Origin of the sequence: Pseudomonas sp. MPB23, from assembly GCF_046605395.1 — a bacterium.
Lineage (GTDB): Bacteria > Pseudomonadota > Gammaproteobacteria > Pseudomonadales > Pseudomonadaceae > Aquipseudomonas.
The window spans coordinates 1-57671 of sequence record NZ_CP176771.1 but is presented as its reverse complement, the minus strand read 5'-3'; the positions used below and the strand labels follow the sequence as shown (position 1 = coordinate 57671).

The 57671-nt window shown below is 60.5% G+C and carries 45 protein-coding genes, 2 tRNA genes, 4 rRNA genes and 1 pseudogene (1 of these 52 running past the window's edge); 30 read left to right on the top strand and 22 right to left on the bottom strand.

Annotated features, from left to right (window positions below; genetic code table 11):
• Nucleotides 1-810, bottom strand: the 5' portion of a protein-coding gene (locus ACLH0J_RS00260; protein WP_411390370.1) for a heavy metal translocating P-type ATPase. The gene continues 1392 nt to the left of window position 1, outside the view; only the first 810 of its 2202 coding nucleotides appear in the window; it begins with the start codon at nt 808-810; its stop codon lies beyond the left edge, outside the window.
• Between the two features lie 66 nt (nt 811-876).
• The gene (locus tag ACLH0J_RS00255; protein ID WP_411390369.1) at nt 877-1257 is read right to left on the bottom strand and encodes a hypothetical protein; all 381 of its coding nucleotides are present in this window, start codon (nt 1255-1257) and stop codon (nt 877-879) included.
• 148 nt (nt 1258-1405) lie between these two features.
• Between ACLH0J_RS00255 and ACLH0J_RS00250 the strand changes: the two genes are divergently transcribed.
• A complete protein-coding gene (locus tag ACLH0J_RS00250; RefSeq protein WP_411390368.1) occupies nt 1406-1597 on the top strand; it encodes a heavy-metal-associated domain-containing protein in 192 nt (63 codons plus the stop codon).
• Between the two features lie 85 nt (nt 1598-1682).
• The gene (locus ACLH0J_RS00245) at nt 1683-2876 is read left to right on the top strand and encodes a multidrug effflux MFS transporter (RefSeq protein WP_411390367.1); all 1194 of its coding nucleotides are present in this window, start codon (nt 1683-1685) and stop codon (nt 2874-2876) included.
• Nucleotides 2877-2884: 8 nt separating this feature from the next.
• On the opposite strand, the gene ACLH0J_RS00240 is transcribed toward ACLH0J_RS00245, so the two are convergent.
• The 3 genes from ACLH0J_RS00240 to ACLH0J_RS00230 form a co-directional block, all read right to left on the bottom strand.
• Nucleotides 2885-3067: a hypothetical protein gene (locus ACLH0J_RS00240; protein WP_078835590.1), complete on the bottom strand. Its 183-nt coding sequence runs from the start codon at nt 3065-3067 to the stop codon at nt 2885-2887.
• 145 nt (nt 3068-3212) lie between these two features.
• Nucleotides 3213-4226: a zinc-binding alcohol dehydrogenase family protein gene (locus ACLH0J_RS00235; RefSeq protein WP_411390366.1), complete on the bottom strand. Its 1014-nt coding sequence runs from the start codon at nt 4224-4226 to the stop codon at nt 3213-3215.
• A 145-nt stretch (nt 4227-4371) separates the two neighbouring features.
• Complete coding sequence (locus tag ACLH0J_RS00230; RefSeq protein WP_411390365.1) at nt 4372-4665, bottom strand: putative quinol monooxygenase; 294 nt, start codon at nt 4663-4665, stop codon at nt 4372-4374.
• Nucleotides 4666-4783: 118 nt separating this feature from the next.
• Between ACLH0J_RS00230 and ACLH0J_RS00225 the strand changes: the two genes are divergently transcribed.
• The 3 genes from ACLH0J_RS00225 to ACLH0J_RS00215 all read left to right on the top strand — a co-directional run bounded on the left by ACLH0J_RS00225 (nt 4784) and on the right by ACLH0J_RS00215 (nt 8028).
• Nucleotides 4784-5710 (top strand): LysR family transcriptional regulator, encoded by a 927-nt coding sequence (locus ACLH0J_RS00225; RefSeq protein WP_411390364.1) that lies wholly within the window; start codon nt 4784-4786, stop codon nt 5708-5710.
• A gap of 137 nt (nt 5711-5847) precedes the next feature.
• Nucleotides 5848-6543 (top strand): ArsR/SmtB family transcription factor, encoded by a 696-nt coding sequence (locus ACLH0J_RS00220; RefSeq protein ID WP_411390363.1) that lies wholly within the window; start codon nt 5848-5850, stop codon nt 6541-6543.
• Nucleotides 6544-6660: 117 nt separating this feature from the next.
• Nucleotides 6661-8028, top strand: coding sequence for an MFS transporter (locus tag ACLH0J_RS00215; protein WP_411390362.1), 1368 nt, complete (start codon nt 6661-6663; stop codon nt 8026-8028).
• Nucleotides 8029-8128: 100 nt separating this feature from the next.
• On the opposite strand, the gene ACLH0J_RS00210 is transcribed toward ACLH0J_RS00215, so the two are convergent.
• Nucleotides 8129-9082 carry an adenosine deaminase gene (locus ACLH0J_RS00210; protein ID WP_321142506.1) on the bottom strand — a complete coding sequence of 318 codons (954 nt, stop codon included), beginning with the start codon at nt 9080-9082 and terminating at the stop codon, nt 8129-8131.
• Nucleotides 9083-9275: 193 nt separating this feature from the next.
• Here ACLH0J_RS00210 and ACLH0J_RS00205 point away from each other — a divergent pair, with 193 nt between their 5' ends.
• Complete coding sequence (locus tag ACLH0J_RS00205) at nt 9276-10367, top strand: calcium:proton antiporter (RefSeq protein WP_411390361.1); 1092 nt, start codon at nt 9276-9278, stop codon at nt 10365-10367.
• On the opposite strand, the gene ACLH0J_RS00200 is transcribed toward ACLH0J_RS00205, so the two are convergent.
• The 6 genes from ACLH0J_RS00200 to ACLH0J_RS00175 form a co-directional block, all read right to left on the bottom strand.
• Nucleotides 10368-11723, bottom strand: coding sequence for an 8-oxoguanine deaminase (locus ACLH0J_RS00200; RefSeq protein ID WP_411390360.1), 1356 nt, complete (start codon nt 11721-11723; stop codon nt 10368-10370). It lies immediately after the preceding gene.
• Nucleotides 11724-11869: 146 nt separating this feature from the next.
• Nucleotides 11870-12556, bottom strand: a complete 687-nt coding sequence (locus tag ACLH0J_RS00195; RefSeq protein ID WP_411390359.1) for an SDR family oxidoreductase — start codon at nt 12554-12556, stop codon at nt 11870-11872.
• Nucleotides 12557-12612: 56 nt separating this feature from the next.
• Complete coding sequence (locus tag ACLH0J_RS00190; protein ID WP_411390358.1) at nt 12613-13194, bottom strand: IMPACT family protein; 582 nt, start codon at nt 13192-13194, stop codon at nt 12613-12615.
• A gap of 11 nt (nt 13195-13205) precedes the next feature.
• A complete protein-coding gene (locus ACLH0J_RS00185; RefSeq protein WP_010567635.1) occupies nt 13206-13865 on the bottom strand; it encodes a TetR/AcrR family transcriptional regulator in 660 nt (219 codons plus the stop codon).
• Between the two features lie 87 nt (nt 13866-13952).
• On the bottom strand, nt 13953-15347 hold the full coding sequence (locus ACLH0J_RS00180) for a uracil-xanthine permease family protein (RefSeq protein WP_411390357.1): 1395 nt from the start codon (nt 15345-15347) through the stop codon (nt 13953-13955).
• An 88-nt stretch (nt 15348-15435) separates the two neighbouring features.
• Entirely contained in the window at nt 15436-16356 is a 921-nt protein-coding gene (locus ACLH0J_RS00175) for a LysR family transcriptional regulator (protein WP_411390356.1), read from the bottom strand.
• A gap of 125 nt (nt 16357-16481) precedes the next feature.
• Here ACLH0J_RS00175 and ACLH0J_RS00170 point away from each other — a divergent pair, with 125 nt between their 5' ends.
• From ACLH0J_RS00170 to rrf (ACLH0J_RS00135), 8 genes are all read left to right on the top strand, one after another.
• A complete protein-coding gene (locus ACLH0J_RS00170; RefSeq protein WP_411390355.1) occupies nt 16482-17831 on the top strand; it encodes an aspartate aminotransferase family protein in 1350 nt (449 codons plus the stop codon).
• Nucleotides 17832-17870: 39 nt separating this feature from the next.
• Complete coding sequence (locus ACLH0J_RS00165) at nt 17871-19364, top strand: CoA-acylating methylmalonate-semialdehyde dehydrogenase (protein WP_411390354.1); 1494 nt, start codon at nt 17871-17873, stop codon at nt 19362-19364.
• 628 nt (nt 19365-19992) lie between these two features.
• Nucleotides 19993-21529, top strand: a 16S ribosomal RNA gene (locus tag ACLH0J_RS00160).
• An 82-nt stretch (nt 21530-21611) separates the two neighbouring features.
• A tRNA-Ile gene (locus ACLH0J_RS00155) sits at nt 21612-21688 on the top strand.
• 30 nt (nt 21689-21718) lie between these two features.
• Nucleotides 21719-21794: transfer RNA gene (locus ACLH0J_RS00150), tRNA-Ala, on the top strand.
• A 247-nt stretch (nt 21795-22041) separates the two neighbouring features.
• Nucleotides 22042-24933, top strand: a 23S ribosomal RNA gene (locus ACLH0J_RS00145).
• 151 nt (nt 24934-25084) lie between these two features.
• Nucleotides 25085-25200, top strand: a 5S ribosomal RNA gene (gene rrf, locus ACLH0J_RS00140).
• Nucleotides 25201-25310: 110 nt separating this feature from the next.
• Nucleotides 25311-25426 (top strand): 5S ribosomal RNA (gene rrf / locus ACLH0J_RS00135).
• Together the 16S, 23S and 5S rRNA genes with 2 tRNA genes alongside form the textbook arrangement of a ribosomal RNA operon.
• 114 nt (nt 25427-25540) lie before the next feature.
• Here rrf (ACLH0J_RS00135) and ACLH0J_RS00130 read toward each other — a convergent pair.
• Genes ACLH0J_RS00130 through tnpB form a run of 3 tightly spaced genes read right to left on the bottom strand, consistent with a single transcriptional unit; the run spans nt 25541 to nt 28010 of the window.
• Nucleotides 25541-26119, bottom strand: coding sequence for a plasmid pRiA4b ORF-3 family protein (locus ACLH0J_RS00130; RefSeq protein ID WP_411390403.1), 579 nt, complete (start codon nt 26117-26119; stop codon nt 25541-25543).
• A gap of 3 nt (nt 26120-26122) precedes the next feature.
• Nucleotides 26123-27628 (bottom strand): IS66 family transposase, encoded by a 1506-nt coding sequence (gene tnpC, locus ACLH0J_RS00125; protein ID WP_411390402.1) that lies wholly within the window; start codon nt 27626-27628, stop codon nt 26123-26125.
• Nucleotides 27629-27665: 37 nt separating this feature from the next.
• The gene (tnpB, locus tag ACLH0J_RS00120; protein WP_411390401.1) at nt 27666-28010 is read right to left on the bottom strand and encodes an IS66 family insertion sequence element accessory protein TnpB; all 345 of its coding nucleotides are present in this window, start codon (nt 28008-28010) and stop codon (nt 27666-27668) included.
• A gap of 808 nt (nt 28011-28818) precedes the next feature.
• On the opposite strand from tnpB, the gene ACLH0J_RS00115 reads away from it, so the two are divergent.
• Nucleotides 28819-30699: a methyl-accepting chemotaxis protein gene (locus tag ACLH0J_RS00115; RefSeq protein WP_411390400.1), complete on the top strand. Its 1881-nt coding sequence runs from the start codon at nt 28819-28821 to the stop codon at nt 30697-30699.
• A gap of 45 nt (nt 30700-30744) precedes the next feature.
• Here ACLH0J_RS00115 and ACLH0J_RS00110 read toward each other — a convergent pair whose 3' ends face one another.
• The 5 genes from ACLH0J_RS00110 to ACLH0J_RS00090 form a co-directional block, all read right to left on the bottom strand.
• Nucleotides 30745-31203: an SRPBCC family protein gene (locus ACLH0J_RS00110; protein ID WP_411390399.1), complete on the bottom strand. Its 459-nt coding sequence runs from the start codon at nt 31201-31203 to the stop codon at nt 30745-30747.
• Between the two features lie 17 nt (nt 31204-31220).
• Nucleotides 31221-34598 (bottom strand): amino acid adenylation domain-containing protein, encoded by a 3378-nt coding sequence (locus tag ACLH0J_RS00105; protein WP_411390398.1) that lies wholly within the window; start codon nt 34596-34598, stop codon nt 31221-31223.
• The gene (locus ACLH0J_RS00100) at nt 34595-35542 is read right to left on the bottom strand and encodes a diiron oxygenase (RefSeq protein ID WP_411390397.1); all 948 of its coding nucleotides are present in this window, start codon (nt 35540-35542) and stop codon (nt 34595-34597) included. The genes ACLH0J_RS00105 and ACLH0J_RS00100 overlap by 4 nt, the downstream gene beginning before the upstream one ends.
• Nucleotides 35539-36297 (bottom strand): DUF3050 domain-containing protein, encoded by a 759-nt coding sequence (locus ACLH0J_RS00095; RefSeq protein ID WP_411390396.1) that lies wholly within the window; start codon nt 36295-36297, stop codon nt 35539-35541. Before ACLH0J_RS00095 ends, ACLH0J_RS00100 begins: the two co-directional genes overlap by 4 nt.
• Nucleotides 36298-36629: 332 nt before the next feature.
• Nucleotides 36630-37328 (bottom strand): GntR family transcriptional regulator, encoded by a 699-nt coding sequence (locus tag ACLH0J_RS00090; RefSeq protein ID WP_411390395.1) that lies wholly within the window; start codon nt 37326-37328, stop codon nt 36630-36632.
• 276 nt (nt 37329-37604) lie between these two features.
• Here ACLH0J_RS00090 and ACLH0J_RS00085 point away from each other — a divergent pair, with 276 nt between their 5' ends.
• Genes ACLH0J_RS00085 through ACLH0J_RS00070 form a run of 4 tightly spaced genes read left to right on the top strand, consistent with a single transcriptional unit; the run spans nt 37605 to nt 41265 of the window.
• Entirely contained in the window at nt 37605-38498 is an 894-nt protein-coding gene (locus tag ACLH0J_RS00085; protein WP_411390394.1) for a TauD/TfdA dioxygenase family protein, read from the top strand.
• A gap of 14 nt (nt 38499-38512) precedes the next feature.
• Complete coding sequence (locus tag ACLH0J_RS00080) at nt 38513-39538, top strand: ABC transporter substrate-binding protein (protein ID WP_411390393.1); 1026 nt, start codon at nt 38513-38515, stop codon at nt 39536-39538.
• 1 nt (nt 39539) lies between these two features.
• Nucleotides 39540-40391, top strand: a complete 852-nt coding sequence (locus ACLH0J_RS00075; RefSeq protein WP_411390392.1) for an ABC transporter ATP-binding protein — start codon at nt 39540-39542, stop codon at nt 40389-40391.
• Between the two features lie 25 nt (nt 40392-40416).
• Entirely contained in the window at nt 40417-41265 is an 849-nt protein-coding gene (locus ACLH0J_RS00070) for an ABC transporter permease (RefSeq protein WP_411390391.1), read from the top strand.
• A 63-nt stretch (nt 41266-41328) separates the two neighbouring features.
• Here the strand turns inward: ACLH0J_RS00070 and ACLH0J_RS00065 are convergent, their stop codons facing one another.
• Both ACLH0J_RS00065 and ACLH0J_RS00060 read right to left on the bottom strand, forming a co-directional pair.
• Nucleotides 41329-42033 (bottom strand): DUF3142 domain-containing protein, encoded by a 705-nt coding sequence (locus ACLH0J_RS00065; RefSeq protein WP_411390390.1) that lies wholly within the window; start codon nt 42031-42033, stop codon nt 41329-41331.
• The gene (locus ACLH0J_RS00060; RefSeq protein WP_411390389.1) at nt 42030-44183 is read right to left on the bottom strand and encodes an outer membrane assembly lipoprotein YfiO; all 2154 of its coding nucleotides are present in this window, start codon (nt 44181-44183) and stop codon (nt 42030-42032) included. The genes ACLH0J_RS00065 and ACLH0J_RS00060 overlap by 4 nt, the downstream gene beginning before the upstream one ends.
• A gap of 176 nt (nt 44184-44359) precedes the next feature.
• On the opposite strand from ACLH0J_RS00060, the gene ACLH0J_RS00055 reads away from it, so the two are divergent.
• The 11 genes and pseudogenes from ACLH0J_RS00055 to pgaB all read left to right on the top strand — a co-directional run.
• Nucleotides 44360-45964 carry a glycosyltransferase family 39 protein gene (locus tag ACLH0J_RS00055; protein WP_411390388.1) on the top strand — a complete coding sequence of 535 codons (1605 nt, stop codon included), beginning with the start codon at nt 44360-44362 and terminating at the stop codon, nt 45962-45964.
• A 33-nt stretch (nt 45965-45997) separates the two neighbouring features.
• The gene (locus ACLH0J_RS00050) at nt 45998-46243 is read left to right on the top strand and encodes a DUF2789 domain-containing protein (protein ID WP_411390387.1); all 246 of its coding nucleotides are present in this window, start codon (nt 45998-46000) and stop codon (nt 46241-46243) included.
• Nucleotides 46244-46463: 220 nt separating this feature from the next.
• Nucleotides 46464-46895: a MarR family winged helix-turn-helix transcriptional regulator gene (locus ACLH0J_RS00045; RefSeq protein ID WP_411390386.1), complete on the top strand. Its 432-nt coding sequence runs from the start codon at nt 46464-46466 to the stop codon at nt 46893-46895.
• On the top strand, nt 46892-48964 hold the full coding sequence (locus tag ACLH0J_RS00040) for an FUSC family protein (protein WP_411390385.1): 2073 nt from the start codon (nt 46892-46894) through the stop codon (nt 48962-48964). The genes ACLH0J_RS00045 and ACLH0J_RS00040 overlap by 4 nt, the downstream gene beginning before the upstream one ends.
• Nucleotides 48961-49170 (top strand): DUF1656 domain-containing protein, encoded by a 210-nt coding sequence (locus ACLH0J_RS00035; protein WP_010565350.1) that lies wholly within the window; start codon nt 48961-48963, stop codon nt 49168-49170. The genes ACLH0J_RS00040 and ACLH0J_RS00035 overlap by 4 nt, the downstream gene beginning before the upstream one ends.
• Nucleotides 49167-50057 (top strand): efflux RND transporter periplasmic adaptor subunit, encoded by an 891-nt coding sequence (locus ACLH0J_RS00030; RefSeq protein ID WP_411390384.1) that lies wholly within the window; start codon nt 49167-49169, stop codon nt 50055-50057. The genes ACLH0J_RS00035 and ACLH0J_RS00030 overlap by 4 nt, the downstream gene beginning before the upstream one ends.
• A complete protein-coding gene (locus tag ACLH0J_RS00025; protein WP_411390383.1) occupies nt 50054-51496 on the top strand; it encodes an efflux transporter outer membrane subunit in 1443 nt (480 codons plus the stop codon). The genes ACLH0J_RS00030 and ACLH0J_RS00025 overlap by 4 nt, the downstream gene beginning before the upstream one ends.
• 96 nt (nt 51497-51592) lie before the next feature.
• Complete coding sequence (locus tag ACLH0J_RS00020) at nt 51593-52225, top strand: NADH:ubiquinone oxidoreductase subunit N (protein WP_411390382.1); 633 nt, start codon at nt 51593-51595, stop codon at nt 52223-52225.
• A 137-nt stretch (nt 52226-52362) separates the two neighbouring features.
• Complete coding sequence (locus ACLH0J_RS00015) at nt 52363-53859, top strand: YdgA family protein (protein ID WP_411390381.1); 1497 nt, start codon at nt 52363-52365, stop codon at nt 53857-53859.
• A 296-nt stretch (nt 53860-54155) separates the two neighbouring features.
• Nucleotides 54156-56636 carry a poly-beta-1,6 N-acetyl-D-glucosamine export porin PgaA gene (gene pgaA, locus ACLH0J_RS00010; protein ID WP_411390380.1) on the top strand — a complete coding sequence of 827 codons (2481 nt, stop codon included), beginning with the start codon at nt 54156-54158 and terminating at the stop codon, nt 56634-56636.
• 12 nt (nt 56637-56648) lie between these two features.
• A pseudogene (pgaB, locus tag ACLH0J_RS00005) lies at nt 56649-57671 on the top strand (poly-beta-1,6-N-acetyl-D-glucosamine N-deacetylase PgaB); the annotation flags it as partial.

Sequence of the window (57671 nt, the reverse complement as noted above, 5' to 3'; positions counted from 1 at the left end):
CGCTTCGTCGGCATGGCTTTGGCCGTCCACCACTTCCCCGTCCACCGGGAAGCGTTCGCCGGGTTTGACCAGCACCTGGTCGCCGAGCTGCAGCGCGCTGATGGCGACGTCTTCTTCGCGGCCGTCGACCACGCGAACCGCCCGCTCCGGCCGCAAGGCTTCCAGGGCCCGGATGGCGCTGGCGGTCTGGCGTTTGGCGCGGCTTTCCAGGTATTTGCCGAGCAGCACCAGGGCGATCACCACCGCCGAGGCTTCGAAGTACAGATGGGGCATGCTGCCCGCCGGGGCGGTGAGCCATTCGTAAATACTCAGGCCGTAGCCGGCGCTGGTGCCGATGGCCACCAGCAGGTCCATATTGCCGGCGCCGGCGCGCACAGCTTTCCAGGCGGCGATATAGAAGCGTGCACCGAAGATGAATTGCACTGGTGTCGCCAGGGCGAATTGCACCCAGGCGGGCAGCATCCAGTGCACGCCGAAGGGTTGTGCCAGCATCGGCAGCACCAGCGGCAACGCGAGCAGAATGGCCAGCAGCAGCGCCCAGCGTTCGTGGTGCAGGTGCTGGGCCTGACTGGCCTCGGTGGCCGTTTCGCTCTGGGGCAGGGTGGCGGTGTAGCCGGCCTTGTCGACGGCGGCGATCAGCACGGCGGGGTCCATCTGGCCGAGCACTTCGATGTGGGCGCGCTCGTTGGCCAGGTTCACGCTGACGCTTTGCACCCCCGGCACCTTGCCCAGCGCGCGCTCGACCCGTCCGGCGCAGCTGGCGCAGGTCATGCCGCCGATGGGCAGGTCAAAGGTGGTGGTTCCATTCATGGGGCAGTCCTCCTGAAGACGTTGCCCCTAGGATCAACCTTGACCTGTGGGGAAGGTCAAGCGTCTTTAGTATCCCAATGCCGCAGGCTTGAGGTACATGCCTTCCGGGCCTTGGGCGATGCGTAATTTGCGCACGTCACCGACCTTCAACGTAATGTTCTGCGCGGGGGGCGCCAGCAGGCTCGGCAGGCAGCCCGGCGCTTGCCCGGGCAACAGTTTCAGGCGCAGAGACACATTGCCCGCCGGCAAGTTGAACGAGGTGGCTTGTTCCTGGAACAGCCGGCCCGACAACTGGTCATTGATGTACAGGCCGATCTCGCAATTGGTCGGCACTTCCAGGCGTTCCCGGGAAATGATCAGCACTGCATAGTCTTCTGCGGCCTGGGCCGGGGGCGCAGCGGCAGACAAGCACATCAGGCCGACAAGGCCAAAAAACGACCAGCGCATGGCGAATGCTCCGTGGTTCACATCTAAGAAAGGCCCAAGCTTGGCCGACGTTGCCGCCGAATACCAGCCCGGCAGAGATTCTTGGAACTTGACCTTGCCATCGTGGCAAGGTCGACACTGCGTCCAACCTCATCAAAGGAGTCATGTCATGCAAGTATTCAGCGTTGAAGGAATGACCTGCGGCCACTGCGTCAAGGCCGTGACCCAGGCGATAAAGAGCCAGGACCCGGCGGCCGAAGTGACGGTGGACCTCGCGGCCAAGCAAGTCAGCGTGCAAAGCCAGCTCAGCCACGAAGTGATCGCCGGGTTGATCCGCGAAGAGGGCTACAGCGTCGTCTGAATTTTAATAGATAGCGAGCTAACTTAATGTTCAAGGCACTCAAGCGCGGCTAGACTGTTCGGCTGCCGACACACTTGGGTGCCTGATGAACCTCCGCATACTCCTGATTCTGGGTGCCTTGAGCGCCTTCGCGCCGCTGGCGATCGATTTTTACCTGCCGGGCTTTCCGGCCATGGCCACGGCGTTTGCCACCGATGAAAAGCACATCCAACTGACCCTGGCGGTGTATTTCGGTGGCCTGGCCATCGGTCAATTGATCTACGGCCCGCTCGCCGACCGGTTTGGCCGACGCGGGCCGCTGCTCAGCGGCGTCACCCTGTTTACATTGGCGTCCTTTGCCTGTGCCTTTGCACCGTCCCTGGAATGGCTGATCGCTGCGCGCTTCGTGCAGGCCCTGGGCGGCTGCGCGGGCATGGTGATTTCCCGGGCGGTGGTCAGCGACAAATGTGATGCGGTGGGCTCGGCCAAGGTCTATTCGCAATTGATGCTGGTGACCGGCCTGGCACCGATCCTCGCGCCGTTGGCGGGCGGGTTGATGGTCGGGTTGTGGGGCTGGCAGTCGATCTTCCTGACGCTTTCGCTGTTCAGCGTGATGGCCGCCGTCGCTGTGGCGGTCGGTTTGCCGGAAACCTTCCCGGCCCATCAGCCACGTCAGCCGTTGTCCGGGTCGCTGCGCCGCTATGGCGCGTTGTTGTCCGACCGGGTTTACCTCGGCTATGCCTTGACCGGCGGTATTTCGATTGCCGGGATGTTTGCCTACATCGCCGGTTCGCCCTTTGTATTTATCAAACTGTACGGCGTACCCGCCGAGCATTACGGCTGGTTGTTCGGCTCCAACGCTGCGGGATTCATTCTGGTGGCGCAGGTCAATGCGCGCTTGCTGGCCCGGCGCGGTCCGGCGTTTTTGCTGTCGCGCACGGTGTGGGTCTACCTGCTGGCGGCGTTGGCGCTGTTGGGCATTGCCGCTTTGCGCACCGAGGCTTTGTGGCCGTTGTTGGTGCCGCTGTTTATCTGCATCGCCAGCCTGGGCTGTATTTTGCCCAACACCTCGGCCTGTGCCATGAGCGGGCAGGGCGCGCGGGCCGGCAGCGCTTCGGCGTTGCTCGGCTGCATTCAGTTTGGCGTGGCGGCGGGCGCGGCATCGTTGGTGGGCGTGCTGCACGACGGCACCGCCATGCCGATGGCCATGGTCATCTGCTTGTGCGGTGTGTTGGCGGTGACGATTGCGATGGCGACCCAGCGCCTGCAACGGGCGAGGGCCGCGCAGGCGCAGGTCTGAGGTGCGGGTCAGCCAGCGGCGGAGCGTTGCTGGCTGATCGGAAAGCGGTGAGGGGCCTGGATCCGGGCTTGCAGGGTCTCGGCGAACTCGCGGGCCTCGGCCTCGGTGCGGAAGGTGAACGCGTCCTTATTGAGACGGACCTGCCATTTATGGCCGGGGGATTTTGCTAACGCTTTTATCAGGATTTTCATTGCTGACTTCCTCACGTAAAAGAATCGTGGCAAAGGCCGCCAATATAAACCCGAATACGCTCACAAATATGACAGAGGTCAACTCTCGGACTAATGGCGCCGTCCATCAATCGGATGAATAACAGACGGCACCGATGCGGCCCCTTCAGAAGCCTTCCAACACGATTTTGCCCTTGGCCTTGCCGCTTTCCAGCAGCGCATGGGCACGGCGCAGGTTCGCCGCGTTGATCACGCCGAAGTGCTCGCCCACCGTGGTTTCCAGGATGCCGGCGTCTATCAGCTCGGCCACGCGGTTGAGCAGGTTGTGTTGCTCGATCATGTCCGGCGTCTCGAACATCGAGCGGGTGTACATGAACTCCCAATGCAGCGACAGGCTCTTGCGCTTGAGTTTGCTCACGTCCAGCGCCTTGGGATCGTCGATCAGCGCCAGCTTGCCCTGGGGTTGCAGGGCTTCCACCAGTTGATCCAGGTGATGCTCGGTCTGGGTCAGGCTGGCGACGTGGGTCACGTGCGGATGGCCAGCGGTTTTCAGCGCTTCGCTCAGCGGCTGGCTATGGTCGATCACCAAGTCAGCGCCGAGGGCCTTGGCCCACGCCTGGGTCTCCGGGCGCGAGGCGGTGCCGATGACTTTCAATGCGGTGAGCTGGCGAGCCAGTTGGGTCAGGATCGAACCCACGCCACCGGCGGCGCCGACGATCAGCAGGCTCTGGCCTTGATCTTCTTTACCTTCACGCACCTGCAGGCGCTCGAACAACAATTCCCAGGCGGTGATGGCTGTCAGCGGTAAGGCGGCGGCGTCGGCGAAACCCAGGCTCTTGGGCATATGGCCGACGATGCGCTCGTCCACGGTGTGCAACTCACTGTTGCCGCCCGGACGCACCAGCGAGCCGGCGTAGAACACCTTGTCGCCGGCCTTGAACAGCGTCACTTCGCTGCCGACGGCCTTGACCACGCCCGCCACGTCCCAGCCCAGCACCTTGGCGGCGCCGTTTTCCGGGGCGACGTTCTGGCGCACCTTGGTGTCTACCGGGTTGACCGAGATGGCTTTGACTTCCACCAGCAGATCGCGCGGGCCGGCGACGGGGGCTGGCAGTTCGATGTCTTGCAGCGCGTTTGGATCGGTGATCGGCAGTGATGCGTAGTAGGCGATGGCTTTCATGGTGTCTCCGGGAAAATACGCTGATTGACTGTAGGAGCGAGCTTGCTCGCGAAAATCGTTAACGATGACGCAGTGTCTCTATGGCGAATCGCGGTGCTCTTGAGTTGTTCGCGAGCAAGCTCGCTCCTACAGAAAAATGGGGCGGTCAGGCGAGAAACTTCAGGCGCTTGAGTTCAAAGTGTTCGATCACATCGGCAGCCTTGGTGCGGAAACTCTGGATATGCGCGCTCTGGTCATGGGCGGCCAGTGCGGCGTCGTCGGCCCAGCGTTCGAGCATGTAGAAGGTCTCGGGGTGTTGCAGGTCCTGGTGCAGGTCGTATTGCTCGCAACCGGCTTCCAGGCGCGTCGGCGCCAGCAGGCCACGCAGCAAAGGTTCGAGGATGGCCTGTTGGCCGGGCTTGGCGATCAGCGTGGCGATGACGTTAAAAGCAGTGGACATGTTCAACTCCAGACACGTGATGAGCGGGATGGGCAGATGATTGGCTATTTCTCTTGCAGATAAAAGCGGCTAAAACAGCAGTCTGTTTCAATAAAATTTTGATAATGGGTAGGAATGCATGCTGCGCTTTGATGATTTGCAGTTGTTTGTGCGTGCGGCCGACCTGGGCAGCCTGTCGGCGGCGGCGCGGGGGATGGACCTGTCCCCGGCGGTGGCCAGTGCGGCGCTTAAACGCATCGAACAGCAACTGGGCGCGCGCTTGCTGGCGCGTTCGACCCGCAGCCTGCGGTTAACCGCCGAGGGCGAGGGTTTCCTCGAATATGCCCGCGCGGCGCTCAGTTCCCTGGATGAAGGACGGCGCTTGTTGGCCAGTGGCCAGGATCACGTCAGCGGGGTCCTGCAACTGTCCGCACCTTCGGATTTCGGCCGCAACCAACTGCTGCCGTGGCTGGATGAGTTCCAGCGTGAGTACCCCCAACTCAGCGTGCGTCTGCTATTGGGCGATCGCATTGCCGATCTGTTCCGCCAACCGGTGGACATCGCCCTGCGCTACGGCGAGCCCGAAGATTCCAGCCTGATCGCGCTGCCCGTCGCGCCGCAGAATGTGCGTGTGCTGTGTGCCGCGCCCAGCTATCTCGCACGCCACGGCGAGCCCCGACACTTGGAGCAACTGGCCCAGCACAATTGCCTGCTGTACATGCTCGGCAGCCGGGTTCATGACCATTGGAGTTTCCATGACGGCAAACGCGACGTCAGCCTGACGGTCAGCGGTGACCGCTTCAGCGACGATGCCGATGTGGTGCGGCGCTGGGCGGTGGCGGGCGTGGGCATTGCCTATAAATCCTGGCTGGATGTGAGCGCCGATGTGCTGGCCGGACGCTTGCGCGTGATCCTGCCGGAGTTGCGTGGCGAGCGGACACCGCTGAATCTGTTGTGCGCCCACCGTGCGCAACTGAGTAAACCCATCAATCTACTGCGGGAAATGCTCGTGTCCCGCTGTGCGACTTTGACCGCTCAGTGGCCGGATCGAGCAAGCTTTACGTAATAGCCTCCATCACATAAGGAAATTTCACTCAAAACCTGTCCCTATCTGTGCTGTCAGACGCCGCGGAACCGGCGGCGTGCGCACCTATACTTTGGCGCCAACAGCAGCAGACAAATGATTTAACAGGGAGTGAACAGATGGAACAGGCACCTTGCATCAGTCAAATCGCCAGCTTGCTCGCCGATCCCAAACGCACCGCCATGCTCTGGGCATTGATGGACGGCTCGGCCAAGTCCTCGGCGGAATTGGCCGCGCTCGCCGAGCTGTCGCCCGCGTCGGCCAATGCGCACCTGGCGCGGCTGACCGGCAGCGGTTTGCTGCGGGTCGAGGCCCGGCGTGGCACACGGGTGTTTCGGATGGCGGCGGCCGATGTCAGCACCGCCATCGACGCCTTGGCCAGCACCACATTGGCCAGTGCGGTACGCAGCGCCCCCAATGCCTCGGCGGTGGCCCTGGTGGCGCCGCCGCAGTTGCGCCGCGCCCGGCTGTGCCAGGGCCACCTTGGCGGCGAGCTGGCGGCGGGCCTGTATCAGCGAATGATGTCGGCGGGCTGGGTCGAACGTTGTGACCCGCGCATCGACGTCACCCCCAAAGGCGCACGACAGCTGGCGAACCTGGGCATTTTTACCCAGGCACTGGCGTCGCCGGTGGTGTGTGATTGTTCCGACTGGAGCCAGCAGCAACCGCACCTGGGGGGCGCGCTGGGGGCGGGGTTGTTGCAACTGTTCTTACAGTTGAACTGGGTCAGCATCCACAACGAGTCCCGCGCCTTGCTGGTCAGCGATACCGGGCTGGAGGAAATCGGCCGGTTGGCGGCATCGGACGCGCCCTAGCCGCCGATTTGCCGGTAGGCGCGTCGTTTAGAGTTTCAGTCGGGTCGCATCCAGCAATAACCCGGAAAACCCATGCCGCACACTCGATGAGGGGATTTTTCACAGAGGGGATGCGGCATGGGTAGGCAAGGCTATAGCGCAGCGGAACGGCTTGAACGGTTGCCCATCAGCGGCTATCACCGTGTGATCTTTATCATCATTGCCCTGGCGTTTTTCTTCGACTCCATGGACCTGGCCATGATGACGTTCCTGTTGGGCTCGATCAAAACCGAGTTCGGCCTGAGTTCGGCCCAGGCCGGGTTGCTCGCCAGTTCGAGTTTTTTCGGCATGGTGGTGGGCGCGTCGTTGTCCGGGATGCTCGCCGACCGCTTCGGTCGCAAGCCGGTGTTCCAGTGGAGCATCGTGTTATGGGGACTCGCCAGCTACCTGTGCTCCACGGCGCAAACTGTGGAAACGCTGACGCTGTTTCGCATCCTGTTGGGCATCGGCATGGGCATGGAATTTCCGATAGCGCAGTCGATGCTGTCGGAGTTGATTCCCGCCAACAAGCGCGGGCGCTATATCGCCTTGATGGACGGATTCTGGCCCCTGGGCTTTGTGGCGGCGGGTGTGCTGTCTTACTTTTTGTTGCCGGTGATTGGCTGGCGCGACATCTTCCTGGTGTTGGCGGTGCCGGCGGTGTTTGTGCTGGCGATCCGCTTTTTCATCCCGGAGTCGCCACGCTGGTTGGAACAGGCGGGCCGGCATGAAACGGCGGACACGGTGTTGTCGGGCATCGAGCAGAAAGTCCGCGACTCGCTGGGCCGGGCCGATTTGCCGGAACCGATCCGCCTGCCTCGGGTGCAGACCACGCCGGGAGATTTTTTCTCGGCGTTCAAGCAGTTGTGGTCGGTGCAATATCGCCAGCGCACGATGATGATCTGGAGCGTGTGGTTCTTCGCGTTGCTCGGCTTTTATGGGCTCACTTCCTGGCTGAGCGCCTTGCTGCAGCAGTCGGGTTTTGCGGTGACCCAATCGGTGTATTACACGGTGATCATTTCCCTGGGCGGGATTCCGGGCTTCCTGATGGCGGCGTGGCTGGTGGAACGCTGGGGGCGTAAACCGGTGTGCGTCGTGACCTTGCTGGGCGGCGGGGTGATGGCGTTTCTGTATGGGCAGAGTGCTGTGTTCGGCGGCAATGTCGGTCTGCTGATTACCTCTGGCCTGCTGATGCAGTTCTTTTTGTTTGGCATGTGGGCGGTGCTGTACACCTACACACCGGAGCTGTACCCCACCTCGGCGCGGGCGACGGGCTCGGGGTTTGCCTCGGCGATTGGCCGGGTCGGCTCGCTGCTCGGGCCGATGGTGACCGGGCTGGTGTTTCCGATTACCGGGCAGGGCGGGGTGTTTGCCCTAGGCGCGCTGTGTTTTGCCGTGGCGGCGCTGGTGGTGTGGGTGTTCGGGATGGAAACGAAGGGCAAGACGCTGGAAGAGTTGAGTTCCTAACAAATGTGGGAACGGGCTTGCTCGCGATTGCGGTGGCTCAGTCAAATATTTAGCGACTGACACCGCGCAATCGCGAGCAAGCCCGCTCCCACATTTTCAGTTACGGCTTGACCAGTCGCGCATCCAGGCTGTTTTGCGCCAGGCGTTTGGCCTGGTCCTGGGTCATGCCCAGGGCGGTGTACAGCGCATGGAAGTTTTCGGTGACGTAGCCGCCGAAGTACGCCGGGTCATCCGAGTTCACCGTCACCTTCACGCCACGCTCGAGCATGTCGAGGATGTTGTGCTGGGCCATGTCGTCGAACACACACAGCTTGGTGTTGGACAACGGGCACACGGTCAGCGGGATCTGCTCGTCGATGATGCGCTGCATCAGGCGCTCGTCTTCGATGGCGCGTACGCCATGGTCGATGCGCTGGACTTTCAGCAGGTCAATGGCTTCCCAGATGTACTCGGGCGGGCCTTCTTCGCCGGCGTGGGCCACGGTGAGGAAGCCTTCGTGACGGGCACGATCGAACACGCGCTGGAACTTACTCGGCGGGTGCCCCATTTCCGAACTGTCCAGGCCCACGGCCACGAACGCATCACGGAACGGTAGCGCCTGGTCGAGGGTCTTCTCGGCTTCGGCTTCGCTCAGGTGGCGCAGGAAACTGAGGATCAAACCGCTGGTGATGCCCAGTTGCTGCTCGCCATCTTTGAGTGCGGCGGCGATGCCGTTGAGCACCACTTCGAACGGCACGCCACGGTCGGTGTGGGTTTGCGGGTCGAAGAAGGGTTCGGTGTGGATCACGTTCTGTTCTTTGCAGCGCAGCAGGTAGGCCCAGGTCAGGTCGTAGAAATCCTGGGAGGTGCGCAGCACGTCGGCGCCTTGGTAATACAGGTCGAGAAACTCTTGCAGGTTGTTGAAGGCGTAGGCCTTGCGCAGGGTTTCGACGTCGTTCCACGGCAGCGCGATCTTGTTGCGCTCGGCCAGCGCGAACAGCAACTCAGGCTCCAGCGAGCCCTCCAGGTGCAGGTGCAGTTCCGCCTTGGGCAGGGCGTTGAGCCAGTCGTACATGTCTAAAATCTCATCAGGTGCAATGGCGGCATTCTACAGGCCATGGCTGAAATATTTGGCAAAACCTGACCAGCAGGAGAGGATTCACTTTATTCACGCAAGCGCTGTGTGAACTAAGGTGTAACGAAACGTTAGCAGCGCAACGCAGTCTGTACCCCATCACTGACTGATTCACCGTTTGATAAGGCCCGGAATGCTCACTTCCCTCAAGCAAGAAAAATACATGCTACTGGCGCTGATTGCCGCCATCGTCGCCTACCCGCTGGAACACTGGATGCTGCACAGCGGGCAATCGGTGGCGCTGCTGGCCGGTTTGGCGCTGATCGGCTTTATCGTGATGGCTTCCATGCGTGTCGCCCATCATGCCGAGCAACTGGCAGAAAAAGTCGGCGACCCCTACGGCACCATGATCCTGACCCTGGCCGCCGTGCTGGTGGAGGTGGTGATCCTGGCGATCATGATGAGCAACGAGGCGTCGCCCACCTTGGTGCGCGACACCATCTACTCGGCGGTGATGCTCGACATCAACGGCATCCTCGGCCTGGCCGCGCTGATGGGCGGCATCAAGCATGGTGAACAGTCCTACAACGATGATTCGGCGCGCACCTACAGCGTGATGATCCTCACCGCGATGGGGGTGTCGATGGTGGTGCCGGAATTTATCCCCAAAGCCGATTGGAAAATTTACTCGGCCTTCACCATCGGCGCGATGGTGGTGCTCTACACCTTGTTCCTGAGGATGCAGGTGGGGCCCCACAGTTACTTCTTCAGCTACCGCTACCCGGAAAAACGCCGCAAGAAACTACCGGAAGACGAGATCGAGCCGCCGGTGAACCTGGCGTTCTCCGTCGGTACGTTGGTGTTTGGCGTGATTGTGATCGGTGCGCTGGCCGAGGTGATGTCCAAGACCCTCGACCTGGGACTGGAAGGTACAGGCGCGCCGCCGGTGGTCACGGCGATTGTGGTGGCAGCCATTTCCGCGGCGCCGGAGATTCTGACCGCCTTGCGCGCGGCCCTGGCCAACCGCATGCAGTCGGTGGTCAACATCGCGCTGGGTGCCTCGTTATCGACGGTGATTCTGACGGTGCCGGTGATGGAAGCCATGGCGCTTTACACCGGCCAGCCGTTTCAGATGGCAATGACACCGGTGCAGACCGTCATGGTGCTCATCACGTTGATCGTCAGCGCGATCAACCTCAACGATGGCGAAACCAACGCCATCGAAGGGATGACCCATTTCGTGCTGTTTGCGACGTTTATCATGCTGTCGCTGCTGGGGGTGTAGTCAGCCGGCGATCAACTGTCGCGCGGCCTGGCTGTGATCGGCGATCAAGCCTTTGAGGTCCAGGCCTTCAACCTGACCGTCAATCACGCGCCATGTGCCGCCGATCATCACCCGATCAGCCCGGTCCGCGCCGCACAGCAGCAGTGCGGCAATCGGATCATGGCTGCCGGAGAAGCGCAGTTCATCGAGTTTGAACAGCGCCAGATCAGCCTGTTTGCCTACGGCCAATTCGCCGATATCCGTACGCCCGAGTAACTGTGCCGACCCCCGGGTCGCCCAGCCCAGTACCCCTTCGGGGGTGATTTTTTCCGCGCCATAGCGCAGGCGCTGGATATACAGGGCCTGGCGCGTTTCGAGAATCATGTTCGACGCATCGTTGGAGGCCGAACCGTCGACGCCGAGGCCGATCGGTGCGCCAGCGGCGAGCAGGTCCAGGGTCGGGCAGATACCGGAAGCCAGGCGCATGTTCGAGCTTGGGCAATGGCAGATACCGGTGCCGGCGGCGCCCAGGCGTGCAATTTCATCCGGGTTGAAGTGAATGCCATGGGCCAGCCAGGTACGTGGGCCGAGCCAGCCAACGCTGTCGAGGTAGTCCACGGTGCGCAGGCCGAAGCGTTGCAGGCAGAAGTCTTCTTCGTCGAGGGTTTCCGCCAGATGGGTGTGCAGGCGCACGTCGAGGCTGTTGGCCAGTTCGGCGCTGGCTTGCATGATCTGCGGCGTGACGGAAAACGGCGAGCAGGGCGCCAGGGCAATCTGGATCTGCGCGCCGTCGCCGCGCTGGTGGTATTCGCGGATCAGGCGTTGGCTGTCGTCGAGGATTACCTGGCCTTGTTGCACGGTCTGCTGCGGTGGCAGGCCGCCGTCCGCTTCGCCCAGGCTCATCGAACCGCGGGTGAGCATGGCGCGCATGCCCAGTTCGCGCACGCATTGCACCTGCATATCAATCGCCTGTTCCAACCCATCGGGGAACAAATAGTGGTGATCGGCCGCCGTGGTGCAACCCGAGAGCAACAGTTCGGCCAGTGCGACTTTGGTGGCCAGGGCGAGTTTTTCCGGGGTGAGCCGTGCCCACACCGGGTACAGGGTTTTCAGCCAGGGGAATAAGGGTTGGTTGACCACCGGCGCCCAGGCGCGGGTCAGGGTTTGGTAGAAATGATGGTGGGTGTTGATCAGGCCGGGAAGGACGACATGCTCGCGAGCATCGAACACCTCGGCGCAAGGCTGTGCGGGTACTTGCCCCAGGGCCAGCACTTCGGCGATCACACCGTCTTGCAGCACCAGGCCGCCACGGGCATCGAGGCCGTTGGCAGTGAAAATCGCGAGAGGGGTTTTTAACCAGATACGGGTCGCAGGCATGGGCCGGCTCCTCTGAATGATGGGTTCAGGTTTGCCAGCTCAGTGTTGCCCTGTCTGCTGATCCAGGGTCGCCGGTGAGGGCGAGGTGCGCAGTCTACGCGCGGAGCGTTATCGACGGCAATCGGCCGATAACGCTCCTGTGGGCCTTACCAGGCGATGGTGTTGCCTTTGTAGTCGATGAAGTGATGGCCGCCCTTGCCGGTATAGGCATTCACCTGGTCCACCAGGCCGCGCACGCTGGTCTCGACATCAATGTGGGCGTTTTCGCCGCCCATGTCGGTCTTCACCCAGCCAGGGTGCAGCGACAACACGGTGGGTTTGTGGTCGCCGAGTTGGTTGATGAAGCTGTTGGTCATGGAGTTGAGCGCGGCCTTGCTCGCTTTGTACAGCGCCAGGTCGGAGCCGTCGGGAATGGTCACGCTGCCCAGTACCGAACTCATGAAGGCCAGCACGCCGCTATCCTTGCGGATCTGCCCGACAAAACGCTGGGCCAGGTTGATCGGTGCCACGGCGTTGGTGAAGAACAGTTGGCCGACTTCGGCCAGGGTGGCGTGGCCGGGCTCTTGATTGGCCGGGCCCTTGACGCCTGCGTTGACGAACAGCAGGTCGAAGGTGCGCGCCTTGAGACGCTGGCTCAGGGCGATCACGGCTTGCTGATCGTCCATGTCGAGTTTCTCGATCTGCACCGGGCCCACGGCCTTGAGGGCGTCGGCCTTGCTCGGATCACGCACGGTGGCGGTCACTTCCCAGCCGTCCTTGAGCAATTGCTTGACCAGGCCAAGGCCCAGCCCGCGTGAGGCGCCGATGATCAGAGCGGTTTTTGGCGTAGACATGAAGGGCTTCCTTTGACATCGCGGTTCAGGGAATTCGGTGGACAACAGTAGCAGCTTCAACGTTGCAGCAGGATGCGCCCGCGGCTCAAGTCGGCGAGCTGGGTTTGCAGGGTCTGGATCTGGGCTTCGCCCATCGCCAGTTGCAGCTCCACACCGTTGGCGGTGAAGTTTTCCTCGACGACCAGCCCGCCGTGTTCGGCCACGCGCAGTTTGACCAGGTTCAATTCGGAGAACCCGCAGGCGCAGCTCAGCGGCACGCGGCTGATCAGCTCGATGCGCTCCGCGGTTTGCAGGCATTTATTCGCGCCACCCCCATACGCGCGCGCGAGACCGCCGGTGCCCAGTTGGATACCGCCGTACCAGCGAATGATCAGCACGGCGACCTGATCAAAACCTTGTGCCTCGATGGCCGCAAGGATCGGCCGCCCAGCGGTACCGCCGGGTTCGCCGTCGTCACTGCTGCGGTATTGATCGCCAAGTTTCCAGGCCCAGCAGTTGTGCGTGGCGTTCAGGTCGCTGTGCTGCTCGAAGAACGCCTGGGCTTCCTGCGGGCTGGTGATCGGTGCCGCGAGGGTAATAAAGCGGCTTTTGCGTATTTCTTCACGAAATTCGCAAAGGCCTGTGAGCGTGAAAGGCATAAGTCGTGTCTTCAGTAGGCTGGCTTGATGCCACAGCCCTTGAGAATGATGTGGATCAGGTTGGTGCCGGCATCGTCCATGTCCTGCTTGGTCAGCTTGGTGCGACCGGTGACGCGGCAGATCTGGGTGGCAAAGTCTGCGTAGTGCTGGGTACTGCCCCATAACAGGAAGATCAGGTGCACGGGGTCGATGGGGTCCATCTTGCCGGCGTCGATCCAGGCCTGGAACACCGCCGCCCGGCCGCTGAACCAGGCGCGATAATCCTGGCTGAAATATTCGGTGAGGCATTCGCCGCCGCTGATGATCTCCATGGCGAATATCCGCGAGGCCTGGGGCTGGCGCCGCGAGAACTCCATCTTGGTACGGATATAGCGGGTCAGCGCTTCGGCCGGGTCATCCTCGGCGGTCAGCGCGTTGAAGGTACTGTCCCACAACTCCAGGATATTGCTGAGCACGGCGATATACAGGCCCAGCTTGTTGGTGAAGTAGTAGTGCAAGTTGGCCTTCGGCAGCCCGGCACTGGCGGCGATGGTGTTCATGCTGGTGCCTTTGTAGCCATGACGCGCGAACTCATCTTCAGCAGCCTGGAGAATCGCCTGTTCGTTCTTTTGACGAATGCGGCTGGCGGGCTTACCGGCGTGGATGCTGTGGGCAGGAACTTCGAGGCTCATGGAGGTTTCCGTGCTGATCGATAGAGACGACGTGTGCACAGATTACTCACCCTCAAGCCTCAGACAAGTCCTGATGCAATAAAACCGTCAAAGCGGTTCCAGTGTGTCGCTCTCCGGCGCGTGCTTTGCCGCCGTGGCGGTCACTTTGGCTTCCGGTAACAGGAGGCACAACGCAATCGCAGTCAACCCGCCGCTGGTGATGGCCGAGTCGAACAGGTTCTGCACCAGGGTTGGCATCAAATGCAACAAATTGGGCTGTGCGGCGATGCCCAGGCCCACGCCAAACGATGTCGCGATGATCAGCATGCTGCGTCGGTCCAACGGCACCTGGGCGAGGATGCGCACGCCGGCGGCGGCCACGCTGCCGAACATCACCAGGGTCGCGCCGCCCAATACCGGTTTGGGGATTTGCTGCAGCACCGCGCCAATCAGAGGGAACAGGCCCAGGCAAAACAGCACCACGCTGATATACAGGCCGACGTAACGGCTGGCCACGCCGGTGAGTTGGATCACGCCGTTGTTCTGGGCAAAGGTGGTATTGGGAAAGGCGCTGAAGGTGGCGGCGATCATGCAACTGACGCCATCGCCCAGCACGCCGCCCTTGAGCCGACTTATATAAGAAGGGCCGCTGATGGGCTGGCGGGCGATCATGCAGTTGGCGGTGAGATCGCCCACGGTTTCGATGCTGCTGATCAGATAAATCAGCGCGATCGGCAGGAAAGCGCTCCAGTCGAAGTTGAAACCGAAGCGGAAGGGGATTGGCACGCTGATCAACGGCAAGTCGGGCAGGGCGTGGGGCACCAGTTTGCCGCTGAACCAGGCCGCGAGGCTGCCGAGGGCCAGGCCGATGATGATCGCCGAGAGGCGCACCCACGGTGTGTTGGAGCGGTTGAGCAGAATAATCGTCAGGACCACGAACACGCCCAGTGCCAGGTTGATGGGCGCGCCGAAGTCAGGGGCGTTGAAGCCGCCGCCCAGATCGGTGATGCCCACTTTGATCAGGCTGATACCGATCAGGGTAATCACAATCCCGGTCACCAGCGGTGTGATCACCCGGCGCAGTTGGCCGATAAAGCGGCTCAGCACGATTTGCACCGCGGCACCGAAAAAGCACACGCCGAAGATCATCGCCATGATGTCCTCAGGGCTGCCGCCGCGTTGCTTCACCAGGAAACCCGCCGACAGCACCGCACCGAGAAACGCGAAGCTGGTGCCTTGCAGGCAGATCATCCCTGCGCCGATACCAAACGGCCTACGCGCCTGGATGAACGTGCCGACGCCGGACACCATCAGCGCCATGCTGATCAGGTAGGGCAAATGGGCGGTGAGGCCCAGGGTGGAACCGATGATCAGCGGCGGGGTGATGATGCCGACGAACGCGGCCAGCACATGTTGCAGTGCGGCCAGCAGTGCCGGGGCGGGTTTGGGGCGGTCGTTGAGGCCATAGATCAGGTCGCTGGGGCTGGAGGATTCTGGTGGCATGGTGGGCAAACTCGAGGCGGACGGTTCTAGGTCCCCGTGTCCTTGCAAAAAGCTGTCCAGTTGCTCAGCTTTTTGCGCAAGGCCCGAGTTAGCGCGTTGCCGCCAGGCTTTCCAGGAAGCTTTCCAGCACCAAATGAGGGCGACGGCCCTTGCGCGTGACCGATGCCAGGCTTAAATCGTAAAAACGCGTAGCCGATTTCAGAGCACGTAGTCGGCCTTGTTGTACCCACAGGCTGGCGTAGTGATCGGGCAAGTAGCCGATATAGCGGCCGGTTAGGATCAGGAAGGCCATGCCTTCGCGGTCCGAAGCGCTGGCGGTGCAATTGAGTGCCTGGTAATGGGCCTGGATCTCGGCGGGCAATCGAAAGGTCGGGGCGATCGCGTCCTGGGCGTTGATGCGCTCGTCGTCCAGTTGCTTGTCGTCGGCATAAAACAGCGGGTGGCCAACCGCGCAATAGAGCAACGAGCGTTCGCTGTACAGCGGTTGGTACTCAAGCCCGGACAGGGCGCTGGCCTGAGGCACTACGCCGACATGCAGGCGGCCGTCGAGTACACCTTGTTCGACTTCGTTGGGGGCGATCATGCGGATCTGGATCTGCACGTCCGGACCACGCTCCTTCAATTGGGCCAGGGCATGGGTGATGCGCATGTGGGGCAGGGTGACCAGGTTGTCGGTCAGGCCAATGATCAACTCGCCGCGCAAATGCTGGTGCAGGCCGTTTACCTCAGTGCGGAAACTTTCCAGCGCACTTAATAGTTGCAGTGCCGATTGATAGACCTCGCGGCCTTCTTCGGTGAGGGAGAAACCGGCACGGCCCCGTTGGCACAGGCGCAGGCCCAAGCGTTGTTCAAGGTCGCTCATCTGCTGGCTGATGGCCGAGCGGCCGATGCCTAGTACGGTTTCCGCCGCGGAGAAGCCACCGCATTCCACGACGCTGCGAAAGATGCGCAACAGGCGGATATCGAAGTCGCTGACTTGGGCCAGGGGATCGTGTCGACGGCTGCTCATAGTTTAGTGAAGGCCTGACTGAAGGTTAGAAGAGTTGGATTTCATCGACTTTATCCCCGTGGCAATTTAGCTGCAAGAACGCTTTTCAATCCCGACGCTGCCTTTTGCCCTGCGAGGTTTTGCTGATGAACATGCCCGAAAACGCCCCATCGTCCCTGGCCAGCCAACTGAAGTTGGACGCTCACTGGATGCCTTACACCGCCAACCGTAACTTCCAGCGCGACCCGCGCCTGATCGTGGCCGCCGAAGGCAGTTGGTTGACCGATGACAAGGGCCGCAAGGTCTATGATTCGTTGTCGGGGTTGTGGACGTGCGGCGCCGGGCACACGCGCAAGGAAATCCAGGAAGCGGTTGCCAAACAATTGGGCACCTTGGACTACTCCCCAGGCTTCCAATATGGTCATCCGTTGTCCTTCCAACTGGCGGAAAAGATTACCGACTTGACCCCGGGCAACCTGAACCACGTATTTTTCACCGACTCCGGCTCCGAGTGCGCCGATACAGCGGTGAAAATGGTGCGTGCCTACTGGCGTCTGAAAGGCCAGGCCACCAAGACCAAGATGATCGGCCGCGCCCGTGGGTATCACGGTGTGAACATCGCCGGCACCAGCCTGGGCGGCGTCAACGGCAACCGTAAGATGTTTGGGCAGGCGATGATGGACGTTGATCATCTGCCTCACACCTTGCTGGCAAGTAATGCTTTCTCCCGTGGTATGCCGGAGCAGGGCGGTATCGCGTTGGCCGATGAGCTGCTCAAGCTGATCGAACTGCATGATGCCTCGAACATCGCCGCTGTATTTGTCGAGCCAATGGCCGGCTCCGCAGGCGTACTGGTGCCGCCACAGGGCTACCTCAAGCGTCTGCGTGAAATCTGCGACCAGCACAACATCCTGTTGGTATTCGACGAAGTGATCACCGGTTTCGGCCGCACCGGTTCGATGTTCGGTGCCGACAGCTTCGGTGTGACGCCGGACCTGATGTGCATCGCCAAGCAAGTCACCAACGGCGCGATCCCAATGGGCGCGGTGATTGCCAGCAGCGAGATCTATCAGACCTTCATGAACCAGGCGACGCCTGAGTACGCGGTGGAATTCCCCCACGGCTACACCTACTCGGCGCATCCGGTGGCTTGCGCGGCGGGCTTGGCTGCATTGGACCTGTTGCAGAAGGAAAACCTGGTGCAGAGCGTAGCCGAAATCGCCCCGCACTTTGAGAATGTGCTGCACGGTGTGAAGGGCAGCAAGAACGTGATCGACATCCGTAACTACGGCCTGGCTGGTGCGATCCAGATTGCCCCGCGTGATGGTGATGCGATCGTACGTCCATTCGAGGCCGGTATGGCTTTGTGGAAGGCCGGGTTCTATGTGCGCTTCGGCGGCGACACCCTGCAGTTCGGGCCAACCTTCAACAGCAAGCCGCAGGACCTGGATCGTCTGTTCGACGCGGTCGGCGAAGTGCTGAACAAGATCGACTGATTTCTCCTTCTATATAGAACAATTTTTCAGGAGCCCTGCATGAGCCTCATCCAGCATTTGATCAACGGCCAGTTGGTCAGCGAGTCCGGTCGTACTGCCGATGTGTACAACCCATCCACCGGCCAGGTGATCCACCAGGTGCCGCTGGCCAGTCGTGAGACCATTCAGAGTGCGATTGACTCGGCCAAGGCTGCGTTTCCGGCATGGCGTAATACCCCGGCGGCCAGGCGCGCTCAGGTAATGTTCCGCTTCAAGCAATTGCTGGAGCAGAACGAAGCGCGTATCTCGCAGTTGATCAGCGAAGAGCACGGCAAGACGCTCGAAGACGCGGCCGGCGAACTCAAGCGCGGGATCGAGAACGTGGAATACGCGTGCTCGGCACCGGAGATTCTCAAAGGCGAGTACAGCCGCAACGTGGGGCCGAACATTGATGCCTGGTCGGACTTTCAGCCATTGGGCGTAGTGGCGGGTATTACCCCGTTCAATTTCCCGGCGATGGTACCGCTGTGGATGTACCCGCTGGCGATCGTCTGCGGTAACTGCTTCATCCTCAAACCGTCGGAGCGCGATCCGAGTTCGACGCTGCTGATTGCGCAACTGCTGCAGGAAGCGGGTCTGCCTAAAGGCGTGCTGAGCGTGGTGCACGGCGACAAAGGCGCGGTGGATGCATTGATCGAAGCGCCTGAAGTCAAAGCGCTGAGCTTTGTGGGCTCGACGCCGATTGCCGAGTACATCTATGCCGAGGCGACCAAGCGCGGTAAACGCGTGCAGGCGCTGGGCGGAGCGAAGAACCATGCGGTGTTGATGCCGGATGCCGATCTGGATAACGCGGTCAGTGCGCTGATGGGCGCGGCCTATGGTTCCTGCGGTGAGCGTTGCATGGCGATCTCGGTTGCCGTGTGCGTGGGTGATCAGGTGGCGGATGCGTTGATTGCCAAGCTGGTGCCGCAGATCAAGGCGTTGAAGATTGGCGCAGGCACCACCTGTGGGCTAGACATGGGTCCCTTGGTGACAGGGCAGGCGCGCGACAAAGTCAGCGGCTACATCGAAGACGGTGTGGCTTCCGGTGCGGAGCTGGTGGTTGATGGTCGAGGGCTGAGCATTGCCGGGCACGAAGAAGGCTTCTTCCTGGGCGGCAGCTTGTTCGACCGTGTTACGCCTGAGATGCGCATCTATAAGGAAGAGATCTTCGGGCCAGTGCTGTGTGTCGTGCGAGTGAACAGCCTGGAAGCGGCGATGCAACTGATCAACGATCATGAATACGGCAACGGCACCTGCATTTTCACCCGTGACGGTGAGGCGGCGCGTTTGTTCTGTGATGAGATTGAAGTGGGCATGGTTGGCGTGAACGTTCCACTGCCGGTACCGGTGGCGTACCACAGCTTCGGTGGTTGGAAGCGCTCGCTGTTTGGCGACTTGCATGCCTATGGGCCGGATGGGGTGCGTTTCTATACCCGGCGCAAGGCAATCACCCAGCGCTGGCCGCAACGGGCCAGCCATGAAGCGTCGCAGTTCGCGTTTCCCAGCTTGTAAGGTTGAATGAACAAAAGCCGGCCCCTAGGGGCCGGCTTTTGTATTTTAGAGCCCCTTTTGACTGATATGACAGAAATGTGAAAAAAGGAGTTGACGGCAGATTCTGGAAGTCTATAATTCGCCCCACTTCCGGCGCAGTCGAAACGGAAAACTCCTTGGTAAACAAAGAGTTATGCAAGATTCGACAGCGACCTGCTTCAGTTCATCGAAGCCCAGAAGGAGTTGGTAGGGCAGCGTAGTTTGGCTCTATTAACGTTTCGATCCTCTCGGTCGAAAGCGGAGAAAAAGAGGTGTTGACAGCAGCGTGTAACGCTGTAGAATTCGCCTCCCGCTAACGAGAGATCGGAAGCGCAAGTGGTTGAAGTTGTTGAGGAAGCCCTCGAAAACTTCTGAAAATAATCACTTGACAGCAAATGAGGCTGCTGTAGAATGCGCGCCTCGGTTGAGACGAAAGATCTTAACCAACCGCTCTTTAACAACTGAGTCAAGCAATTCGTGTGGGTGCTTGTGGAGTCAGACTGATAGTCAACAAGATTATCAGCATCGCAAGTTACTCCGCGAGAAATCAAAGATGTAACCAACGATTGCTGAGCCAAGTTTAGGGTTTCTTAAAAACCCAAAGATGTTTGAACTGAAGAGTTTGATCATGGCTCAGATTGAACGCTGGCGGCAGGCCTAACACATGCAAGTCGAGCGGTAGAGAGAAGCTTGCTTCTCTTGAGAGCGGCGGACGGGTGAGTAATGCCTAGGAATCTGCCTGGTAGTGGGGGATAACGTTCGGAAACGGACGCTAATACCGCATACGTCCTACGGGAGAAAGCAGGGGACCTTCGGGCCTTGCGCTATCAGATGAGCCTAGGTCGGATTAGCTAGTTGGTGGGGTAATGGCTCACCAAGGCGACGATCCGTAACTGGTCTGAGAGGATGATCAGTCACACTGGAACTGAGACACGGTCCAGACTCCTACGGGAGGCAGCAGTGGGGAATATTGGACAATGGGCGAAAGCCTGATCCAGCCATGCCGCGTGTGTGAAGAAGGTCTTCGGATTGTAAAGCACTTTAAGTTGGGAGGAAGGGCAGTTACCTAATACGTGATTGTTTTGACGTTACCGACAGAATAAGCACCGGCTAACTCTGTGCCAGCAGCCGCGGTAATACAGAGGGTGCAAGCGTTAATCGGAATTACTGGGCGTAAAGCGCGCGTAGGTGGTTTGTTAAGTTGGATGTGAAATCCCCGGGCTCAACCTGGGAACTGCATTCAAAACTGACTGACTAGAGTATGGTAGAGGGTGGTGGAATTTCCTGTGTAGCGGTGAAATGCGTAGATATAGGAAGGAACACCAGTGGCGAAGGCGACCACCTGGACTAATACTGACACTGAGGTGCGAAAGCGTGGGGAGCAAACAGGATTAGATACCCTGGTAGTCCACGCCGTAAACGATGTCAACTAGCCGTTGGGAGCCTTGAGCTCTTAGTGGCGCAGCTAACGCATTAAGTTGACCGCCTGGGGAGTACGGCCGCAAGGTTAAAACTCAAATGAATTGACGGGGGCCCGCACAAGCGGTGGAGCATGTGGTTTAATTCGAAGCAACGCGAAGAACCTTACCAGGCCTTGACATCCAATGAACTTTCTAGAGATAGATTGGTGCCTTCGGGAACATTGAGACAGGTGCTGCATGGCTGTCGTCAGCTCGTGTCGTGAGATGTTGGGTTAAGTCCCGTAACGAGCGCAACCCTTGTCCTTAGTTACCAGCACGTTATGGTGGGCACTCTAAGGAGACTGCCGGTGACAAACCGGAGGAAGGTGGGGATGACGTCAAGTCATCATGGCCCTTACGGCCTGGGCTACACACGTGCTACAATGGTCGGTACAGAGGGTTGCCAAGCCGCGAGGTGGAGCTAATCCCAGAAAACCGATCGTAGTCCGGATCGCAGTCTGCAACTCGACTGCGTGAAGTCGGAATCGCTAGTAATCGCGAATCAGAATGTCGCGGTGAATACGTTCCCGGGCCTTGTACACACCGCCCGTCACACCATGGGAGTGGGTTGCACCAGAAGTAGCTAGTCTAACCCTCGGGAGGACGGTTACCACGGTGTGATTCATGACTGGGGTGAAGTCGTAACAAGGTAGCCGTAGGGGAACCTGCGGCTGGATCACCTCCTTAATCGACGACATCAGCTGATCCATAAGTTCCCACACGAATTGCTTGATTCATTGAAGAAGACGATAAGAAGCAGCCCGAAATTGGGTCTGTAGCTCAGTTGGTTAGAGCGCACCCCTGATAAGGGTGAGGTCGGCAGTTCGAATCTGCCCAGACCCACCAATTTTGTGTGGGAAACGCCTGTAGAAATACGGGGCCATAGCTCAGCTGGGAGAGCGCCTGCCTTGCACGCAGGAGGTCAACGGTTCGATCCCGTTTGGCTCCACCACTACTGCTTCTGGAAGTTGAAAGCTTAGAAATGAGCATTCCATCGTGATGATGGTGAATGTTGATTTCTAGTCTTTGATTAGATCGTTCTTTAAAAATTTGGGTATGTGATAGAAAGATAGACTGAACGTTACTTTCACTGGTAACGGATCAGGCTAAGGTAAAATTTGTGAGTTCTCTTAATTGAGAGTATCGAATTTTCGGCGAATGTCGTCTTCACAGTATAACCAGATTGCTTGGGGTTATATGGTCAAGTGAAGAAGCGCATACGGTGGATGCCTTGGCAGTCAGAGGCGATGAAAGACGTGGTAGCCTGCGAAAAGCTTCGGGGAGTCGGCAAACAGACTTTGATCCGGAGATGTCTGAATGGGGGAACCCAGCCATCATAAGATGGTTACCTTACACTGAATACATAGGTGTAAGGGGCGAACCAGGGGAACTGAAACATCTAAGTACCCTGAGGAAAAGAAATCAACCGAGATTCCCTTAGTAGTGGCGAGCGAACGGGGACTAGCCCTTAAGTGGCTTTGAGATTAGCGGAACGCTCTGGAAAGTGCGGCCATAGTGGGTGATAGCCCTGTACGCGAAAATCTCTTAGTCATGAAATCGAGTAGGACGGAGCACGAGAAACTTTGTCTGAATATGGGGGGACCATCCTCCAAGGCTAAATACTACTGACTGACCGATAGTGAACTAGTACCGTGAGGGAAAGGCGAAAAGAACCCCGGAGAGGGGAGTGAAATAGATCCTGAAACCGTATGCGTACAAGCAGTGGGAGCAGACTTTGTTCTGTGACTGCGTACCTTTTGTATAATGGGTCAGCGACTTATTTTCAGTGGCGAGCTTAACCGAATAGGGGAGGCGTAGCGAAAGCGAGTCTTAATAGGGCGTCTAGTCGCTGGGAATAGACCCGAAACCGGGCGATCTATCCATGGGCAGGTTGAAGGTTGGGTAACACTAACTGGAGGACCGAACCGACTACCGTTGAAAAGTTAGCGGATGACCTGTGGATCGGAGTGAAAGGCTAATCAAGCTCGGAGATAGCTGGTTCTCCTCGAAAGCTATTTAGGTAGCGCCTCATGTATCACTGTAGGGGGTAGAGCACTGTTTCGGCTAGGGGGTCATCCCGACTTACCAAACCGATGCAAACTCCGAATACCTACAAGTGCCGAGCATGGGAGACACACGGCGGGTGCTAACGTCCGTCGTGAAAAGGGAAACAACCCAGACCGTCAGCTAAGGTCCCAAAGTTATGGTTAAGTGGGAAACGATGTGGGAAGGCTTAGACAGCTAGGAGGTTGGCTTAGAAGCAGCCACCCTTTAAAGAAAGCGTAATAGCTCACTAGTCGAGTCGGCCTGCGCGGAAGATGTAACGGGGCTCAAACCATACACCGAAGCTACGGGTATCACTTAGGTGATGCGGTAGAGGAGCGTTCTGTAAGCCTGTGAAGGTGAGTTGAGAAGCTTGCTGGAGGTATCAGAAGTGCGAATGCTGACATGAGTAACGATAATGGGTGTGAAAAACACCCACGCCGAAAGACCAAGGTTTCCTGCGCAACGTTAATCGACGCAGGGTTAGTCGGTCCCTAAGGCGAGGCTGAAAAGCGTAGTCGATGGAAAACAGGTTAATATTCCTGTACTTCTGGTTATTGCGATGGAGGGACGGAGAAGGCTAGGCCAGCTTGGCGTTGGTTGTCCAAGTTTAAGGTGGTAGGCTGAGATCTTAGGTAAATCCGGGATCTTAAGGCCGAGAGCTGATGACGAGTTATCTTTTAGATGACGAAGTGGTTGATGCCATGCTTCCAAGAAAAGCTTCTAAGCTTCAGGTAACCAGGAACCGTACCCCAAACCGACACAGGTGGTTGGGTAGAGAATACCAAGGCGCTTGAGAGAACTCGGGTGAAGGAACTAGGCAAAATGGCACCGTAACTTCGGGAGAAGGTGCGCCGGTGAGGGTGAAGGACTTGCTCCGTAAGCCCATGCCGGTCGAAGATACCAGGCCGCTGCGACTGTTTATTAAAAACACAGCACTCTGCAAACACGAAAGTGGACGTATAGGGTGTGACGCCTGCCCGGTGCCGGAAGGTTAATTGATGGGGTTAGCTAACGCGAAGCTCTTGATCGAAGCCCCGGTAAACGGCGGCCGTAACTATAACGGTCCTAAGGTAGCGAAATTCCTTGTCGGGTAAGTTCCGACCTGCACGAATGGCGTAACGATGGCGGCGCTGTCTCCACCCGAGACTCAGTGAAATTGAAATCGCTGTGAAGATGCAGTGTATCCGCGGCTAGACGGAAAGACCCCGTGAACCTTTACTATAGCTTTGCACTGGACTTTGAATTTGCTTGTGTAGGATAGGTGGGAGGCTTTGAAGCGTGGACGCCAGTTCGCGTGGAGCCAACCTTGAAATACCACCCTGGCAACTTTGAGGTTCTAACTCAGGTCCGTTATCCGGATCGAGGACAGTGTATGGTGGGTAGTTTGACTGGGGCGGTCTCCTCCTAAAGAGTAACGGAGGAGTACGAAGGTGCGCTCAGACCGGTCGGAAATCGGTCGTAGAGTATAAAGGCAAAAGCGCGCTTGACTGCGAGACAGACACGTCGAGCAGGTACGAAAGTAGGTCTTAGTGATCCGGTGGTTCTGTATGGAAGGGCCATCGCTCAACGGATAAAAGGTACTCCGGGGATAACAGGCTGATACCGCCCAAGAGTTCATATCGACGGCGGTGTTTGGCACCTCGATGTCGGCTCATCACATCCTGGGGCTGAAGCCGGTCCCAAGGGTATGGCTGTTCGCCATTTAAAGTGGTACGCGAGCTGGGTTTAGAACGTCGTGAGACAGTTCGGTCCCTATCTGCCGTGGACGTTTGAGATTTGAGAGGGGCTGCTCCTAGTACGAGAGGACCGGAGTGGACGAACCTCTGGTGTTCCGGTTGTCACGCCAGTGGCATTGCCGGGTAGCTATGTTCGGAATAGATAACCGCTGAAAGCATCTAAGCGGGAAACTAGCCTCAAGATGAGATCTCACTGGGACCTTGAGTCCCCTGAAGGGCCGTCGAAGACTACGACGTTGATAGGTTGGGTGTGTAAGCGCTGTGAGGCGTTGAGCTAACCAATACTAATTGCCCGTGAGGCTTGACCATATAACACCCAAGCAATTTGCGTCGAAAGGCCAGATTGCGGTGTGTGAAGACGAAACGAACCGAAAGTTCGAATCTCACAAAACACCGATTGCTATCACATACTCAATTTGCTGAAGCGAGGCCATCAGGTCACGAGTCAGTACCCGAATTTCTTGACGACCATAGAGCATTGGAACCACCTGATCCCATCCCGAACTCAGTAGTGAAACGATGCATCGCCGATGGTAGTGTGGGGTTTCCCCATGTGAGAGTAGGTCATCGTCAAGATTAAATTCCGAAACCCCTGTTTGCTTACGCAGACAGGGGTTTTGTTTATAGTAGAAGTCCATGAATTCAGCTGGGACGTTGCTCACGCTACGATCCGGCATACAGAATTTCTTGACGACCATAGAGCATTGGAACCACCTGATCCCATCCCGAACTCAGTAGTGAAACGATGCATCGCCGATGGTAGTGTGGGGTTTCCCCATGTGAGAGTAGGTCATCGTCAAGATCAAATTCCAAAACCCCTGTCTGCTAGCGCAGACAGGGGTTTTGTCGTTTAGGGGGGACAGATCTTTGCTGCTTCCGATGAGCAGTAAGCGTCCGAGCTACACCGCCTTGCAACTCAAACCTTAATCCGTTTAAACCGCTGGTTCACGCGCTCGCACTCAAATGTCACCGGATCAAAAACATCGCCATGCCATTCAACCATGGCGTCATGCTCTGGATGATCGGGGTTGCCCATCGCCTCCAGAAACTCCTCGTAACCAGGCCCGCCACCCACGTCTTCCGGTGGGCAAGCATTGGCGCCGTCGATGCAGTACGGCACCTGAAGACAGGCAACAGCGGGTAGCGTTTTTTCGACCTTGATACTGTGATGCCAGCTGTCACCAAAGTCGTAGAGATAATTGAATGTCCGCTTTCCGTTCAGCGCCTTGATCAGCGTTTTACGGGCTTCCGGGTTCACCGTCGGCCCCCAACCATCAGGGTCGGGCATGCCGTAATTCTCACCAGCAATTTCAAACTCATGCAGATGGCTATCACTCCAGCCCATCACGACCTGGATGACATGGTGCAGCTTGCCCAAGGTGATGTTTTCAGGCACTGCGAACCGACGCCAAATCTTCGGAGTGATCCACTTCAGCTCGATGTGCAGCAGTAACAGGTCGGGGGCGGGTTTGGGTAAACGGACAGTTTTAACCATGGATCAGGCGGCCTCGCAGTGTTCAGTGTGATTCAAAGAAATGTTCCAAGGCAGCAACTCGCTCACCCGATTGATCGGGTGTTCGGCAATGTGCTCAAGTACGTAGGCCAGATAGGCCTGTGGGTTTAACCCGTTTAGCTTGGCAGTACCCACCAGGCTGTAAATCGCAGCGGCTCGTTCTCCGCCGGCATCGGAACCGGCAAACAGGTAGTTTTTGCGGCCCAGCGCGACGGCGCGTAGCGCCCGTTCGGCGGCGTTGTTGTCGATTTCGATTCGGCCATCATTGCAGTAGCGCGTTAAGGCCTGCCACCGGTTGAGGGCATAGAGGATTGCACCGCCCAATGCCGACTTTTTCGACAGTTGAGTCAGCGTCTGATTAAGCCATGCGTGCAGGTGCTCCAGCAGCGGACTGGCCCGACTTTGCCGAACCGTTTTTCGCAGGTTGGGCGGCTGCCCTCGGATCTCGCTTTCGATGGCATACAGGGCTGCAATCCGTTGCAGCGCCTCGGCGGCAAGGGGTGAAGCCAAGTCTTTGTAGACATCGTAAAACTTGCGCCGGGCGTGAGCCCAGCATGCAGCTTCCTCAATAGTGCTCGTCGCATACAGCTGAGCAAAACCGGCGTAGCCGTCAGCCTGCAAGATCCCGCTAAAGCCCTTGAGATGAGCGCGCGGATGTTGCCCCTTGCGATCCGGCGAGTAGGCAAACCAGACCGCCGCCGGTGTCGAGTCACCCGCAGGTCGGTCGTCCCGCACGTGTGTCCACAGGCGAGCCGTTTTGGTCTTGCCGTTGCCCGGCGCGAGCACGCCAATCGGCGTGTCGTCTGCATGGACTTTGTGACCGCTCATGACGTGGTGCTCAAGGGCGTTGATCAGCGGCCTGAGCAACTGACTGCTCTGGCCCACCCAGTCGGCCAGGGTTGAGCGCTCCAGTTCCACGCCCTCACGGGCGTAGATCTCGGACTGCCGATACAACGGCAAATGATCAACAAACTTGGAGACCAGCACATGGGCCAACAACCCCGGGCCTGCAAGGCCTCGGGCTATTGGTCGACTCGGCGCCGGCACCTGGGCGATGTGCTCGCAGCAGCGGCAGACCCACTTGGGGCGAACATGGCGGATCACTTTGAAACGTGCCGGAACATACTCCAGCACTTCGGACACATCCTCACCCAAATAGCGAAGCTTCCCACCGCAGCCCGTGCATTGCGACTCGGGCTGATGCACCTGAGTTTCGCGAGGCAGGTGTTCGGGCAATGGTTTGCGGCGCGAAACTGCGCGAGGTGCCGGTTCGACTGGCGGTGTCATTTCGGCTTGGCTGACTTGCAGCTCTTCAAGGCTCAACTGGAGTTGATCGATCATCGCGTCCAGTTGCTCGGAGCTGCGACCGAACTGCGTACGACGCAGCTTGGCGATCATCATTTTCAAGCGCTCAATCTCTGCCCGCTGGGCAGAGACCAGAGTCTTCAAGGCTTGAAGATCGTTCGGCAGGGAGTCGGTCACGAGAGTCATGACCGCATGTTACTGGGGATTTTTTCAGCGCGGCAAGTCAGACCGCGAGAACAGGCGCTGTACGAATTGGCCTGCGCCAATCAATGCCTTCCAACAGCATCGATAACTGCGCAGGCGTCAGCGACACGCTGCCGCTGGTTGCTTGCGGCAAGACGAAGCGCCCTTGTTCCAACCGTTTGCAAAACAGACACAAGCCGTCGCCATCCCACCACAACAGCTTGATCCGGTCACCGCGCCGTCCGCGAAAGGCAAATATCTGACCGGAAAACGGGTCGGCTTCCAACTGTGTCTGCACCAGTGCCGCTAAACCATCGAAGCCACGGCGCATATCCGTGACGCCGGCGGCGATCCAGATACGGGTTCCAGCGGGCGGGGCAATCATCGCAGCAACTGCTGCAAGACGAATTGCAGCGTCTGCGGATCGGGTGCGTATTCCACGCGCATTTGGACACCCATTCCACGAACACTTGGACAGCGATTCCACGCTGACTTGGACACTCATTCCACGGCCACTTGGACAGTGATTTCTCACTAATCCGACCCACGCTCAAATGGTATCCACTATCTTGGCTAATTTTGAGGGCTGTCAGGAGAGGGTGCTGGCCGGACGGTTACGATGAGCAACCTTCAAGCCTAGGCGAGCGGCAAAAATAAAAAGTCAGTGTCTGATCTCACACGCTTGCTGATGTTTGAGCGCTATCAAATCAAAAGAAAACACACCATCACGGTCAATAACTGTAGAGACCGATGAAGGCAGATCAAAGGTTTGCTGACTAACCCGGGCTCGCGGAAAAAGCCTCTCATTCTCGCTGCCAATCATTGGGGGGGGGGCGCACGTCTGCGTGACTAGGCACCTCCATGGGTTGAAGTCCAGGTCTACCGCGCTGTCGGAATTGAGTTCAGATGTATGCCCTCCAGCAATTGGATACTGCGGCGTTCGCGAGGACGGTGGCCCAGTGTTGTTTGCAGCTCAGCGCTGTGCCTACCAGCCGTGCGATCTGCTTGGACGATAACCGCCGGTCAGTTTCTTATATAAAACAGGGATGGATCTTACAGATTTGTCTCGGTTTGGCCGAAAGCCTGACAAGCCATGCACTGAAATGGAGCGATTCGAGAGTCCGCATATGCGGTTACATGGAATGTTCCGCCCAGCACGCTCACTTCCCCTTTGGCAAAAAGAAGACGATGAAATGAATTTCAAGTTCAGTCATAAAATTTTGTTGGCTGCGTCAGGCGTCGTAGTTCTAGCCTTTGCGTTATTTACCCTCTACAACGACTATCTGCAGCGCAGCACGATCAAGCAGAACCTGGAGTCGTCCATCCAGCAATCCGGTGAACTCACCGCCAGTAGCGTGCAGAACTGGCTCAGTGGTCGAATCCTCGTGCTCGAAAGCCTTACGCAAAACATTGCCCATCAGGGCAGCGGTGCGGATCTCCGAGGATTGGTCGATCAACCGGCGCTGACCTCGAACTTCCAGTTCACCTACGTTGGGCAAACCAACGGTGTGTTCACCCAACGCCCAGACGCGAAAATGCCTGACGGCTACGACCCTCGGCAGCGCCCCTGGTACAAGCAAGCGGTGGCCGCAGACAAACCCATGCTCACACCGCCCTACATGGCCGCAGTGGGCGGGCAGATCGTGACCATTGCTATGCCGGTGAAAAAGAACGGTGAGTTACTCGGTGTGGTGGGTGGAGACCTGAGCCTGCAGACCCTGGTGAAGATCATCAACTCAGTGGACTTTGGCGGCATCGGCCATGCGTTTCTGGTCAGCGGCGACGGCCAGGTCATCGTCAGTCCAGATCAGGACCATGTGATGAAAAACCTCAAGGACATCTACCCAGGCACCAGTGTCCGTATCGAGAAGGTCAACCAGGATGTGGTCCTCAATGGTCAGGCGCGCATTCTGTCGTTCACCCCTATCAGCGGTTTGCCAGGTGCGGATTGGTATATAGGGCTGTCGATCGACAAAGACAAAGCTTACGCCCCATTGGGTAAATTCCGGACTTCTGCGTTGATTGCCATGCTGATCGCGGTGGTTGCGATTGCCGTGCTTTTGAGTTTGCTGATTCAAGTGTTGTTGCGCCCCCTGACCGCCATGGGCGTTGCCATGCAGGATATCGCCCAAGGCGAAGGCGACCTTACCCGTCGCCTGGCTGTCACCAGCAAGGATGAGTTCGGCGAAGTCGGCAGTGCATTCAATCAGTTCGTAGAGCGCATCCACGCGTCGATTTGCGAAGTGTCTTCGGCAACGCGCCAGGTGCACGACCTTTCCCAACGAGTGATGGTCTCCTCGAACGCCTCGATCATCGGTTCCGACGAGCAAAGCGCGCGAACCAATAGCGTAGCCGCAGCGATCAATGAACTGGGGGCCGCTACCCAGGAAATTGCGCGTAACGCCGCCGATGCTTCACAGCATGCCAGTGGCGCCAGCGAACAGGCCGACGATGGACGCAAAGTGGTGGAGCAGACCATCCTGGCAATGTCGGCACTGTCGCAGAAGATCAGCCTGTCCTGCGCGCAAATCGAGACGCTGAACGCCAGCACCGACAACATTGGCCATATCCTTGATGTGATCAAAGGCATCTCTCAGCAAACCAACTTGCTTGCGCTCAATGCCGCGATCGAGGCGGCGCGTGCAGGAGAGGCTGGCCGAGGTTTTGCCGTGGTCGCCGATGAGGTGCGCAACTTGGCTCACCGCACGCAGGAGTCGGCTGAAGAGATCCACAAAATGATCACTTCGCTGCAGGTGGGTTCCCGCGAAGCGGTGACGACCATGAATGCCAGCCAGGTCTCCAGCGAAGAAAGCGTAGAGGTAGCCAATCAGGCCGGTGAGCGGTTGGTCAGTGTGACGCAGCGGATCGTTGAGATCGATGGCATGAATCAGTCCGTCGCCGCTGCTACCGAGGAGCAGACCGCCGTGGTGGAAACCCTCAACGTGGACATCAACCAGATCAACCTGCTGAACCAGCAGGGCGTGGCCAACCTCAATGAAACCCTACAGGACTGTGATGCACTGTCGCAGCAGGCCAATCGGTTGAAGCAACTGGTCGACAGCTTCAAGATCTGACCCGCTGATTGGCCGGGTAGAAGCGAAACGCTTCGGCCCGGTGGCTTAGCCAAGCAATCGGCGCACGTTGTCCAGGGCGCTGTTGGCGAAGCCTTGCACAAATTGTTCAAACCCCACCTGTGCCGTGTCTACGGGCTCGGCAATAATGGTCCAGGTTACCCTGGAACATTCATCGCCCAATGCGTCCACACTGATTGCCGCCCATAACCTGGCCACACCCAGGGTGTTGTAGATCGTGGTCCAAGTCATGTGCATGGCATGCTCGTCTCGACTGTTGAGTTGCTCCACCACATGGTTGCCGTCGCGGAAGACTTTCGTGCGCAAAGCGCCTACACCGTTGCCGATCGTTTCGATATGGGACAAGGCCGGAATGAACACATCGAAGCCTGCAAACTGCCCCACCATGTTCCACAGGCGGCGGGCATGACAGTTGACCAGGACAGAGGCCACTATCGGCACGCCGTTCGGGTTGCGGATTAACGTATCGGGTTGCAGCGGTTTCATGAGGTTGTCCTGAGGGGTCAAAGGAAGCCGATGGCCTTGAGGTATTTGTAGCCTTTGCTTAACAGCGCCGCGTCTTTTTCTGGGTATTGTTCCCCCATTTGTCGAACACCTTGTCGCGCGTGGTCATGGCGAATCATTGAGGTATCGCCGATGTCTTCATCCAAACGATCGAGGTAAAAACCCAGTACACCAAAGAGTGCGTTGTCTTCATTCACTGTTCGCAGCGCCTGTTGCCATTGGGTAACGCTCACGCGCTCGAATGCGTGACCTGCCTCGCTGAAGGCATCCAAGTAGCGCTCCCAACTCAGGGGCTGTGGGTTATGCAGGTTGAATACGTTTCTATCGGCGTGAAAGCGGTGGCAGTGGAACGCGATGAAGCGAGCCAGGAAGTCCACCGGCATCAGGTCAAAGTTCAGATCCAGGCGAGGAAGCAGGCCCAACTGCAGCGAACCTTTGAGCATCAGCATCAGGCGATTTTTCTGCGGCCGGCAGACCCCATTGCGGCTGTTGAAGCTGATGTTCCCGGGACGATGGATATTCACCCAGGCACCTTGGCTCACGGCACGTCCCAATTGCCGCTCGGCGACCCATTTGGACAGGTTGTAGCCATTCTTGATATACAGCGGCAACGTGGCCGCGGCGGGTGCTTCCAGCACATTTCCCTGCGCGTCGATACTGCTGGAAGCCGACAGTGTCGAGATAAAATTCAGCACTTTCTTGCGGCGCGCCTCACACAAGCGCAGGCATTCGAATATCGGGTCGACGTTGTCCTTGGTCAGCGAGGCGTAGTCCATGACATGGTTGACTCGCGCCGCGTTGTGCACCAGCACACCGAAACCCTCCGCGAGGGCGTCATACACGTCGGCGGTTAAACCTAATCGTGGCAGGCTGATGTCCGCCGCAAAGACCCGTATCCGGCTCAGGTCCAGGTGTTCCAGGTGGTATTCGCGTAACGCCTGAGCAAACCGCTCGGTTGCCGAGTGCTCCGGCTCCTCTCGCACCAGGCAGGCTATCTCGGTTGCACCACCGGCCAGTAACGCTTCGACGATATGGACACCGACGAAGCTGTTGGCGCCCGTCACGATGACTTTATGCGGATCGCCCGTGAGCTCCTCTGGCAGGGTGTCGATCGCCCACTGCCGTTGCGCATCCCGAACCGCGTGGCCAGAGGACGCGTCGGGTCGCTCACCTTCTTCCACCAGCATCGCGAGTGTGCGAATCGTCGGTACTTCAATGAAGTGGCTCAATGTGAAGCTACGTCCAAATTGCTCGCGGACGCGCAGTAACAGCGTCGACAGCAAAATCGAGTGACCACCGAGGTCGAAGAAGCCGTCGTCGATAGAGAGTTCACCCGCAGGCAACCCCAACAGCTCGCCCCACAGGCTGGCCAGTTGAACTTGAAGTGGGGTATGTGCGGCGCTGCGGGAGGACTGCAATAGGGGGAGGGCCGGTAATTCCAGCAAGGTCTCGCGGTCGACCTTGCCGTTGCTGGAGTGCGGCATGCGTGGCAATTCGTTCAGGAAGTCGGGCTGCATATGACCCGGCAACCACTGCCGGGCATGCTGCTGCAGTGCCGCCAGCGTGGCGCCCGGTTCGGGCTGGGCGACGAAGCCTCGGATGCTGCTGTCATGGTCGATAACCACCGCTACCTGGCGATAGAGCCGGCTGTCGCGCAGGCATTGTTCAATTTCCTGGGGTTCGACCCGAAAGCCGCGAATCTTCACTTGGTCGTCCAGTCGCCCGCCCAGCACGATGCCTTCAGCCGTCCACTTGGCCAGGTCACCGCTGCGGTAGGCGCGCAGGGTCTGGCCGCCAGGCACGACCAGATCCACGAACGCGCTGATGGCCTGTTGCGATGGGTTCACATACCCCAGACTCACTCCTGGGCCGATGATGTACACCTCGCCGATGACCTGTTCATCCACCGGTTGCAGGTCGTCATCGAGGATCAACACCTGGCTGTTGGCAATGGGCTGGCCAAGGTTGCGGTTACTGTCACCTGGCTGCAACCTCCGGTGGGTGACCAGCACCGTGGCCTCCGTTGGGCCATAGAGATTGTGAAACTGACATTGCCCCGCCAGCCGTTCGATCACATGGGGCTCGCAGACTTCGCCCCCCGTCAGCAGATGCGTCAGCCCCAGCGGTTGATCGGGTGGCAGGGTGCTCAGCAACGCGGGGGGCAGAAAGGCGTGGGTGACACGTTGCCGGCGCAGCAGCTCCAGCAACTGGTAAGGATCACGTCGCTGCTCTTCACTGGGGACGATCAGTTCGGCGCCTGCTATCAGGGCGGGGAAGATATCGATCAGCGACGAGTCGAAGCTCAGCGACGAAAACTGCAGCACGCGGCTCTGCTCTTCCAGGCTCAGGCAGGCGCGGCACCAGGCGGTGAAATGCGCCAGGTTGGCCTGGCTGAGCAATACGCCTTTGGGTTGGCCGGTGGTGCCCGATGTAAAGAGCGTCATGCAGGGCGCATCGGCGCGGGGACGATATGGCATCAATGGGCGTGTGAGGTCGGCGCCATCAGGGTCGACTGTGCTGACATCCAGTGCGATGAAATGCCCTCGCAGTGGATGCTGACCGGCGTCCAGCAATACGCGGGCACCTGCGCTGTCGAGCATGAGCCGATGGCGTTGAGGCGGATGATCGGACCCTAGCGGCAGGTACACCGCCCCACAGGCCAGCACCGCCAGCATGCAGGCGTATAGCTCGATGGATTTTTCCAGGTACACACCAACCACTGTGGGTGCCTCGAAAGCCACCAGCAAGGGGTGCAATCGTTGTTGGATGGCCAGTGCCTGGACATGCAACTGCCGGTAGGTCACGGGCTTGCCTGCGATGTTCAACGCGGGTCGTTCGGCGAAGGTGTGAAGGCTGGCCTGTAACCGCTCGATCACCGGCACCTGGGCTTGCTGCAGCGCTGCGGGATCTGCGGTGCGATTGAACCGATGCAGATACGCCAGCGCCTCAAGCCCTTGCAAACCTTGCTCGGGCCAGTCATTGCCTACCGCGCTTGACGAGAAATACCCAGGGTCCCGCGAGAAAGCGCTGACGTGCAGCACAACCCACTCGACCAGCGCACGGGCCACCTGCTGGCGCAGCCGCTGGCCGTTGCCGCTGGGCTCATCGGCGATATCCAGTACGGCCAATAATCGCCTGTCGCGGGCGTAGGCACGCAGTTGCAGTGTTGGTAGCCCGTGCTGGGCGCACGGTCCGAAACCCACGCGCAGGCTTAGCCATGGGACGTGGTCAGCGTGGGCCGGCAGCGCCTCACTCCCGTCCTCAACCAGCAGGTCGAGGGCCGCGTCACCCGAGAGATGCCCGTATTGTTCCAGCATCTGCCTGATGTCTGCCAGGACGTTGCTGGTGCCGCTCCATCCGATCTTCAGGCACCTCATGCCGGCCTCCCGGACACGGGCAAGTAGTTGTCCAGCGCCTGTGTCACGCTGGGCGTTTGCAGTAAGCCACTATGTTGCAGGAACCCCATGATGTTGCCCATCAACGGATGCTGGCGGGTGATGGGGAACGCCAGCGCCACGACTTCATCACGCAATGCGGCGCGCACGCTGGCGGTGACGTCGAGGTGTTCGATCAAATGCAGATCGAAGTTTTTCTGCAGGTCGTTGGTCAGGTAATGCGCCAGGAAAGTGGGTAGCACTTGAGCGATGCTGTCGCGGTCATCGGCGCTCGCCGCCTGCCAATACAGGCGTACCAGTCGCGTCCAGAATTGGGCGTGGCGACCTTCATCGAACAGGTGGTCGGCCATCAAGCCCCGGATGGAGGCTTTGACACTGGTGTCCTTGGCAAACGCGGCCACGTCGTGGGTCAGGGTGTTTTCGGCAATGGCGACGCCAATCAGCGCCACCGCATCGCGCAGGTGAGCAGGTGCCTGAGCCTGTGCGGCCGGCAGTGCGCGGTTCAGTTCGATTTGCTCGGGCAGGTCCAGTGGCTGGATGCCGGTCATGGCCACGGTTTGTTGCAGGAAGTCCAGCGCGACCAGGGCGTGGTAGTCCTCGTCCACCACGACGGTCATCGCGTCATAGCGGCAGACCAGGGGAAAGGGCACCGAGAAGCGATCCTTGGCAATGCTGCGCGCCGTCTTGTCGACGATGTCGGTTTCGAAAATCACCACGTCGTTGATGAATTTGTAGAAGCTTTGCAGCAGCACGAAGTCGCGCCATTGCGGGCACTGTTCAACAAAGGTCGCACTCAGCACCAGGGGCTGGCGGCACAGCGGGTAGATCAATTTGTCATCGTTTTCCAGCACGCGGCGAGGGCGTGTACGGATGGTGGCGCGGCGTTCCCATTCGTCGGCGATGGAGAGGTAGTCGGCAATGTTCATGGGTGCACCTCTTGCAGCGAGACCTGCACCTCGTCCCAGAACGTGATACGGCTCTGCACGGCGGCGAGGGCGGTGTCCCCGGCCTGTTGCGGATAAGCCGGATCGGCGCTGACCAGGCGCTCGAGCAACTGCTGCGCCGCCGGTCCATGATCCTGGGCGTCCAGTTCGATGTGGCGTTTGAGGTAGTCGTACAGGGTCGGGGCCTGGCGTTGGATGAAATCATCCGCTTGCAGCAAGCGCTCGAACAGGGCGGGGATGACATGCTCGCGGCCATGAAGAAAGGCTGCCGCTACACAGTGAGTGGGCGCGTTCGACGCCATGCGCAATGTGGCGCTGACGAAGCGGGCCACGCCAGGCGGTGGGTCAACCTCGCGCAAGGCCGTGTTCGCCTCCAGCCCCTGGCGTAGCAGCGCAACGAAACGGTTGATCGCCGAAGTGCTGGCGCCGACTTCGGTCATGGCTTCCAGGTACAGCTCGAAGTGGCTGCAATGACCCTGTCGGGGGTGAATGTCGGATTCTTCGCCCAGCACGATCTCGTTGATCAGGCGGGCGGCGTGTGCGTCGGCAGGTGGCAGCCAGGGCAGGTGAATACAGGTCAGGTCCCGTTGCAGTCGCTTGGTGAGGGTCATGAAGTCCCAAACAGCGAATACATGGCTTTCCATAAAAAGTTGTAACTTATGAAGTGAAGTTATTTCGGAAAATAACGGATGGCTGCATAACTGCAGTTTTTTTTGTTCAAGTAACGGTTGATGCATAGTTGATGCCTATAAGTTGTTGCGTCTGCTGTAAACAGCGATGGGCTTTTGTGGTCGGCAAAAAGATAAGCAGGCGTAAACCGGACAGGATGCGCAAGGCCCGATGTGAGCGGGCTGCGGCTGAGTGAGGAGTCTGGTTTAGTAATAAAAGATGATAGTCGGGTTAAACAAGTTGGCGAGCATATAAATGTGTTAGATGTTTTTCCAAATAATAGTGCTGTCAGTAAGTTGTTCTATCAGAAGTGGGAAGTTTCTTCGGCGCGGGTCCCTGCCATAGAGGGAGGGACCCGCAGCGCTTGAGGGACAAGGGCGGGTGAAAATGCCTTGCGGAGTTACTGGCCGTCGACGTCCAGACGATTGAGGTAAGTCGTGATCACCTCCATCCCGCGCATCAAGTGATTTCGCAGTGTGAGGATGCTTTCACCGACTTTCTTCTGCGCCACCAATTGCAGCAATTCACGGTGGTCTTCCTGGGACGTTTCGCCGAGCCCCATGGCCTCAAGGTTGAATCGCAAGAATCGTTCTTCCTCATTCAACCCGTGCTCCACCAACTTGAGCAGTCGCTGGTTGGGGGCCTTGCCATAGAGGGTCATGTGAAACAGGCGATTGAGTCGACCAATCTCGGTGTAGTCCTTTTCTTGCTCCAATGCGCAGATAAGCGCGTCTGCCTCGGCGATATCGGCTTGGGTGAGCAAGGGTATCGACATGCGCAGGGCTTCAGACTCCAGCAACATACGCAGCTCATAGGTTTCGGCCGAGTTATCCTCGATCAATGGGGCAACCACAGCGCCTTTGTGCGTCACCACATGCAGCAGTGACTGGGCTTCCAGCTGGCGCAGGGCTTCACGCACGGGCATGCGACTGACCCCGAACAGGCTGGCCAGCTCCTGTTGGCGCATGGCTGTGCCGCAGGGCAATCGTCCATCGAGGATGGCGTTTCGCAAGGTTTCTTCAATTACGGAGCGAGCGAGATGGGCCGGAATAGGGCCGCTGATCTTGATGCTGTTCAAAGGGTTCGGCTTCTGCGTCACGGTTACGCTTTCCTCCTTTTTAGAATGTTGGCTAATTGGATCCAAAGCACACTAGAGACTGCTCATAAGCTTGTCAAACGGGCACGGTTTCGGCTTGTAAGCGCTTCAACACCGTGCTCCGAGCGCCCACAGCCAGGCTTTAGGGCGTCTTACATGCAGGTTCAACAGGTTTTCCCCCGGACGGTACATTCCCGCATATAGATATTCTCTAACGGTATTTAAAATGCTGTTCTTATATCTATAAAGTCACTCTCCTGTCTGACCGGGAGTGACCTCATGTCCGCCACCTCTACTGTTCCAACAGCGAATCCTACTGCCCAAGCATTCGAGATCCGCCCACTGCCCGGCAGCGTGGGCGCCGAGATCATTGGTCTGGATTTATCGCGTGGGGTCAACGACCAGGATTTCGTACGCATTCACCGTGCGCACCTGGACCATCACGTTGTCGTGTTCCGCGATCAGCGCATCACGCCCGAACAACAGATCGCCTTCAGCCGTCGCTTCGGTGTGCTGCAGATCCACGTGCTCAAGCAGTTCTTGTTGGCCAACCACCCGGAAATCCTGATCGTTTCCAACGTCATCGAAAATGGCCAGTCCATCGGCCTGGGGGATGCGGGCAAATTCTGGCATTCGGACCTTTCCTATAAAGAGCTGCCGAGCCTTGGCTCGATGCTGCATGCCCAGGAACTGCCCTCCGAAGGCGGCGACACATTGTTCGCCGACATGCACAAAGCCTGGGACCAGTTGCCCGAGCACTTGCGCAACGCCGTCGATGGCCGCCACGCCGCGCATTCCTACACCGCGCGCTACAGCGAAACCAAATTCGAAGGCAACTGGCGCCCGACGCTGACGCCAGAGCAACTGGCCCAAGTGGCAGAAGTGGTGCATCCCATCGTGCGCACTCACCCGGAGAATGGCCGCAAGGCGCTGTTCGTCAGCGAAGGCTTCACCACTCGCATCGTCGGTTTGCCGGAAGACGAAAGCCGCGACCTGCTGGCCCAGCTCTACGCCCACAGCGTGTTGCCGGAAAACACCTACCGCCACCAATGGCAGCCCCACGACCTGGTGTTCTGGGACAACCGCTCGCTGATCCACCTGGCCGCCGGTTGCCCGAGCCATCTGCGCCGCAAGCTGTACCGCACCACCATCCAGGGCGACGCGCCTTTCTGATTCGGAGCATGACCATGTCCAGGAACATTCCATTCGCACGGCTGGCCGCCACCCTTGGCCTGGGCGTCAGCCTGCTGGCCGGCAGCCTGGTTGCCCCGGCGGCCGCGCAGGCCGAAGGCGAGATCCGCATTGCCGAGCAGTTCGGCATCGTCTACCTGTTGCTGAACGTGGTACGCGACCAGCATCTGATCGAGAAATACGGCCAGCAGGAAGGCCTCGACATCAAGGTCGACTGGACCCAACTGTCCGGCGGCGCGGCGGTCAACGATGCGTTGCTTTCCGGCTCCATCGACATCGCCGGTGCCGGCGTCGGCCCGCTGCTGACCATCTGGGATCGCACCCACGGCAAGCAGAACGTCAAGGCGGTGGCATCCCTGGGTAACTTCCCGTACTACCTGGTGAGCAACAATCCCAAGGTCAAGACCATCGCCGATTTCACCGATAAGGACCGCATCGCCGTACCGGCGGTGGGTGTGTCGGTGCAATCGCGCTTCCTGCAATACGCTGCCGCCAAGCAGTGGGGTGACAAGGAGTTCAATCGCCTCGACAAGTACACCGTTGCCGTGCCACACCCGGATGCCACCGCGGCATTGATCGCCGGCGGCACCGAATTGACCGGGCACTTTTCCAACCCGCCATTCCAGGACCAGGCCCTGGCCAATCCTAATGTGCACGTCGTGCTCAACACCTATGACCTGCTCGGCCCGAACTCGCCGACGGTGCTGTTTGCCACCGAAAAATTCCGCAACGACAACCCGAAAACCTACAAGGCATTTGTGGACGCGTTGACCGAAGCTGCACAGTTCGCCCAGAACGACAAAGGCGCCGCGGCCGACACTTACATCCGCGTGACCAAGGCCAAGATCGACCGCGCCGAGTTGCTGAAAATCATCGACAACCCGCAATTCGAGTTCAGCGTCACGCCGAAAAACACCTACCCGCTGGCGGAATTCCTCTACCGCGTCGGCGCCATCAAAAACAAGCCTGAATCGTGGAAGGACTACTTCTTCCAAGACGCCAAGCCCCTGCAAGGAAGTTGAGATGAACGCGCCCTTGCAAGGCCACACGGCCAGCAACCCGCACACCACCGCCCCATTGCTGGCGGTGGATAACGTCAGCCTGGAATACCGCACCCCCGAGCGCGTGGTGCGGGCCACGCACCAGGTCAGTTTCGAGATCGACCCCGCCGATCGCTACGTATTGCTCGGCCCTTCGGGTTGTGGCAAGTCCACCTTGCTCAAGTCTATCGCCGGGTTTATCAAGCCTTGCGAGGGCGAGATCCGCCTGCTGGGGCAAAAGGTCGAACAGCCGGGCCCGGACCGCATTGTGGTGTTCCAGGAATTCGACCAGTTACCGCCGTGGAAAACCGTCAAACAGAACGTGATGTTTGCGCTGCTGGCGTCGAAAACCCTGCCGCGTCGCGAAGCCGAACAGCGAGCGCTGCACTACCTCGACAAAGTCGGCCTCAGCGCCTTTGCCGATGCTTACCCGCACACCCTGTCCGGCGGCATGAAAGCCCGCGTAGCGATCGCCCGCGCCCTGGCCATGCAGCCTAAAATCCTGCTGATGGACGAACCCTTCGCCGCCCTCGATGCCCTGACCCGGCGCAAGATGCAGGAAGAATTGCTGCTGCTCTGGGAAGAGGTGCGGTTCACCTTGCTGTTCGTCACCCACTCCATCGAAGAAGCGCTGGTGGTGGGCAATCGCATCCTGTTGCTGTCGCCCCATCCCGGGCGCGTGCGCGCGGAAATCCACAGCCATCAATACGACCTGCACAGCCTCGGTGGCGTGGCGTTCCAGGCGTCGGCGCGGCGGATTCATCGCCTGCTGTTCGACGAAGCGCCTGAAGCCGAACGTGAGTTGGGCTTCGCCGATATCCGCATCGCTTACTAAGGCGTTACTTTTTTCAGGAGCGTCCATGCGCCAGGAATATGAAATCACCCTCGAACCGTTGCTCAGCGTCCCTGTGGAACGCGAACTGCCGCTGCGCCAACGCCTGTGGCAACAAGGCTGGCTGCGCAAAGGCCTGATCCTGATCGTGCTCGCGATCCTCTGGGAAGCCGTTGCGCGCTACCAGAACAATGACCTGCTGCTACCGAGTTTCCTGCAGACCTTTCACGCGCTGTACGAAGGCCTGCTGAGTGGCGAATTGCTCAGCAAAGTCAGCATCTCGCTGGTGGTGCTGATCAAGGGCTATCTGATCGGCATCGTGCTGGCGTTTGCCTTGACCACGCTGGCGGTCTCGACGCAATTGGGCCGCGATTTGCTCAGCACACTGACCTCGATGTTCAATCCGTTGCCAGCCATTGCGCTGCTGCCGTTGGCGCTGCTGTGGTTTGGCCTGGGCCAGAACAGTTTGATTTTCGTGCTGGTGCATTCGGTGCTGTGGGCGCTGGCGCTCAACACCTATTCGGGGTTCCTCGGCGTGTCCGAAACCCTGCGCATGGCCGGTCGCAACTACGGCCTCAAGGGCATGCGCTTCGTGCTGTTCATCCTGATCCCGGCGGCACTGCCGTCGATCCTGGCGGGCCTGAAAATCGGCTGGGCATTTGCCTGGCGCACGCTGATCGCCGCCGAGCTGGTGTTCGGCGCCACCAGCGGCAAGGGCGGCCTGGGCTGGTACATCTTCCAGAACCGCAATGAGCTGTACACCGACAAAGTATTCGCCGGGCTGGCGGTGGTGATCCTGATCGGCCTGTTGGTGGAAAACCTGGTGTTCGACACCTTCGAGCGGCTGACGGTGAAGCGTTGGGGCATGCAGCGCTGATCCACAAGGGCAGCGCTGACAATCAATCAGGTGACCACTGTTCCAGAGCAGTGGTCACCTGCGTCACGGATTACGCAAAAACACCACATACCCCCGAAACCACTCACTGCCCTGCAAATACCCCGGCGCCTGCCACTCCCCACCTTGTATCAGGCCAATCTTGAACGGCACCCCCAACCGGTTCATCCGCGGCAAATACGCGGCGTAGTCCGGGATGCTGTGGCGCCCCTGGTACGTCTGCACCACCACTTCATCCACCACGCCCTTGAGCTGGGCGATGGCGGTGGGGTCGGCGTTGCTGCTCCAGTCCATCAGGCCGGTGATGCTCAGGCGCAGGTCGGCGGGCAGGCGTTGGCGCAGGTCGCGCAGGAAGGCGGCGTATTCGTGCAGGTATTGGGTGCGGGCGTCGAAGTCGATCTGGATGCCGACCACCGGGTTGCCGGCGTCGCGCCAGCGTTGTACTTGGCCGAGCAATTGGGTGTAGACCCGCTCCGGCCAGTGCAGGGTGTGGGCGCGGTAGACGATCCAGACGTCGCCTTCGGTGATACGCGGCACGCTGATGCCCTGGGCGATCAATTGCACGCCGCGCTGAGGGGCGCGGCGGGTGGCGTTGATCTGGCCCTGGAGGATGTACAGGGTTTTCGCCTGCTTGAGCACCGGCTGCGGGGTAACGCCGCTCCACAGCCAGAAGGCGTCATAGTCGCGGGCGTCGACGGCGCCGAACGCCGGGCTTGCCAGCAACAGCACGCCTAGCCACAGGTGTTTCACCAGTAGTACTGCAGCGATTTGCCCCATTGGGTGTCGCCGAAACCGCTCTTGAGCTGGCGGAACCAGGCTTTGCGCACCGCGGGTTCAACGTCCTGGCCGCCACAGCTGTTGTAGCCGGACGGCGCGTAGCAATTGATCGCGCGGAACAGGGCGTAGGCCTTGTCGTTTTTCGCCGCCTTGGCGTTGCCGATCACCTGTTTGTAGCCGTCGAGCCGCGAGAAGGTTTCGCCCTTGAAGTCCGACGTGGTGCTGCCCAGGCTACCGGCGGCGCGCGCCTGTTCCAGGGGCATGCCGTCCAGGCCGTTGCGCAGGATGAACTCACCCAGGCAGTTCAGGCCCTGTGGGCTTTTTGCGTCGTTTTGCAGGGTCGCGGCGGTTTGCGCGAGGGTCGGGCAGGCGTAGCCGGATTCGGCTTTGTCGCCGTTCCATTGGAACAGTTTCAAGCTCTGGCTGGCGCTGTAGACGTAGCCCAGGCTGGTGCCCAGTTTGTCTTCGGGCGCCTGGGCGGGCAGTTGCTTGAGGTCGTCGAGGAAGGTGGCGAACTGGCTGTGCAGCAGATCTTTATAGAGCAGCACGAATTGCGCGGTCTGGCGCTCCAGCGGGTCGTTGGCCTGGGCGATCCGTTGGCGCAGCAGTTCAGGCCCGGCGACGTTGCGCAGCAGGATGTAGCGCACCTGCCTGGCGCCGATCGGTGAGTCGGCGGCGAACACCTTGGCCAGTTGGCCGCTGCGTTCGTAGTTCATCGCCAGGGCCAGTTCCAGTTGGTCGCGCTGCAGCGGCGCTTTCGCCAGCGGTAGCAGTTGCAGCCACAGGGCTTGGGCGCCGCTCCAGTCGTTTTTCTCTTCAAGCGCCAAGGCGCGCAGCGTCTGCTGGCTGAAGGCGAAGTAGTCGAGGTTCGATGGCACATCCTGGGGCAGATGCTTCAAGGCGCTGTCGGGCTGATGCTCGACATACAGGGCGTACACCGCTTGCAGGTAGTCGAACAGCGCCGGATGGCTGGCAAACGTGGGCTTCTGCTGGTCGAGGTCTGCGCGGCTCAGGCGCGGCGGGGTTTGCGCGCGCATCAACATCAGGTCGGTGACGGCTTGCAGCATCGGCTCCCTGACGCTGGCGCTGTTGACCATCAGCAGCTTGAGGTCGGCTTCTTCCACCAGTTCGTCCACCGACACATTGCGCTGGGCCTCGGTGGCCTCGCTCATTTGCCAGGCAAAGTCTTCGGCGAGTTTGTTGTTGTCGCCGGCCAGCCAGTGCACGCGGCGCAGCAGGCCACGGGCGGAGGCACTGTATTGGCCCTGTGGATAAGTGTGCAGGTAGTTGAGCAGGCCCTGTTCGGCCTGGCCCAAGGCGGACTTATCCACATGCTCGAGCTGCGGCATGCCGTATTCATCGAACGCGTCGGCCTGCGCCTGGTTCAGCGTCGTGCGCGCGCTCATGTACAGCGCGGTTTCCTTCAGCCAGGGCAACTCGCTGCTGCTGGCGGCGGCAAAACCGCGCTCGGCTTCACTGAACCGCCCGCTGTAGAAGTCGGCGGCGGCCTGTAGATAAGTGCGCAGCAAGCGGCCGTTGGCGGACTCGAGCGGCTCGGCCACCACTGGGCCATCCCCGTTGCAGGTGCTGAGCAATTGCAGGCGCGCCTTGGCCAGCGTCTGGCGTTCGGCAGCCGGCATATCGGCCTGGGTCACTTGGCGAATGAACGCCGTGGCGCTGTCGTCGTCGTTGCTGCGGCAGCGGCTGCCTTCTCCGTTGAGGAAGGCGTCGCCGGCCGCTTTGGCGTCGTCGCGCTTGATGCCCAGGGGGGCGAGCACGGTGTCGAGTTCGCGGCTGGGTGACTGGCCGGCTTCATCGGTCGTGGCCGGGGCGGGTGTCAGGCGATACACCGCAAACGGCACCGGGCCGAAACCCTGGGCCAGATCGTCTTCGCTCAAGGCATTCGGCGCCAGCGGCGCGGCCTTTTTGTCGGCCAGCAACAGGCGCAGGTTGACCCGGCTGTCGTTTCCCGGGCTGAGAAAAGGCAGGTTGCTGCATGAGTCGAGGCTGTCATGGGAGACCCGCCAGTCGGGGTAGCACGAGTCGTCGGAGCTGGCCTGGGCCGGCAGCGAAATAGCGGCGAGCAGTGCCAGTGCCAGAGGTGACAGAAAACCGATGCGCATGACGTGTCCTTGATCCTGAGTCCTTGGAGGGGGGCAATAATAGCTTGATCCGACGGCGGCTTCGGTAGAGGCCTACACAAAATGCCGATTTGTCCGATTCAAGCAGCGAGCCAGAGGCTTTTGTCCTAGAGTGGCGGTGTTTGTGCTTAGGCAATCAGAGCAGCAGGGGAATCGAGGTGCGTCGGTCGGTGGTGGAGCAAGACGAAAAGGTGTCAGCGTTGCCTGTATTTCAGCGCCTCGGGTGGGAGGACGCCGCCTGGATCAGCCGACTGTGGTGGGTGCCGATCCTGGCATTGGCCCTCGCAGTGCGGTTTTACAAGCTGGCGTCGGCGGCGATCTGGGGCGACGAAGGCTCCAGCCTGCTGCTCAGCGAGTACGCGGCGAGCGATCTGTGGTTTCACGCCGCCCATGATGTGCACCCGCCGCTGTATTTCTTCCTGCTGCGCGGTTGGATCGGGCTGTTCGGCGACGGCATCTGGTCGATTCGCGGCATGAGTGCCCTCCCCGGCGTCGTGGCCGTCGGCCTGGGCATCTGGCTGACGCGGCAACTGTCCACCCGTCGCGCCGCCGTGCTGGCCGGTATCCTGCTGGCGCTGCTGCCGACGGCGGTGCGCTACAGCCAGGAAGTGCGCATGTATTCGCTGCTGGGCGTGTGGGTGCTGGGCGCTACGCTGGCGCTGGTGTACTGGGTACGTCATCCCGCGCGCACGCGTTATCTGGTGGCTTATGTACTGTTGATGAGCGCCGGGTTCTATACCCATTACTTCACGGCGCTGTGCGTGCTGGTGCACTGGGCCTACCTGGGGCTGTTGAGTACCACGCGCTCACCGGGCCCGCGGCTGATCACGCGCCCGGCCTGGTGGGCGGCCAACGCCATGATTGTGCTGGCGTACCTGCCCTGGCTGCCGAACCTGCTGGACCTGGTGCGGCATGTCGAACAACTCAAGGTGGGCGGTGACATTGGCTGGGAAGCGCCGGTCGATGTGTTTTCCCTGCCGTCGATGATCTGGCAGTTCGTGCAGCAGGACGAAGGCGTCGGCTTCTGGCCGCCGTTGTTCTGGGCGTTCCCGCTGCTGCTGATCGCCGTGGTAGGCGTCACCGCCTGGCGCGATCGCGGGCGCTATCGGCCGGCCGGCCTACTGGCGCTGTTTTTTCTGCTGCCGCTGATGCTGGTGTATGGGGTGTCGTTTTTCTCCCCGGTGTTTATCGAGCGCTATCTCACCGTTTACGCCCTGGGCCTGCCGATCCTCGTGGCCGTGGCCATCGACCGCTTGCCAAGGCGCCTGGCATTGCTGGGGGCGGCGTTGTTGGTGCTGTTCGTGGGGGCCGAACTGGTGGGGTTGAATAACAATTTCACCGTGGATGAACAGGACCAATTCAACAGGCCGGTGGAGTTCGTCAATCGCAATTACCACGAAGGCGATCGCATCGTCCTCAGCGACATGATGTGGTACCTCAGCTACGTGTATTACGACCAGACCGACGCCCAACTGCAGCTCTACACCCCGCCCAAACCCGACGGCACACCCACGCGGCCGAACGCCTACGGCTTCGGCACCCTGGTGGACCAGGACGGCGGGCGCATCTACCTCGACCGTCTGTCGGCATTGCCCGCCGACACCCGCCGTGTGTGGCTGATCAGCAGCACCGACATGCCCGACGATTTTGCCCCACTGCCCGAGGGCTGGCGCGAGCTTGGTCGCCAGGACGGCGGCGGCGCGAGGGCGCGCTTGTTTGGGGTGTGCAACATGCCGCAGCCGCTACCCGAAGGTTGCCGCTAGACTCAGGTAACGTTGTTCTATCAGGAGCTCACCATGGAATCGCCAGTGCACAGCTTGCCGTCATTGTTCAAACAACTGGGTTTGCCGAACGACGCGGTCAGCATCGAGCAATTTGTGGTCGCCCATTCACCGCTCAAACCGGAATTGAAACTGGCGGATGCGTCGTTCTGGACGGACAGCCAGAGAGCGTTCTTGCGCGATGAGATTCTGGAGGATGCGGATTGGGCGGAGGTGGTGGATGGGTTGAACCTGATGTTGCGCGGCGGGCGAGGGGTATAACAATCCGATGACAGGTGAAAAAATCCGAGCCTCATTCGCGCTCTCGGCGTCTTGAGCGCGTCGGATTTTGCCGACGCGCCGCAACCAAGTGGCGCGGCACCCACCCATCCGCAAATGTGTTTCAAAACTTGACGGCCTTGGTGCCATCGAGCATATTGATAGTTAGCAAACTAACTGTATGCGAACTATTTCAGTGCCTCGATCCCTCGAACAACTCCAGATGAACCTCAGCAGCAGCATGGTGGTGGGCGCCCGTAACTGGCGCAAAATCTGCCAGAGCACGCTGGTGAGCTACGGTATTTCCGAAGCCTGCGCCGTGCCGTTGTTGATGATCGGCCGCTTGGGCGACGGCGTGCATCAGGTCAAGGTGGCCCAGGCTTCGGGGATGGAAAGCCCATCGCTGGTGCGCCTGCTCGACCGACTGTGTCATGACGGCTACGTGTGTCGCACCGAAGACGTCCACGACCGCCGCGCCAAGGCCTTGAGCCTCACCGCGCGCGGCCGCGAGTTGGTGCAGGCGGTGGAAGTGCAACTGGTGCGCCTGCGCCGTGACGTGTTGGCCGATATCGCACCGGCGGACTTGGAGGCTGCGCTGCGCGTGCTACGCGCCTTTGAAGCCGCCTATCAACACCCAACGGTCGTGGCCCCTTGAACGGATTTTTTACCGGCATGCCGCCGGCGAAGGACTGGTTCTACGGCGTACGGACGTTTGCCGCGTCGATGATCGCGCTGTACATCGCCATGCTCATGCAAATGCCGCGTCCGTATTGGGCGATGGCCACGGTGTACATCGTCTCCAGCCCGTTTGTCGGCCCCACCAGTTCCAAAGCCTTGTACCGCGCCATCGGCACCTTCATGGGCGCGGCGGCGGCGGTGATTTTCGTGCCGATGTTCGTGCAGTCGCCGTACCTGCTGGTGGTGGTGATTGCCCTGTGGACGGGCACCTTGCTGTTCTTGTCCATGCACCTGCGCACCGCGAACAATTACGCGCTGATGCTGGCCGGCTACACCTTGCCGCTGATCGCCCTGCCGGTGGTGGATAACCCCCTGACGGTATGGGATGTGGCCGAGGCGCGGACCGAAGAAATCTTCCTCGGCATCGCGGTCGCGGCGGTGGTGGGCGCGATGTTCTGGCCTCGGCGCCTGATGCCGGTGTTCGACGGGTCGGTGGCCAAGTGGTTTTCCGATGCCCAGGTCTACAGCCAGCGGTTTCTCAGCCGCACGGTGCAGCCGGGCGAAGTCAGTGCCCTGCGCGGTGGCATGGTTGCCACCTTCAACACCCTCGAATTGATGATCGGCCAACTGCCCCACGAAGGTGCGCGGTCGCAGACGGTGCGCAATACCAAGGAATTGCGTGGGCGCATGATCCACCTGCTGCCGGTGGTGGATGCCCTGGACGATGCGTTGTCCGCCATCGAACACCGGGCGCCGCAGTTTCTCGATCAACTCAAGCCGCTGCTCGAGGCGGCCAACGAATGGCTGCAAAGCACCACCAAAGCCGCACCGCTGGAACGCTGGCGCGCCCTGCGCGATCGACTCGACGCCCAGCAACCCGAGGGCGAGGCGCTGGACGATCGCCACACGCTGCTGTTTTCCAACGCCCTGTATCGCCTCGGCGAGTGGATCGACCTGTGGCAAGACTGCCGAAGCCTGCAAGCCGCCATCCAGTGCGAAAGCGAAGACACCTGGCGCGCCGTCTATCGCCACTGGCGCCTGGGCCGGCTCACACCGTTCCTCGACCGCGGGCTGATGTTCTACTCGGCGTTTTCCACCGTCACCGCCATCATCGTCGCCTCGGTGCTGTGGATTCTGCTGGGCTGGACCGACGGCGGCAGCGCGGTGATCCTGGCCGCCGTCGCCTGCAGCTTCTTCGCCTCGATGGACGACCCGGCGCCGCAGATCTACCGGTTCTTTTTCTGGACCGCCATGTCGGTGCTGTTCGCCAGCCTGTATCTGTTCCTGGTGCTGCCCAACCTGCACGACTTCCCCATGCTGGTGCTGGGGTTCGCCGTGCCGTTTATCTGCATCGGCACGCTGACGGTGCAGCCGCGTTTCTACCTGGGCATGCTGCTGACGCTGGTGAACACCTCGTCGTTCATCAGCATCCAGGGCGCCTATGACGCCGACTTTCTCAACTTCACCAACGTCAACCTGGCCGGGCCGGTGGGCCTGTTGTTCGCGTTTGTGTGGACGCTGATCGCGCGGCCCTTCGGGGCCGAACTGGCCGCCAAGCGCATGACCCGTTTCAGTTGGAACGACATTGTCAGCCTGACTGAACCGGCGACCCTGGCCGAGCACCGGCACCTGGCTGCGCAGATGCTCGACCGCCTGATGCAGCACCTGCCGCGCCTGGCCATCATCGGCCAGGACACCGGTGTCGCCCTGCGCGATCTGAGTGTGGCGCTGAACCTGCTCGACCTGCTGGCCTACTCGCCGCGCATCCTCGGCGTGCCACGGGTACTGCTCGACCAGGCGGTCGAAGGCGTGGGCGGTTACTACAAGGCGTGTCTCAAGGCGGGTGAACGCTTGCCGGCGCCGGGTGGTCTGTTGATGACCCTCGATCGCACGCGCCGCGCCCTCAGCGACCAGGGCCTGCGAGACGACACCCGCCTGCACCTGCTGCATGCGCTGGCGGGCCTGCGCCTGGCGTTGTTGCCCGGCGTGGAATTCATTGGCGGCGCCGATGTGGAAGCGCCGCTGCCTGATGGAGCGCCTTTATGATCGGTGATCTGGATATCAGCGGGGTCTTCCTGCCCACGCTGCTGGTGCTGATGGGCATTGCGTACGTGTTGTTTCTGGTGGTGCACGGGTTGTTGAACCGCGTCCACTTCTATCGCCTGGTCTGGCACCGGGCATTATTCAATGTGGGGCTCTACGCGCTGTTGCTGGGCGCGGTGGACTCACTCAGTCGATACCTGATGACATGAAAAAACCTTTTTTGACCATCGGCCGTGTAGTCCTCACGTTGTTGATCGTGACGTTCGCGGTCGTCGTGGTGTGGCGCATGGTCATGTACTACATGTTCGCGCCCTGGACCCGTGACGGCCACATTCGGGCCGACATCGTGCAGATCGCCCCGGACGTGTCCGGGTTGATCCAGCGCGTCGACGTGCGCGACAACCAACTGGTGAGCAAAGGCCAGGTGCTGTTCGCCGTCGACCAGGACCGCTTCAAGCTGGCTCTGCGCCAGGCCCAGGCCGCCGTGGCCGATCGCCAGGAAACCCTGGCCCAGGCCCAGCGCGAGTACAAGCGTAACCGTGGCCTGGGCAACCTGGTGCCGATCGAACAACTGGAAGAAAGCCAGTCCCGCGTCGCCCGCGCCCAGTCGGCCCTGGCCGAAGCGCAAGTGACGGTGGACTCGGCCCAACTCAACCTCGACCGCTCGGTGATCCGCAGCCCTGTGGACGGCTACGTTAACGACCGTGCACCACGCGCCCAGGAATTCGTCACCGCCGGGCACCCGGTGCTGTCAGTGGTGGACAGCAACTCTTTCCATATCGACGGCTACTTCGAGGAGACCAAGCTCGACGGCATCCACGTCGGCATGGGCGTCGATATCCGCGTGATCGGCGACGGCGCACGCCTGCACGGCCATGTGCAGAGCATCGTCGCCGGTATCGAAGACCGTGACCGCAGCAGCGGCGCCAATCTGTTGCCCAACGTCAACCCGGCGTTCAGTTGGGTGCGCCTGGCCCAGCGGATTCCGGTGCGCATTGCCTTCGACGACGTGCCGGCGGACTTTCGCATGATCGCCGGGCGCACGGCGACGGTGTCGATCATTGGCGACAAGCCCAAGGACGGAGCCCAGCCATGAAACAGCTTGTGGCCACTGCCGCGTTGGGTTTGCTGCTGTCGGCCTGCCAAGTGGTGGGTCCGGATTATCAATTGCCGGACAAGGCCGCGCTCAACCGTGGCGACCTGCAAGGGCCACTGGCGGGCGAAGGCAGCAACGTGGTGTCGGCGCCGGTGCCTGCTGACTGGTGGAAGCTGTACCAGGACCCGCGCCTGGATGAACTGGTGCGCCAGGCCATGGCCTCCAACACCGACCTGCGCGTGGCGGCGGCCAACCTGCAGCGCTCGCGCTATCAGGTGCAGCAAGCCGAATCCGCCGGCGGCTGGAGCGCCGGCGCCAAGGCCGAGGCCCAGCGCCTGCAGGAATCGGGCGAAGCGTTTTTGCTGGCGGATAAAGTCCCGGTGGCGAATATCGGCAGCGTCGGCATCAGCACCTCCTACCAGTTCGACCTGTTCGGCACCTTGCAGCGCGGCATCGAAAGCGCCCAGGCCAGCGCCGATGCCGCCCAAGCCGCCGCCGACATCGCCCGCATCACCCTGGTGGCCGATGTGGTGCGGTCTTACACCCAGGTGTGCGCGGCCAACGAAGAGCTGGCGATTGCCAACGAATCCCTGGACCTGCAAGCCCAGAGCACCCGGCTCACCCAGCGCCTGCGCGACGCCGGGCGCGGTGATGAAACCCAGGTGACCCGCTCGCAAACCCAATACAAATCCTTGCGCGCCGACATACCGCGCTACGAAGCCGCGCGCCAGGCCGGGTTGTTCCGTCTGTCGATGCTGCTGGCCAAACCGGTGGAGCAGTTGCCGGCGGGCACCGGGACGTGCGCCGAGCTGCCGCACATCGCCCAGTTGCTGCCGGTGGGCGACGGCGCGGCGTTGCTCAAGCGTCGCCCCGATGTGCGCCAGGCCGAACGCCAATTGGCGGCCGCCACCGCCCGTATCGGCGTGGCGACCGGCGCGCTGTACCCGGACATCAGCATCGGTGCCTCCATCAGTACCGTGGGTATTCTGGAAAACCTCGGTCAGCCGGCCACCAACCGCTGGGGCTTTGGGCCGCTGATCAGTTGGTCGGTGCCGACCAACGGCGCGCGTGCGCGTATCCACGAGGCCGAAGCCGCGACCCAGGGCGCCCTGGCGCACTTCGACGGCGTGGTGCTCAACGCCATCCGCGAAACCCAGACGGGCCTTGCGCAATACACCGCACAGTTGCAACGCCGCGACGCCCTGGCCGAAGCCGACGACTCCGCGCGGGAAGCCGCCGACCAGACCCACCGTTTCTTCCAGGCCGGCCGCGCGTCGTTCCTGGCCGACCTGCAAGCCACCCGCACCTACACCGATGTGCGCGCACAACTGGCGGCGGCCAACAGCCAGGTTGCCATGAGCCAGATCGATCTGTTTCTGGCCCTGGGCGGCGGTTGGGAAAGCGGACGAACGCAAGCCTCGCAGGCCGGCAAACCCTGAGCGACTAGCTATGCTTTGACAGGCGAGTCGCGCGGCTTTTTGTCCGGCCGGCGGTTCGCTTGACACTGCTCGCGTTTGCTCATGGGGATTCCAATAATGAAAAACCCTTATGCTCCCGCTTTCTGGTGCGTGTTCTTCGCACTGGTGCTGTTATCGGCGACTTACTTCTACGGCGTCATGCTCGCCCATCAAATCGACAAGGCCATGGTCTTCCTCGACAGCGCGTGCCTGGTGATCGGTACCTTGTCGATTGGCGTGGTCGCCTGGGCGTCCTACCAAAACCTGCGGGTGAAGAAAAAGCTCCTCGAACAAGGCAAGACCCGCGTGGCGATCTGGGACACCAAGGTCGCCCTGCGCCGGGTCGAGACGGTCTTCGACCGCTATTTCTGGGGCAGCTATTGGCAGCCCGGGCGCACCTTCCAGGAAGTCATGGGCGACCTCACCGGCACGCCCCTGGAAAAGAGTCTCGAAGTCCTGAAAAAACAATGCGTGGTGCTGGATCGACAGGTCGCCGAAGGTAGGCACTGGCTGAATAACGCGCGGGAATTGTCCGACGTCGCCACGCAGATGGCCCGTGAGCGCTACCAACTGGACTTCTGCGATCCCAAGGTCGACACCCCCGGAAATGCGGTGATCCACCGTGAATTCGAGGTGCTGGTGTACACCTGGACTGCGCGCCTGAAGAGTTTCGATCACCAACTCGACGAAATCGAATTGGAATACTCGTGAACCAACGGCCGACCTGAACCCTCTGAAAAGCTGGGCCGTTCGCGGCCGCCAGTGCTAATCTTCCCCCCGTTTTCAACCCCCCTCTCGGGGGTCAAGGAAGACAGCCCACTTCTCACAGGATTTGATCAGGTCACTTCATGAATAAGCCAGCCGTTGTTCTCTTGGGTTTCGTTGTCGCCGTCGGCGTCGTCAGTGCAGGCGGTGCCTGGTACACCGGTAAGCAACTGGAGCCCGTGCTGCAAACGGCGGTTCAGGATGCCAACAAGGAACTGCAGCGCTCCATGGCCGGCGTCGACGGCAGCCTTGCCCTGGAGCTGGTGTCCCTGGAGCGTGGTTTGTTCAGCAGTACCGCACACTATCGCCTCAAGGCGCAGGGTTCGTTCTTTGGTGAGCAGAATCCCAATCCCGAACTTCTGTTCGTCGACCATATCGAACACGGCCCGCTGCCGTTCTCGCGCCTGGTGTCGCTGAAATGGCTGCCGGTCATGGCCACCAGTCACTACGCGCTGGAAAAGAACGCCACCAGCGAAAAATGGTTCGCCGCCGCCAAGGACGTGTCGCCGCTCAAAGGTGTCGTCAATATCGGCTACAACCGCTCGGTCAACGGCAATCTCGAACTGCTGCCCCTGGAGTTCAAGGACGACACGTCCTCGGTGAGCTTCTCCGGCGCCAACCTGGACGTGGACAGCACCGCCGAGGGCAAGAAGGTCAAGGCGGATGGCTACATGAACAGCCTTAAAGTCGCGGTGATCGACGCCAATGGCGCGCCGTTCGACGTTGAGTTCGCCGGCTTGACCGTGGCCAGCAATGTCGAGAAATCCACCTTCGGTTTCTACACCGGCCAGAACACGATTGAGCTGACCGACACCAAGCTGACCTTCGGCCCGCAGAAGGCCGTGCTGACCCTCAAGGGCTTCGAGCAGAAAGACAGCAGCGAAATCAAAGAAAACAACATGGACGGTCGCGTCGACTACAAGATCGACGAGATCGGCTACCAGGGCAAACCGGTCGGCTCCGCCGCCATGGCCGTGAGCTTGAAGAACATCGACGTACCGTCGAGCCTGCTGCTGACCAAGCTGTACCAGGACAAGATGCAGCCGGTGCAAGCCGCTGCCGCCGCCGGCGAACCGGTGCCGGAGTTGCAACTGACCGAAGCCGAGCAGGCCCTGGCCGAAGCCAACGTCAACCAGTTGCTGGCGGCCAAGCCCCATCTGGCGCTGGAAAACCTGTCGCTGAAAACCACCCACGGCGAAAGCAAATTCAGCCTCGTGGTGGACTTGGCCAAGCCGGCGTCCATGGAGCTGCCGCCGGTTGAACTGGGCAAGCAGATGGTCGCGCTGTTGGACGCCAACCTGACCCTGTCCAAGCCGATGATCGCCGACGTTGCCGCCCTGCAAGCGCAGGTGAGTGGCGTGACCGACCCGCAAGCCATCGAGCAGCAATCCCAGATGGCCAGCGAGATGGTCAGCGGCATGGCCGTTGGCACGCAACTGGCGACCCTGGTGGGCAGTGACGTGGTGTCCAAGCTGCATTACGCCAACAATGAAGTGACCTTCAACGGCCAGAAGATGACCGTCGAGCAGTTCATTGGTTTTGTGATCGCCAAAGTCGGTTCGGTGAGCGGCGCGCAGTAAACATCTTCACATCGGTCAAAAAAGCATGGGGGGCGCGGGGTTACCCGCGATAAGGGTCAAAGGGTCGACGCATAAGTCGCCCGAGCGCCGTTATCGCAGGTAAGTCCGGCCCCCATTTGTATTTCAGAATCACGGGGCAAATCTGAACAAATGTTCCGGTTTGTGCTTTTTGATTCAGACCTCGCCGATAGTGATCCCAGGAAAGCCTGGCCGGGTCATCAGACGTCGGCACCCTGAGGTAAATCGCTCAGGACCACCTATCGTTAAAGCTTTCCGTGTGTAAGGAAGCTCACGATATGTTGCGAAACCTCCCCCTCAGTGCTTCAGGTCGGTTGCGACTGCTCATCGGGATCGCCTTGTGCAGTCAACTGCTGGTACCCGCGTTTGCCAAGGCCGATCCGGCCTACGACGCCCTGATCATCCAGGCGCGCAATGGCAACTTCACCCCCGCGCTCATGCAACTTCGTCAGCTCTCCAGCGAACGCCAGACCCCGGGCCAGGTCAGCGATCATCTGGTCATCGCCGGGTGGGCCGGGCAGGACGCCGAAGTGCTGCAGGTGTACGAGGCCCAGGGTAAACATCGCAACCTGAGCACCCAGGCGCTGGCCACCGTCGCGCGCACCTATCGCAACCAGAAGCAGTGGGCGCAGGCCGAGGCGGTCTATCGTCAGGCGCTGTTGCGCGAGCCGAACAATGTCGACTTGCAATTGGGCCTGTCCCTCACCCAGGCCGATGGCGGCCAGGCCAGCGAGGCCGTGCAACGCACCCGCGCGTTGGTGGCCGCCAAGCCTGACGATCCCAACCGGCGCATGGCCCTGGGCTACGCGCTGACCCGTGCGGGCTTGAACTACGACGCGCTGCACGAATTCGACCAGGCGTTTATCCGCGCCGGCGACAAACCTGATGTGGCCCGCGAATACATCGTCGCCCTGCAAAAAGCCCGTCTGCCGGAGCCGGCGTTGCGTCTGTCGGCCCAGCGCCCCGGCCTGTTGGACGCAGTCACCCAGCGCCGCCTGGAAGGCGACCTCGCCGCCGAGCGTGTGCGCATGGCCGAGTTCGCCACGCGCACCGAACAGGAACGCTATGTCATCGCCGACCGCGCGCTGCAGGATTACGACCGCCTGCTCGCCCGCTGGACCCCGGAGCCCAGCGCCCACGACGACGTGGTGACCTGGCGCATCGACCGCCTGGGCGCCCTCAAGGCGCGGGCGCGCATGGCGGACGTGATCCGTGAGTACGAAACCCTCAAAGGCGAAGGCGTGCAATTGCCGACCTACGCTGTGCGCTGGGTGGCCGCCGCCTACCTCGACCAGCGCGAGCCGGAAAAGGCCGAGCCGCTGTATCGCCAGGCGCTGACCGCAGCGGACGCCGACCCGGCCGATCGTGTCGAAGACAGCACCGCGCTGTTCTATGCCTTGCTCGAAAGCGACAAGGTAATGGAAGCCCGCGACGTTGCCAGCAACCTGGCCAACCAGGAAAAACCGCGCGTCGAACTCAAGGGCCTGCCGATCGGCAACCCCAACGACAGCTGGATGGACGCACAACAACTCGCGGCCCAGGCCGGCACCTACGGCGGCGATCTGCCGGGCAGCGAAGCCGGCCTTGAAGCCCTGGTGGCCAGGGCGCCGGGCAACGTTGGCCTGCGCGTGGCCCAGGCCGACATGTACCGCGCCCGTGAATGGCCGCGCCGCGCCGAAGGCACCCTCAAGGAAACCGAAACCCAGGCCCCGCGCGATATCGGTCTGGAGGTGAGCCAGGCCTACACCGCCATGGACCTGCAGGAGTGGCGGCAAATGGATACGCTGACCGATGACGTCCTGGCGCGTAACCCCGACAACCGCCAGGTGCAGCGCCTCAGCCGCCTGCGCGATGTGCACGACATGGCCGAACTGCGCGTCGAGGCCTACACCGGTAAAAGCTATGGCGGCGGCAATAACCAGGATGCCGGTGCGGTGAGCGGCAGCCGTGACTGGGGCATCGAAAGCGTGCTCTACAGCCCGCCTATCGACGAAGACTGGCGCGTATTCGCCGGCGCCGGATACGCCACCGCCGACTTCACCGAAGGCACCGGCCAACACCGCTGGCAGCGCGTGGGCGTGGAGCGGCGCACCCGTGACATGACCCTGGAAGCCGAGGTGTCCAACCATTCCTATGGCTTCGGCAGCAAGCAGGGCGCGGCGGTGTCGATGACCCGCGACATCAACGACAACTGGCAATACGGCGCCAGCCTTGGCTACCTGCTGACCACCACGCCGCTGCGGGCATTGAACGCCGACATCACTGCCAACGGCGGCAGCGGCTTTATCCGCTGGCGCGCCAACGAAAGCCGCGAGTGGAAACTGTCCCTGAGCCCGTCTCATTTCAGCGATGGCAACGACCGGGTCGAAGCCTTGCTCACCGGCCGCGAAGGCGTCTACAGCTCGCCCCATGTGCAAGTCGACCTGGGCCTGGAAGTCGGCGCCAGCCGCAACAGCAAGGAGGACACGGTGTACTTCAACCCCAGGTCCGACTTCAGCGTGTTGCCCACCGTCAACATCAACCATGTGCTCTATCACCGCTACGAGACCCAGTGGAGTCAGCAGTTCCAAGTCGGTGCGGGTACCTACAGCCAGCGGGATTACTCCACCGGTGGCGTCGGTCTGATCGGTTATGGCCAACGCTTGCGCTGGAACGATGTCCTGGAAGTGGGCGCCAACCTCAGCCTGATCAGCCGACCCTACGACGGTGATCGCGAACGCGATCTGCGCCTGCTCGTCGACCTCACTTACCGTTTCTAGAAGAGCCTGACCATGACCGTCCTCAGCCGTTGCTTGTTGGTCCTGGGTGTATTGCTGGCCAGTGCCTGCGCCCAGCAACCCGCGCCGTTCACTCCACCCGCCGAGCGGCCGACCCCGGCCAACGAAGCGCCGTGGCCGAAAAACCACTTCCTGGGCATTGCCTACCACGACGTCGAGGACCGCGACCCCGATCAGGCGGTGGTGGCGGTGCGTACCGAACGGTTGATCGAGCAGTTGGCCTGGCTGCGCGAAAACGGCTATCAGCCGGTGAGTGTCGACCAGATCCTCGCGGCGCGCCGTGGTGGTCCCGCGTTGCCGTCCAAAGCCATCCTGCTCAGCTTCGATGACGGCTATTCGAGCTTCTACACCCGCGTGATGCCGATCCTGCGTGCCTATCGCTGGCCGGCCTTGCTCGCGCCGGTGGGCACCTGGATCGACACGCCGGCGAACCAGCCGGTGGACTTCGCCGGTTCACCACGGCCGCGCGGCGAGTTCCTCACCTGGCAGCAGATTCGCGAAGTGTCGCAGTCCGGCCTGGTGGAAATCGCCGCCCACACCGACGCCAGTCACAAGGGGATTCTGGCCAACCCCCAGGGCAACCTGGAACCGGCGGCGACCTCCCTGCGCTTTGACCCGGCCACCGGTCGCTATGAAAGCGAGGCGCAGTTCCAGGCGCGGATGCGTGCGGATGTGGTGGCGATCTCCAACAAGATCCGCACCGTCACCGGCCAGGCACCACGGGTGTGGGTGTGGCCCTATGGCGCGGCCAAGGGCACCTCGCTGGCGATCGTCGGCGAGCACGGCTATGAGATGGCCCTGACCTTGGATGACGGCCTCGACAGCTCGGGAAGCCTGATGAACAGCCCGCGCTTCCTGGTGGCTTCCGACCCGGACGGCGAGCATTTCGCCAACAGCATCGTTGCGGTGCAAACCCAGGCGCCGCTGCGCGTGCTGCATGTGGACCTGGACAACGTCTACGACCCGGACGCGGCCCAGCAGGCGCGCAACCTCGACCAACTGGTGCAGCGCGTGGTG

Excerpts from the sequence above, each read along its gene's own strand:
- ACLH0J_RS00255 (WP_411390369.1), bottom strand. The coding sequence starts at position 1,257 with ATGCGCTGGTCGTTTTTTGGCCTTGTCGGCCTGATGTGCTTGTCTGCC.
- ACLH0J_RS00250 (WP_411390368.1), top strand. The coding sequence starts at position 1,406 with ATGCAAGTATTCAGCGTTGAAGGAATGACCTGCGGCCACTGCGTCAAG.
- ACLH0J_RS00245 (WP_411390367.1), top strand. The coding sequence starts at position 1,683 with ATGAACCTCCGCATACTCCTGATTCTGGGTGCCTTGAGCGCCTTCGCG.
- ACLH0J_RS00240 (WP_078835590.1), bottom strand. The coding sequence starts at position 3,067 with ATGAAAATCCTGATAAAAGCGTTAGCAAAATCCCCCGGCCATAAATGG.
- ACLH0J_RS00235 (WP_411390366.1), bottom strand. The coding sequence starts at position 4,226 with ATGAAAGCCATCGCCTACTACGCATCACTGCCGATCACCGATCCAAAC.
- ACLH0J_RS00230 (WP_411390365.1), bottom strand. The coding sequence starts at position 4,665 with ATGTCCACTGCTTTTAACGTCATCGCCACGCTGATCGCCAAGCCCGGC.
- ACLH0J_RS00225 (WP_411390364.1), top strand. The coding sequence starts at position 4,784 with ATGCTGCGCTTTGATGATTTGCAGTTGTTTGTGCGTGCGGCCGACCTG.
- ACLH0J_RS00220 (WP_411390363.1), top strand. The coding sequence starts at position 5,848 with ATGGAACAGGCACCTTGCATCAGTCAAATCGCCAGCTTGCTCGCCGAT.
- ACLH0J_RS00215 (WP_411390362.1), top strand. The coding sequence starts at position 6,661 with ATGGGTAGGCAAGGCTATAGCGCAGCGGAACGGCTTGAACGGTTGCCC.
- ACLH0J_RS00210 (WP_321142506.1), bottom strand. The coding sequence starts at position 9,082 with ATGTACGACTGGCTCAACGCCCTGCCCAAGGCGGAACTGCACCTGCAC.
- ACLH0J_RS00205 (WP_411390361.1), top strand. The coding sequence starts at position 9,276 with ATGCTCACTTCCCTCAAGCAAGAAAAATACATGCTACTGGCGCTGATT.
- ACLH0J_RS00200 (WP_411390360.1), bottom strand. The coding sequence starts at position 11,723 with ATGCCTGCGACCCGTATCTGGTTAAAAACCCCTCTCGCGATTTTCACT.
- ACLH0J_RS00195 (WP_411390359.1), bottom strand. The coding sequence starts at position 12,556 with ATGTCTACGCCAAAAACCGCTCTGATCATCGGCGCCTCACGCGGGCTG.
- ACLH0J_RS00190 (WP_411390358.1), bottom strand. The coding sequence starts at position 13,194 with ATGCCTTTCACGCTCACAGGCCTTTGCGAATTTCGTGAAGAAATACGC.
- ACLH0J_RS00185 (WP_010567635.1), bottom strand. The coding sequence starts at position 13,865 with ATGAGCCTCGAAGTTCCTGCCCACAGCATCCACGCCGGTAAGCCCGCC.
- ACLH0J_RS00180 (WP_411390357.1), bottom strand. The coding sequence starts at position 15,347 with ATGCCACCAGAATCCTCCAGCCCCAGCGACCTGATCTATGGCCTCAAC.
- ACLH0J_RS00175 (WP_411390356.1), bottom strand. The coding sequence starts at position 16,356 with ATGAGCAGCCGTCGACACGATCCCCTGGCCCAAGTCAGCGACTTCGAT.
- ACLH0J_RS00170 (WP_411390355.1), top strand. The coding sequence starts at position 16,482 with ATGAACATGCCCGAAAACGCCCCATCGTCCCTGGCCAGCCAACTGAAG.
- ACLH0J_RS00165 (WP_411390354.1), top strand. The coding sequence starts at position 17,871 with ATGAGCCTCATCCAGCATTTGATCAACGGCCAGTTGGTCAGCGAGTCC.
- ACLH0J_RS00130 (WP_411390403.1), bottom strand. The coding sequence starts at position 26,119 with ATGGTTAAAACTGTCCGTTTACCCAAACCCGCCCCCGACCTGTTACTG.
- tnpC (WP_411390402.1), bottom strand. The coding sequence starts at position 27,628 with ATGACTCTCGTGACCGACTCCCTGCCGAACGATCTTCAAGCCTTGAAG.
- tnpB (WP_411390401.1), bottom strand. The coding sequence starts at position 28,010 with ATGATTGCCCCGCCCGCTGGAACCCGTATCTGGATCGCCGCCGGCGTC.
- ACLH0J_RS00115 (WP_411390400.1), top strand. The coding sequence starts at position 28,819 with ATGAATTTCAAGTTCAGTCATAAAATTTTGTTGGCTGCGTCAGGCGTC.
- ACLH0J_RS00110 (WP_411390399.1), bottom strand. The coding sequence starts at position 31,203 with ATGAAACCGCTGCAACCCGATACGTTAATCCGCAACCCGAACGGCGTG.
- ACLH0J_RS00105 (WP_411390398.1), bottom strand. The coding sequence starts at position 34,598 with ATGAGGTGCCTGAAGATCGGATGGAGCGGCACCAGCAACGTCCTGGCA.
- ACLH0J_RS00100 (WP_411390397.1), bottom strand. The coding sequence starts at position 35,542 with ATGAACATTGCCGACTACCTCTCCATCGCCGACGAATGGGAACGCCGC.
- ACLH0J_RS00095 (WP_411390396.1), bottom strand. The coding sequence starts at position 36,297 with ATGCATCAACCGTTACTTGAACAAAAAAAACTGCAGTTATGCAGCCAT.
- ACLH0J_RS00085 (WP_411390394.1), top strand. The coding sequence starts at position 37,605 with ATGTCCGCCACCTCTACTGTTCCAACAGCGAATCCTACTGCCCAAGCA.
- ACLH0J_RS00080 (WP_411390393.1), top strand. The coding sequence starts at position 38,513 with ATGTCCAGGAACATTCCATTCGCACGGCTGGCCGCCACCCTTGGCCTG.
- ACLH0J_RS00075 (WP_411390392.1), top strand. The coding sequence starts at position 39,540 with ATGAACGCGCCCTTGCAAGGCCACACGGCCAGCAACCCGCACACCACC.
- ACLH0J_RS00070 (WP_411390391.1), top strand. The coding sequence starts at position 40,417 with ATGCGCCAGGAATATGAAATCACCCTCGAACCGTTGCTCAGCGTCCCT.
- ACLH0J_RS00060 (WP_411390389.1), bottom strand. The coding sequence starts at position 44,183 with ATGCGCATCGGTTTTCTGTCACCTCTGGCACTGGCACTGCTCGCCGCT.
- ACLH0J_RS00050 (WP_411390387.1), top strand. The coding sequence starts at position 45,998 with ATGGAATCGCCAGTGCACAGCTTGCCGTCATTGTTCAAACAACTGGGT.
- ACLH0J_RS00045 (WP_411390386.1), top strand. The coding sequence starts at position 46,464 with ATGAACCTCAGCAGCAGCATGGTGGTGGGCGCCCGTAACTGGCGCAAA.
- ACLH0J_RS00035 (WP_010565350.1), top strand. The coding sequence starts at position 48,961 with ATGATCGGTGATCTGGATATCAGCGGGGTCTTCCTGCCCACGCTGCTG.
- ACLH0J_RS00030 (WP_411390384.1), top strand. The coding sequence starts at position 49,167 with ATGAAAAAACCTTTTTTGACCATCGGCCGTGTAGTCCTCACGTTGTTG.
- ACLH0J_RS00025 (WP_411390383.1), top strand. The coding sequence starts at position 50,054 with ATGAAACAGCTTGTGGCCACTGCCGCGTTGGGTTTGCTGCTGTCGGCC.
- ACLH0J_RS00020 (WP_411390382.1), top strand. The coding sequence starts at position 51,593 with ATGAAAAACCCTTATGCTCCCGCTTTCTGGTGCGTGTTCTTCGCACTG.
- ACLH0J_RS00015 (WP_411390381.1), top strand. The coding sequence starts at position 52,363 with ATGAATAAGCCAGCCGTTGTTCTCTTGGGTTTCGTTGTCGCCGTCGGC.
- pgaA (WP_411390380.1), top strand. The coding sequence starts at position 54,156 with ATGTTGCGAAACCTCCCCCTCAGTGCTTCAGGTCGGTTGCGACTGCTC.